Annotated in this window: 57 protein-coding genes, 2 tRNA genes and 1 rRNA gene (1 of these 60 running past the window's edge); 46 read left to right on the top strand and 14 right to left on the bottom strand. The window is 40.5% G+C overall.

Annotation, left to right across the window (positions count from 1 at the left end):
* Together PHY84_RS04870 and gyrA are read right to left on the bottom strand one after the other, a co-directional pair.
* A protein-coding gene (locus PHY84_RS04870; protein ID WP_299858234.1) for an LPP20 family lipoprotein crosses the window boundary here: on the bottom strand, nt 1–98 show its beginning. It extends 478 nt beyond the left edge of the window; the window shows 98 of its 576 coding nt (coding positions 1–98); its start codon is at nt 96–98; its stop codon lies off the left edge, out of view.
* Between the two features lie 45 nt (nt 99–143).
* Nucleotides 144–2,627, bottom strand: coding sequence for a DNA gyrase subunit A (gyrA, locus tag PHY84_RS04865; protein WP_299858233.1), 2,484 nt, complete (start codon nt 2,625–2,627; stop codon nt 144–146).
* 180 nt (nt 2,628–2,807) lie between these two features.
* Here gyrA and PHY84_RS04860 point away from each other — a divergent pair, with 180 nt between their 5' ends.
* From PHY84_RS04860 to PHY84_RS04845, 4 genes are all read left to right on the top strand, one after another.
* Nucleotides 2,808–4,061, top strand: coding sequence for an ammonium transporter (locus PHY84_RS04860; protein ID WP_299858232.1), 1,254 nt, complete (start codon nt 2,808–2,810; stop codon nt 4,059–4,061).
* 64 nt (nt 4,062–4,125) lie between these two features.
* A complete protein-coding gene (locus tag PHY84_RS04855) occupies nt 4,126–4,464 on the top strand; it encodes a P-II family nitrogen regulator (RefSeq protein ID WP_299858231.1) in 339 nt (112 codons plus the stop codon).
* A 181-nt stretch (nt 4,465–4,645) separates the two neighbouring features.
* Nucleotides 4,646–5,821 (top strand): ammonium transporter, encoded by a 1,176-nt coding sequence (locus PHY84_RS04850; RefSeq protein WP_299858230.1) that lies wholly within the window; start codon nt 4,646–4,648, stop codon nt 5,819–5,821.
* 112 nt (nt 5,822–5,933) lie between these two features.
* Nucleotides 5,934–6,623, top strand: coding sequence for an energy transducer TonB (locus PHY84_RS04845; RefSeq protein WP_299858229.1), 690 nt, complete (start codon nt 5,934–5,936; stop codon nt 6,621–6,623).
* A gap of 7 nt (nt 6,624–6,630) precedes the next feature.
* Here the strand turns inward: PHY84_RS04845 and PHY84_RS04840 are convergent, their stop codons facing one another.
* The 3 genes from PHY84_RS04840 to PHY84_RS04830 form a co-directional block, all read right to left on the bottom strand.
* Entirely contained in the window at nt 6,631–9,108 is a 2,478-nt protein-coding gene (locus PHY84_RS04840) for an MMPL family transporter (protein ID WP_299858228.1), read from the bottom strand.
* A 101-nt stretch (nt 9,109–9,209) separates the two neighbouring features.
* Nucleotides 9,210–9,284: transfer RNA gene (locus tag PHY84_RS04835), tRNA-Glu, on the bottom strand.
* 13 nt (nt 9,285–9,297) lie between these two features.
* Nucleotides 9,298–9,373, bottom strand: a tRNA-Lys gene (locus PHY84_RS04830).
* Nucleotides 9,374–9,542: 169 nt separating this feature from the next.
* Between PHY84_RS04830 and PHY84_RS04825 the strand changes: the two genes are divergently transcribed.
* The 11 genes from PHY84_RS04825 to PHY84_RS04775 all read left to right on the top strand — a co-directional run bounded on the left by PHY84_RS04825 (nt 9,543) and on the right by PHY84_RS04775 (nt 21,394).
* On the top strand, nt 9,543–10,466 hold the full coding sequence (locus PHY84_RS04825) for a VWA domain-containing protein (protein ID WP_299858227.1): 924 nt from the start codon (nt 9,543–9,545) through the stop codon (nt 10,464–10,466).
* Nucleotides 10,463–11,887, top strand: a complete 1,425-nt coding sequence (locus PHY84_RS04820) for a VWA domain-containing protein (protein WP_299858226.1) — start codon at nt 10,463–10,465, stop codon at nt 11,885–11,887. Before PHY84_RS04825 ends, PHY84_RS04820 begins: the two co-directional genes overlap by 4 nt.
* The gene (locus PHY84_RS04815) at nt 11,868–13,010 is read left to right on the top strand and encodes a hypothetical protein (protein WP_299858225.1); all 1,143 of its coding nucleotides are present in this window, start codon (nt 11,868–11,870) and stop codon (nt 13,008–13,010) included. Before PHY84_RS04820 ends, PHY84_RS04815 begins: the two co-directional genes overlap by 20 nt.
* Nucleotides 13,007–14,014: a CsgG/HfaB family protein gene (locus PHY84_RS04810; protein WP_299858224.1), complete on the top strand. Its 1,008-nt coding sequence runs from the start codon at nt 13,007–13,009 to the stop codon at nt 14,012–14,014. Before PHY84_RS04815 ends, PHY84_RS04810 begins: the two co-directional genes overlap by 4 nt.
* Nucleotides 14,011–15,015, top strand: coding sequence for an LPP20 family lipoprotein (locus PHY84_RS04805; protein WP_299858223.1), 1,005 nt, complete (start codon nt 14,011–14,013; stop codon nt 15,013–15,015). Before PHY84_RS04810 ends, PHY84_RS04805 begins: the two co-directional genes overlap by 4 nt.
* Nucleotides 15,016–15,082: 67 nt before the next feature.
* Nucleotides 15,083–16,030, top strand: coding sequence for a MoxR family ATPase (locus tag PHY84_RS04800; protein ID WP_299858222.1), 948 nt, complete (start codon nt 15,083–15,085; stop codon nt 16,028–16,030).
* Between the two features lie 15 nt (nt 16,031–16,045).
* Nucleotides 16,046–16,876, top strand: a complete 831-nt coding sequence (locus PHY84_RS04795; RefSeq protein ID WP_299858220.1) for a DUF58 domain-containing protein — start codon at nt 16,046–16,048, stop codon at nt 16,874–16,876.
* A complete protein-coding gene (locus tag PHY84_RS04790; RefSeq protein WP_299858219.1) occupies nt 16,876–17,283 on the top strand; it encodes a hypothetical protein in 408 nt (135 codons plus the stop codon). The genes PHY84_RS04795 and PHY84_RS04790 overlap by 1 nt, the downstream gene beginning before the upstream one ends.
* The gene (locus tag PHY84_RS04785) at nt 17,276–18,205 is read left to right on the top strand and encodes a VWA domain-containing protein (protein WP_299858218.1); all 930 of its coding nucleotides are present in this window, start codon (nt 17,276–17,278) and stop codon (nt 18,203–18,205) included. Before PHY84_RS04790 ends, PHY84_RS04785 begins: the two co-directional genes overlap by 8 nt.
* Complete coding sequence (locus PHY84_RS04780) at nt 18,202–19,971, top strand: VWA domain-containing protein (RefSeq protein WP_299858217.1); 1,770 nt, start codon at nt 18,202–18,204, stop codon at nt 19,969–19,971. The genes PHY84_RS04785 and PHY84_RS04780 overlap by 4 nt, the downstream gene beginning before the upstream one ends.
* A 10-nt stretch (nt 19,972–19,981) precedes the next feature.
* On the top strand, nt 19,982–21,394 hold the full coding sequence (locus PHY84_RS04775) for a BatD family protein (RefSeq protein ID WP_299858216.1): 1,413 nt from the start codon (nt 19,982–19,984) through the stop codon (nt 21,392–21,394).
* Here PHY84_RS04775 and PHY84_RS04770 read toward each other — a convergent pair.
* The gene (locus tag PHY84_RS04770; RefSeq protein ID WP_299858215.1) at nt 21,391–22,221 is read right to left on the bottom strand and encodes a prephenate dehydrogenase; all 831 of its coding nucleotides are present in this window, start codon (nt 22,219–22,221) and stop codon (nt 21,391–21,393) included. The genes PHY84_RS04775 and PHY84_RS04770 overlap by 4 nt on opposite strands.
* Before the next feature lie 251 nt (nt 22,222–22,472).
* On the opposite strand from PHY84_RS04770, the gene bamA reads away from it, so the two are divergent.
* Nucleotides 22,473–24,740, top strand: coding sequence for an outer membrane protein assembly factor BamA (gene bamA / locus PHY84_RS04765; RefSeq protein ID WP_299858214.1), 2,268 nt, complete (start codon nt 22,473–22,475; stop codon nt 24,738–24,740).
* A 56-nt stretch (nt 24,741–24,796) separates the two neighbouring features.
* Here bamA and PHY84_RS04760 read toward each other — a convergent pair whose 3' ends face one another.
* The 6 genes from PHY84_RS04760 to plsY all read right to left on the bottom strand — a co-directional run bounded on the left by PHY84_RS04760 (nt 24,797) and on the right by plsY (nt 29,776).
* A complete protein-coding gene (locus tag PHY84_RS04760; RefSeq protein WP_299858213.1) occupies nt 24,797–26,266 on the bottom strand; it encodes a Ppx/GppA phosphatase family protein in 1,470 nt (489 codons plus the stop codon).
* Between the two features lie 8 nt (nt 26,267–26,274).
* On the bottom strand, nt 26,275–26,529 hold the full coding sequence (locus PHY84_RS04755; RefSeq protein WP_299858212.1) for a YfhL family 4Fe-4S dicluster ferredoxin: 255 nt from the start codon (nt 26,527–26,529) through the stop codon (nt 26,275–26,277).
* Nucleotides 26,530–26,622: 93 nt separating this feature from the next.
* Nucleotides 26,623–27,921: a HAMP domain-containing sensor histidine kinase gene (locus PHY84_RS04750; protein WP_299858211.1), complete on the bottom strand. Its 1,299-nt coding sequence runs from the start codon at nt 27,919–27,921 to the stop codon at nt 26,623–26,625.
* Between the two features lie 134 nt (nt 27,922–28,055).
* Nucleotides 28,056–28,730 (bottom strand): homeostatic response regulator transcription factor HsrA, encoded by a 675-nt coding sequence (gene hsrA, locus PHY84_RS04745; RefSeq protein WP_299858210.1) that lies wholly within the window; start codon nt 28,728–28,730, stop codon nt 28,056–28,058.
* Nucleotides 28,731–28,838: 108 nt separating this feature from the next.
* Complete coding sequence (locus tag PHY84_RS04740) at nt 28,839–29,165, bottom strand: dihydroneopterin aldolase (RefSeq protein ID WP_299858209.1); 327 nt, start codon at nt 29,163–29,165, stop codon at nt 28,839–28,841.
* On the bottom strand, nt 29,162–29,776 hold the full coding sequence (gene plsY, locus PHY84_RS04735; protein WP_299858208.1) for a glycerol-3-phosphate 1-O-acyltransferase PlsY: 615 nt from the start codon (nt 29,774–29,776) through the stop codon (nt 29,162–29,164). Before plsY ends, PHY84_RS04740 begins: the two co-directional genes overlap by 4 nt.
* Nucleotides 29,777–29,882: 106 nt before the next feature.
* Between plsY and nadA the strand changes: the two genes are divergently transcribed.
* From nadA to PHY84_RS04640, 19 genes are read left to right on the top strand one after another with little or no spacing between them, the layout of a single operon-like run.
* Nucleotides 29,883–30,881 (top strand): quinolinate synthase NadA, encoded by a 999-nt coding sequence (gene nadA, locus PHY84_RS04730; RefSeq protein ID WP_299858207.1) that lies wholly within the window; start codon nt 29,883–29,885, stop codon nt 30,879–30,881.
* A complete protein-coding gene (nadC, locus tag PHY84_RS04725; protein ID WP_299858327.1) occupies nt 30,878–31,693 on the top strand; it encodes a carboxylating nicotinate-nucleotide diphosphorylase in 816 nt (271 codons plus the stop codon). Before nadA ends, nadC begins: the two co-directional genes overlap by 4 nt.
* 10 nt (nt 31,694–31,703) lie before the next feature.
* Entirely contained in the window at nt 31,704–32,756 is a 1,053-nt protein-coding gene (gene flhB, locus PHY84_RS04720; protein ID WP_299858206.1) for a flagellar biosynthesis protein FlhB, read from the top strand.
* Between the two features lie 42 nt (nt 32,757–32,798).
* Complete coding sequence (locus PHY84_RS04715; protein WP_299858205.1) at nt 32,799–33,743, top strand: bifunctional oligoribonuclease/PAP phosphatase NrnA; 945 nt, start codon at nt 32,799–32,801, stop codon at nt 33,741–33,743.
* Nucleotides 33,740–35,110, top strand: a complete 1,371-nt coding sequence (locus tag PHY84_RS04710) for a M23 family metallopeptidase (RefSeq protein WP_299858204.1) — start codon at nt 33,740–33,742, stop codon at nt 35,108–35,110. Before PHY84_RS04715 ends, PHY84_RS04710 begins: the two co-directional genes overlap by 4 nt.
* Before the next feature lie 15 nt (nt 35,111–35,125).
* Entirely contained in the window at nt 35,126–36,010 is an 885-nt protein-coding gene (gene lpxC / locus PHY84_RS04705) for a UDP-3-O-acyl-N-acetylglucosamine deacetylase (RefSeq protein WP_299858203.1), read from the top strand.
* Nucleotides 36,003–36,464 (top strand): hypothetical protein, encoded by a 462-nt coding sequence (locus PHY84_RS04700; RefSeq protein WP_299858202.1) that lies wholly within the window; start codon nt 36,003–36,005, stop codon nt 36,462–36,464. Before lpxC ends, PHY84_RS04700 begins: the two co-directional genes overlap by 8 nt.
* Nucleotides 36,465–36,471: 7 nt before the next feature.
* Nucleotides 36,472–37,353, top strand: a complete 882-nt coding sequence (gene thrB, locus PHY84_RS04695; protein WP_299858201.1) for a homoserine kinase — start codon at nt 36,472–36,474, stop codon at nt 37,351–37,353.
* 35 nt (nt 37,354–37,388) lie between these two features.
* A complete protein-coding gene (locus PHY84_RS04690; protein ID WP_299858200.1) occupies nt 37,389–37,643 on the top strand; it encodes a hypothetical protein in 255 nt (84 codons plus the stop codon).
* Nucleotides 37,636–40,269, top strand: coding sequence for a translation initiation factor IF-2 (gene infB, locus PHY84_RS04685; protein ID WP_299858199.1), 2,634 nt, complete (start codon nt 37,636–37,638; stop codon nt 40,267–40,269). Before PHY84_RS04690 ends, infB begins: the two co-directional genes overlap by 8 nt.
* Nucleotides 40,266–40,616, top strand: a complete 351-nt coding sequence (rbfA, locus tag PHY84_RS04680; protein WP_299858198.1) for a 30S ribosome-binding factor RbfA — start codon at nt 40,266–40,268, stop codon at nt 40,614–40,616. Before infB ends, rbfA begins: the two co-directional genes overlap by 4 nt.
* Before the next feature lie 7 nt (nt 40,617–40,623).
* Nucleotides 40,624–41,073 carry a ribosome maturation factor gene (locus PHY84_RS04675; RefSeq protein WP_299858197.1) on the top strand — a complete coding sequence of 150 codons (450 nt, stop codon included), beginning with the start codon at nt 40,624–40,626 and terminating at the stop codon, nt 41,071–41,073.
* A 17-nt stretch (nt 41,074–41,090) separates the two neighbouring features.
* Nucleotides 41,091–42,074 carry a bifunctional diaminohydroxyphosphoribosylaminopyrimidine deaminase/5-amino-6-(5-phosphoribosylamino)uracil reductase RibD gene (gene ribD, locus PHY84_RS04670; protein WP_299858196.1) on the top strand — a complete coding sequence of 328 codons (984 nt, stop codon included), beginning with the start codon at nt 41,091–41,093 and terminating at the stop codon, nt 42,072–42,074.
* A 4-nt stretch (nt 42,075–42,078) separates the two neighbouring features.
* Nucleotides 42,079–42,789, top strand: a complete 711-nt coding sequence (ubiE, locus tag PHY84_RS04665; protein WP_299858195.1) for a bifunctional demethylmenaquinone methyltransferase/2-methoxy-6-polyprenyl-1,4-benzoquinol methylase UbiE — start codon at nt 42,079–42,081, stop codon at nt 42,787–42,789.
* A gap of 43 nt (nt 42,790–42,832) precedes the next feature.
* Nucleotides 42,833–44,209 carry a DNA recombination protein RmuC gene (gene rmuC, locus PHY84_RS04660; RefSeq protein WP_299858194.1) on the top strand — a complete coding sequence of 459 codons (1,377 nt, stop codon included), beginning with the start codon at nt 42,833–42,835 and terminating at the stop codon, nt 44,207–44,209.
* A 4-nt stretch (nt 44,210–44,213) separates the two neighbouring features.
* Complete coding sequence (xseA, locus tag PHY84_RS04655) at nt 44,214–45,464, top strand: exodeoxyribonuclease VII large subunit (RefSeq protein WP_299858193.1); 1,251 nt, start codon at nt 44,214–44,216, stop codon at nt 45,462–45,464.
* Between the two features lie 9 nt (nt 45,465–45,473).
* Entirely contained in the window at nt 45,474–46,073 is a 600-nt protein-coding gene (locus PHY84_RS04650; RefSeq protein WP_299858192.1) for an FmdE family protein, read from the top strand.
* A 58-nt stretch (nt 46,074–46,131) separates the two neighbouring features.
* Nucleotides 46,132–46,557: a hypothetical protein gene (locus PHY84_RS04645; protein WP_299858191.1), complete on the top strand. Its 426-nt coding sequence runs from the start codon at nt 46,132–46,134 to the stop codon at nt 46,555–46,557.
* 3 nt (nt 46,558–46,560) lie between these two features.
* On the top strand, nt 46,561–47,028 hold the full coding sequence (locus PHY84_RS04640) for a methylated-DNA--[protein]-cysteine S-methyltransferase (protein ID WP_299858190.1): 468 nt from the start codon (nt 46,561–46,563) through the stop codon (nt 47,026–47,028).
* Here PHY84_RS04640 and sppA read toward each other — a convergent pair.
* Nucleotides 47,020–47,889, bottom strand: a complete 870-nt coding sequence (gene sppA / locus PHY84_RS04635) for a signal peptide peptidase SppA (RefSeq protein WP_299858189.1) — start codon at nt 47,887–47,889, stop codon at nt 47,020–47,022. The genes PHY84_RS04640 and sppA overlap by 9 nt on opposite strands.
* On the bottom strand, nt 47,877–49,100 hold the full coding sequence (locus PHY84_RS04630) for a metal-dependent hydrolase (RefSeq protein WP_299858188.1): 1,224 nt from the start codon (nt 49,098–49,100) through the stop codon (nt 47,877–47,879). The genes sppA and PHY84_RS04630 overlap by 13 nt, the downstream gene beginning before the upstream one ends.
* Before the next feature lie 181 nt (nt 49,101–49,281).
* Here PHY84_RS04630 and aroQ point away from each other — a divergent pair, with 181 nt between their 5' ends.
* The 11 genes from aroQ to PHY84_RS04575 form a co-directional block, all read left to right on the top strand.
* Nucleotides 49,282–49,761 carry a type II 3-dehydroquinate dehydratase gene (aroQ, locus tag PHY84_RS04625; RefSeq protein ID WP_299858187.1) on the top strand — a complete coding sequence of 160 codons (480 nt, stop codon included), beginning with the start codon at nt 49,282–49,284 and terminating at the stop codon, nt 49,759–49,761.
* Between the two features lie 20 nt (nt 49,762–49,781).
* The gene (folK, locus tag PHY84_RS04620; protein ID WP_299858186.1) at nt 49,782–50,252 is read left to right on the top strand and encodes a 2-amino-4-hydroxy-6-hydroxymethyldihydropteridine diphosphokinase; all 471 of its coding nucleotides are present in this window, start codon (nt 49,782–49,784) and stop codon (nt 50,250–50,252) included.
* The gene (gene flhF / locus PHY84_RS04615; protein WP_299858185.1) at nt 50,249–51,517 is read left to right on the top strand and encodes a flagellar biosynthesis protein FlhF; all 1,269 of its coding nucleotides are present in this window, start codon (nt 50,249–50,251) and stop codon (nt 51,515–51,517) included. Before folK ends, flhF begins: the two co-directional genes overlap by 4 nt.
* Nucleotides 51,514–52,389 carry a P-loop NTPase gene (locus PHY84_RS04610; protein ID WP_299858184.1) on the top strand — a complete coding sequence of 292 codons (876 nt, stop codon included), beginning with the start codon at nt 51,514–51,516 and terminating at the stop codon, nt 52,387–52,389. Before flhF ends, PHY84_RS04610 begins: the two co-directional genes overlap by 4 nt.
* Nucleotides 52,390–52,411: 22 nt before the next feature.
* Nucleotides 52,412–52,744 (top strand): hypothetical protein, encoded by a 333-nt coding sequence (locus tag PHY84_RS04605; RefSeq protein ID WP_299858183.1) that lies wholly within the window; start codon nt 52,412–52,414, stop codon nt 52,742–52,744.
* On the top strand, nt 52,741–53,424 hold the full coding sequence (locus tag PHY84_RS04600) for an RNA polymerase sigma factor FliA (protein ID WP_299858182.1): 684 nt from the start codon (nt 52,741–52,743) through the stop codon (nt 53,422–53,424). The genes PHY84_RS04605 and PHY84_RS04600 overlap by 4 nt, the downstream gene beginning before the upstream one ends.
* A gap of 3 nt (nt 53,425–53,427) precedes the next feature.
* Entirely contained in the window at nt 53,428–54,516 is a 1,089-nt protein-coding gene (gene fliM, locus PHY84_RS04595; protein WP_299858181.1) for a flagellar motor switch protein FliM, read from the top strand.
* A gap of 3 nt (nt 54,517–54,519) precedes the next feature.
* Nucleotides 54,520–55,380, top strand: coding sequence for a flagellar motor switch protein FliY (gene fliY / locus PHY84_RS04590; RefSeq protein WP_299858180.1), 861 nt, complete (start codon nt 54,520–54,522; stop codon nt 55,378–55,380).
* A gap of 12 nt (nt 55,381–55,392) precedes the next feature.
* Nucleotides 55,393–56,172, top strand: coding sequence for a TIGR00730 family Rossman fold protein (locus PHY84_RS04585; RefSeq protein ID WP_299858179.1), 780 nt, complete (start codon nt 55,393–55,395; stop codon nt 56,170–56,172).
* A complete protein-coding gene (gene mnmA / locus PHY84_RS04580) occupies nt 56,165–57,190 on the top strand; it encodes a tRNA 2-thiouridine(34) synthase MnmA (protein ID WP_299858178.1) in 1,026 nt (341 codons plus the stop codon). Before PHY84_RS04585 ends, mnmA begins: the two co-directional genes overlap by 8 nt.
* Before the next feature lie 383 nt (nt 57,191–57,573).
* Nucleotides 57,574–57,671 (top strand): 16S ribosomal RNA (locus PHY84_RS04575); the annotation flags it as partial.

Below are 57,671 nucleotides of genomic sequence, written 5' to 3'. Positions count from 1 at the left end.
GTCTGCTCTACGACAGTTGTGTCAACTACTAGAACTTTATCTGCTCCAAAGAGTGATGCGACACTCAAAAGCATTGCAAATAGTACAGAATATCTCATAATTCGTCCTCTGACATGGGTTTGTTGGTTTTGTTTAAGCAACTACTATTCCAACTCGCTTGTATTAAAAAGAGAGTCATCACTCTCTTCCTCTTCATCTGACTGCTTTGGACATCTTGAAACACTTGCAACATCATCGCCTTTAACGATATAAACACCGCTTGTATTTCTGCTTGATTTGGAGATGGTCTGCATATCGACACGTATCATTTTGCCTGCTTTTGTAAGTGCCATCATATCCATCTCTTCATCTACCATCAAACATCCGACGACAAATTTTCCTGTTTTAGGCGTCATTTTCATAGCGATAACACCGCTTCCGCCACGATTGGTTAAGCGGTACTCTCCGGCATCTGTTCGCTTGCCGATACCTTTTTCGCTTACTATGAGTATCTCTTCCTCATCATTTGCGATTATGTTTGCATCGACGACTTCATCGGTATCAAATTTAAATTTGATACCTCTGACTCCCATAGTGTTTCTGCCTTGCTCTCTAGTCTTTTCTATCTCAAACTTGATACATTGTGCAAGTTTTGTAACGATAAAGAGGTATTTGATGCTCTGATCTGCGATTCTTGCCGTGATAAGTTTGTCATCATCGTCAAGAAGAATAGCTTTGACGCCGTTGCTTCTTATGTTTGAGAATTCGCTGAGATTTGTTCGCTTGACTGTTCCGTTTCTTGTAAAGAAGACAAGTGATTTTTCATCGCTGAAATCTGTTGTTGGAATGATGGATTGGATTTGCTCATCGGCTACAAGGTTGAGAAGGTTTACAACCGCTTTGCCTTTTGCCGTTCTGCTTCCTTCGGGAATTTTATAGACTTTGAGCCAGTGAAGCTGTCCGCGGTCTGTAACAAAAAGAAGAGTGTCGTGGGTGTTACATGTAAAGAACCTCTCTATAAAGTCATCCTCATATGTGGTAACCGCAATTTTGCCCTTGCCGCCTCTTTTTTGTTTCTCATACTGCGCAAGAGGAACACGTTTGATGTATCCTCTATGGGTGATGGTGACAACCATAGGCTCATTTGGGATAAGGTCTTCAACGTCTATATCATCATAATCATCTTCGATATCCGTGCGTCTTGCATCGGTATAGATAGAGATAATCTCATCAAATTCTTGGTCGATGATACCGTGTAAAACTTCTTCGCTCTTTAAGATAGACTCTAGGTAAAGGATAAGTTCTAAAATCTCTCTAAGTTCGTTTTCTATCTTTTCACGCTCTAAGCCCGTCAATCTTCCAAGACGCATGTCAACGATGCTTTGTGCCTGAATGACGCTAAAATCAAACTCTGAAACTAAGTTGTCTCTTGCTTCTTCTATGTTTTTGCTTGATTTGATAACTCTGATGATTTCATCGATAATATCAAGAGCTTTTTTGAGACCTTCTAAGATATGCGCTCTTGCTTTTGCTTTTTCAAGGTCAAAGATAGTACGGCGGATAATAATGGTTTTACGGTGGTTGATAAAGTGTTTTAAAATGTCAATGAGACCAAAAACTCTTGGCTCTTGGTTAAGGATGGAGAGCATGATGATACCAAAAGTCACCTGCATGCTTGTCTGTTTATAGAGGTTGTTAAGAACGATTTCGCTCATCGCATCTTTTTTGAGTTCGATTACGACACGGATGCCCTCACGGTCTGATTCGTCACGAATCTCCGAAACACCTTCTATAAGTTTGTCTTTTACCAAATCCGCAATATTTTCAATAAGACGAGCTTTGTTTACCTGATAAGGAAGCTCATCTATAACTATGACATCTTTGTTTCCTTTGCGCTCTATATGAGTTTTTGCACGTACCTTGATACGTCCGCGACCCGTCGTGTAGGCGTCAACAATCCCTTTTTTACCAAAAATGGTTCCGCCTGTCGGAAAATCAGGTGCTTTGATATGCTCCATGATTTCGTAAAGTTCGATATCTGGATTTGCCAAAAGTGCCTTTAACCCCATCATAATCTCTTGAGGATTGTGCGGAGGAATATTTGTAGCCATACCTACAGCGATACCTGAAGAGCCGTTTATAAGTAAGTTTGGAACACGAGTCGGCATAACATCGGGTTCTTTTGTAGTCGCATCGTAGTTGTCAATCATATTGACCGTGTTTTTCTCTAAATCTTTTAAAAGTTCGCCTGCGTATTTTGTCATTCTGGCTTCGGTATAACGCATAGCCGCTGCACTGTCGCCGTCCACCGAACCGAAGTTTCCTTGACCGTCAACCAGCTGCATCCTCATAGAAAACTCTTGTGCCATACGAACAAGTGCATCATAAACTGCCGTGTCGCCGTGCGGATGGTACTGACCGATAACATCCCCGACGATACGAGCCGATTTTTTAAATTTTGAGCCGTGAGAGAGGCTTAGTTTGTCCATTGCATAGAGGATTCTTCTGTGAACAGGCTTGAGTCCGTCGCGTACATCAGGAAGGGCACGTCCTACGATTACGCTCATTGAGTAGTCTAAGTAGCTGTTTTGAAGCGTCTCTTCAATGTTGATTGTTTGTACGTTGTCACTGTTTAGCAAGTTGCTCATATATAACACCTATTTTTTTAAAAAATAATTCCACGGATGATATCTTAATAACGCTTAAGAGTTTCGTAAAGATAGAAGATTTTTAGTTGGGCTAGTATTGATTAAAAATTAATCATAAATGTGCATATTGTCAAAGAGCAAGGGTGTATAATTTGAGCAGATTTTCAAAAAGGATAAAAGATGAAAAGATATCTTTTAGGCACAATGTTGTTACCCTCTTTTGTTTTTGCAGAGGATGCGCTAAGCGGCAGTGATACGGCATGGATGCTTGTAGCTACTGCTTTGGTAATGCTTATGACTCCAGCAGGGCTAGCGCTCTTTTATGGAGGTTTGACACGTTCAAAAAACGTGCTTAACACGATAGGGATGAGCTTGGGGGCGTATGCTATGGCTTCGCTTGTGTGGGTTGTTGTGGGTTACTCTATCGCTTTTGGAGACGGCGATATTATCGGAAGCGGCAAGGTAATGCTCTTTGGTATCACGTCTGAAACACTTAAAGGAACTATTCCTGAGCTTCTTTTTGTTGTGTTTCAAGGAACTTTTGCGGCTATTGCCGTAGCCATCGCAAGCGGCTCTATGATAGAGCGTGTAAAGTTTTCTACATATATGGTATTTGCGGCTCTTTGGGTTGTGGCGGTTTATGCACCCGTAACACACTGGGCATGGGGTGGAGGAGAGTCTCTTAACTTTGGTGAGATAGATTTTGCAGGCGGTACGGTTGTTCACCTTAATGCAGGTGTGGCGGGTTTTGTTGTCGCTATGATTTTGGGACGCAGAAGAGATTACGGCAAAGCGGCTATTAAGCCTTTTTCTCCGATTTTAGTAGCACTAGGTGCGGCTCTTTTATGGTTTGGATGGTTTGGTTTCAATGCAGGTTCTGCACTTGGGGCAAACGGTATTGCGGCATCGGCATTTTTGGTGACAAATGTTGCAGCAGCGCTTGGTGTCCTTGGATGGCTTGTTGTTGAGTGGTTTGTTTATAAAAAAGCAACTATTGTAGGCGGAGCTTCCGGAGCGGTTGCAGGTCTTGTGGCAATCACTCCTGCGTCGGGAACTGCCGGTGTAGAAGGTGCTATCATCATCGGGCTTGTCGGCGGTATGTTAGGCTTTTGGGGTGTTGCAAAACTTAAAGGGATGTTTAAAGTGGATGACTCTTTGGACGCATTTTGGATTCACGGCTTGGTCGGTATCTGGGGTTCTATCGCAACGGCACTATTTATTGTTCCTTATGCGTTGCCCGAAGCATACGAGATGGGTTCACAACTTGTAAAACAGGTTCAGGCGATAGGGTTGACAGTTGTTTATAGTGCTATAGCTACAGCGGTGATTTACTATGTTGCATCAGCTCTTACAGGTGGCGGAAGAGTGGATGATGAGAGCGAGAGCAGAGGTCTTGATGAGACCATCCATGGAGAAAAAGCACTAAATCTTTGATTTTTGTGTTTGCTTAAAATAGCAAAAGTCGTTACAATTTTAAACTAAATTTGGAGATATGATTATGAAAAGAGTAGAAGCGGTTATCAAACCATTTAAATTAGAAGATGTAAAAGATGCCCTGGCAGAAATCGGAATCACTGGGATGACGGTTAGCGAGGTTAAGGGTTATGGACGTCAAAAAGGGCATAGCGAACTTTATCGCGGTGCGGAGTATGTTGTTGACTTTCTCCCAAAAATAAAAATGGAGATGGTTGTTGATGATGAAAATGTTGACCAAGTGGTAAAGACAATCGTTGAGGCAGCAAGAACAGGTAAAATCGGTGATGGAAAGATATTTGTGAGCGATGTTGAAAAAATTATTCGTATCCGTACGGGTGAAACTGATAGCGAGGCGATATAGTAATTACAACGCCAAAGGAAGTAATTCCTTTGGCTACGCTTGCCGCTATGGCACTGAAGCTTGCCACATAAAGTGGCAGATAAAGTCAATCTTATTTACTGATTAAAAATTAATCAGTAAAAAAACTCTATTCCTCTTTTATAAGTTATAATTTCCTTCAATTTTTTTTGAAGGATTTTATATGCTAGAAGCTGATTTCAAATATATAATCGACACTTTCTTTATGCTTTTTGCCATGACGCTCATCATTTTTATGGTTCCCGGGTTTGCTATGCTTGAAGCGGGTCTGGTTCGTACAAAAAACGTCTCCTCTGTTTTGACTACAAATGTGATGATATATACAGTGGCATCTCTTGCCTTTTTGCTCTTTGGATACCAACTTGCTTTTGGCGGCTGGGAGAGTACGTCTAGCAGTATCTGGGCTGTTTTTATGTTTCAGATGGCTTTTGTGGGCAAGACGGTTAATATTATGAGCGGTGGTGTGAGCGAGAGGGTACGTATCATTCCACTGGCTATTTTTACTCTTATAATGGGAGCGGTTATATATCCTCTTGTTGTCAATGTGAGTTGGGGAGCGGATATGCTCAAAGGCACATTTCTTGATATAGAGATGTATGATTTGGCAGGTTCAACCGTTATCCACTCAACAGGTGGTTGGGCGCTTTTGGCTGCTATCATGGTTATCGGTTCAAGAAGAGGGCGTTATCAAGATGGAAAAATTAAAGTTATTCCGGCATCAAATATCCCTCTTGTCGTTCTTGGCGCACTTCTTCTTTGGATAGGATGGTTTGGATTTAACGGCGGAAGTGTCGGCACTATCTCTAGTATAGAAAAAGCTGATGCCGTTGCAAAAACCATCATGAACACAAATACGGCAGGGCTTGCCGGTGCGCTTGTCGCAGCGCTTCTTATGTATGTTCGCTATAAACTATTTGATATCACTATGATTTTGAACGGCGCTTTAGGCGGGCTTGTTGCTATAACGGCGGCGGCAAATTATTATGATATGTTTACACCTATTTTTATCGGACTTGTCGGCGGTGCGTTGGTTGTTTTTGCAGTTCCGATGTTCGATAAGCTAAAACTTGACGATCCTGTCGGTGCGCTTTCCGTACACCTTGTCAACGGCATATGGGGAACGCTGGCGGCCGGAATTTTTGTAGAAGAGATTTCATTTATGGCGCAGGTAAAAGGGATACTGATTGTAGGGGTATTTACTTTTATTGTATCGTTTGTTGTTCTCATTGCTATAAATAAAATCTCTGCATTCAGAGCAGACGATGAAGCTCAACTTATGGGTATGGATATCAACGAATGCGGTGTTGAAGCGTACCCGGAATTTAAAAGAGCGATATAATACTTATATTTCGTATAAGCTAAGCACTTAGTAACAATTCTTTTGTTACTATTGCTCTATGATTCGACACGGCAACTCCTTTTTTATCTCTCTTTTTTTTCACGGCGTAGTGTTGTCGCTGGTTTTGTACTTTTACGGCAATGAGACAAAACCTGAGCAAGAAATTCTTATAAAAATCCCCATAAAACTCTCCGTGATTGAAGCGTCCCCACAAACAAAGGCACAGCATCAGGCAAAAGAGGAAGTTTGTATCGTGCAGCCTCAAGAGAAGAAGCCCCAAAGAGTGCAAGAGAGCCAAAAAAAAGAGAGAAAAACCGTTCAAAAAAAAGTAGAAAAAAAGGTTGAGAAAAAAGAGGAAGAAAAAGTAGAAGAGAAAACTTTGGAAGAAAAAGTAGAAAAAAGCCAACTTAAAGAGGAGATAACTCCGCAGCCCCAAAAAAGCGTGGCACCGGAGATACATAAAGAGATTGCTTCTGAACAAAAAACGGTACCGCCTATAGAGACAAAACCGTATCATCAGGAGTATTATGAACTCAATATACAAAAAATAGTAGAGCTTTTACAAGAATATCTCTACTATCCAAGAAGTGCCAGACAAAAAGAGATTACAGGTGTAGTAAAAGTTAAATGCACACTAGATACTGATGCAAAAGTTCATGATGTTATAGTTGTAGAATCAAGCAACGAGATTTTGAGCCGTGCAGCCATCAAGACCATAGAAGATCTCTCTACAAAATTTCCAAAGCCTAAAAGCCAGACGACATTGACTATCCCCATCACTTATAGCTTAACAAGCCAATAGTTAGGTATTACCCTCTCTTTACCCCAAAAGGTTTAAACGTTACCACCAAAAGCGGCGAGAAAAGAAGGTCTGAGACAATTGCTACAAGCAAAACGATAACCGTCAAAAGACCAAAAATAAGCGTCGGTATAAAGTTGGAAGTTACCAAGACCAAAAAGCCTACAATTGTCGCAAGCGAGTAGTAAAACATTCCAAAAGCGATAGTTCCATGCGCTCTGTGCATAGAAGCGATATAGTCTCCATCTAGTGCAAGCTCCTCTCTAAAACGGTAAAAATAGTGAATGGTGTTGTCCACAGTGATGCCCAGAGCGATAGAGGCGATGGTAATGCTCATGATGTCCAAAGGGATGTTTGCGATACCCATAATGCCAAAAATAACGCTGATTGGTACCATGTTGACGGTTAATGCAACTACCGCAATTTTTAAAGAACGAAACAGAAACAAAAACATTGCCCCAAGAGAAAGGAGTGCGAGACCGAGTGTTCCTATTTGCGAATCAAAAAGGGATTGGAGCATGTTGTTGTAAAGTACCATCATGCCTACAAGTTTAAAATCCTCTTTTTTAAGTCCGATTTTTGTCTCTAAATCTGTTTGAATTTTTTTAATCAGCTCGTTTCGTCTAAGATTTTTGTTGGAATCCACTATGCGAACTACAAAGCGTGCTTCGTTGTACTCAGTGTTTACGTATGGAGAGAGAAGGATTTTTTTGAACTCAAGAGGCAGCTCGTTGTACATAAGTGCTAGCTCTACACCGTCAAAATCTTTCCCTTCTTTCAAGATGCGCCCAACTTTTGTGAGCGTACCCAGCGAAGAGACATTGCCCACCTCGGGCAAAGAGACCAAATAGTCATGCACTTTAAGTATGGTCTCCATTTTTTGTGCCGTAAACCAGTATTGTGCATCATTGTCCGTCTCTGTAAATTCGTCTGCAAAACTATCAAGTTCATCAGAAGTGTTACTCTTTTTCTCTTTGTTTTGTATCTTTGGAAATGTTACGACTATCTCCAGCGGTGTCGTACCGCCTAAAGTGTTGTCTATTTTTTGCATACCTTGATAAATCTCGGTACTCTTTTTAAAGTAGTTTATAAAACTGTTTTCAACTACTAGCTGTGTAGTGCCGACAAGGCTAAACCCAAGGATTGCGACTACTATCACAATGATTTTTTTGCCGTGATGCTCTACGGTTTGTGCAAAGATGGTGTTAAGCGTAAAAGCTTTGTCAAATGTAAGTACAGGCTCTTTTTTGGGAAACAGCATCATCATAGACGGGAAAAGAAGGTATGCCGCAATCAGAGAAACAGTTACGCCGATGTTCATCATCGTACCCAAATCGATAATAGGCAGGATATCGCACGTCATCAGTGAGCCAAATCCCGCAACCGATGTAAGGATAATAAAAACAGACGGAACAGACATACGCTTGAGCGTAATTTCGATGAGTTCTTTTTGAGAAAAATGCGGGTAAAGCACATACTCCTCGCGGTAGCTTACTATAAGATGGATTACCAAAGAGAGCGTAGTGATGAGCTGCATCGCAACATAATTTGAAGAGACGACCGTAACTTCAAGACCCATAAGCGCATTGACACCTGTTGTGATAATGACCGCACAAAAGGAGACCAAGATAGGCAAAACCACAAAGCGTACTTGTCTGAAGATAACCCACAGCATAAGCACCATGATGAGCATAATAGCCGTTCCGTAAATGGCGATATCGTTCTTTACAAAACCTATCATATCGTCTGCAATCATCATAACGCCGCCTAAAAAAAGTTCCCCCTCTTTGCGAAAAGGATTAATGGTAGAGCGGACATTTTCAATTAGTTGATGTACTTCGTCCCTTGTGCTGTAACCATACTCTTTAAATGCTTTTTTTGCGGCTTCAAACTCTTTTTTTTCTTCAGGCTTCAGTTCTCTTTTTTGCTGTAGTTCTATAAAAGAGTTGCGTTTTTGAAGAAGTTCGGTGTATCTGGCATCCTCTTTGAGATTGACTAAAATAGCGGTAGTTTTAAAATCATCGCTTACAAGATTTTTTGCATACAGAGGGCTTGAAGTAAGCTCTTTTTGCACCATTGCTTTTTTGATATCGGGAGATGAGAGCGTGCGTACATTTTTTACAACTTCGGAAACTGCCATCGGCGGACTCTCAAGCAAGGGAACATCAAGCAGCGATGTGATGCTCTCAACCCCATTTATGCGCAACAAAGAATCTTTAAGTGCTTTGATGGTAGCAATGTTAGTTTCAGAGAGCATATACTCTTTAGGACTGAAAGCAACTACTAGGTAATCAGGACTGATATAACGCCCGTGAACTTCACGCGTCAACTTCAAATCTGTATCGTTTTCCAACAAAAGCGTCTCGGCAGAAGCATCAATACCCAAAAATTGTGCATAATACCCAAAAATTCCCGTAGCAAGAGCTACAAAAATCAAAACTGCTTTAAAATAGTGTGTAACAAAATCAATATATCGTTGTAAAAACATAGTGCAACTTTCATGAAAAATTTATCTGATTTTTAAAATTGGAATTATAGCTTTATAAAAAAAATTTGGAGTTAAATAGTGTAAAAATGAAGTGATTGTGTTGGTGACCCCGAGGAGAATCGAACTCCTGTAACCAGGATGAAAACCTGGGATCCTGACCGCTAGACGACGGGGCCACAAAACAAAAGATGGTGTCCTGTGATGGATTCGAACCATCGGCCACCTCATTAAAAGTGAGATGCTCTACCGGCTGAGCTAACAAGACATTTTCAAACTTAACGTTTGTGGACGCGAATTATAGACAAATAGAATTTATATGTCAAGAAAAAATCTTCAAATATTTAAAAAAAATCAAATATTCTTTTCAAAAAGGCGTTTTAGTTATTGTTTTTTATTTTTTTGTTAAAATAAGCATAAAAAAAGGGAGGGAGTATTTGAGTTTTTTTAGCTTTGAGTATCCGTACCTCTTTTTACTTTTTTTCCCGCTTCTTTACTGCATGTATAAGTGCAGGGAGCAGCTAAAGAGCCGTTTTTTTGTACATCTTCACTTTTTTTCCACCAAAAAAAATCTTCTTAAATTGGAGTGGATTCTCAAGACAGCCATTATTCTTTTACTCTGTACCGCTCTTGCCTCCCCGATAGTTGTTGACACTCTTAACCCGCATAATCGTATGGGAAAAGACATTGTTCTCGCACTTGACGGCAGCGGTTCCATGAACGCTTCCGGATTTGATTTTGAAAATGAGGTAAGTAAAGGGGAGCGGCTGAGCCGATTTGAGATAGCGCAGATAATCGCCTCTGAGTTTATCAAAAAAAGAGAGATGGACAATCTCGGGGTAGTTTTTTTTGGAGATTTTGCTTTTATCGCTTCGCCCATTACCTATGAAAAAAATATAGTTGTAGAGATGTTAGGGTATCTCATGCATGGTATGGCAGGGCAAAACACGGCTATCGGTGAGGGAATTGCGGTAGGCGTGAGGGCTTTTAAACATTCCAAAGCTAAAACAAAAATTATCATACTTTTAACCGACGGTGAACATAACAGCGGAAGTATCTCGCCAAAAGATGCCATCAAAATAGCGCAAGAGCAGGGGATAAAAATCTACACTATCGGCATGGGAAACAAGGGCGAGGCGGATGAAGCACTGTTGCAGAAGATAGCGCAGGAGAGCGATGGAGAGTATTTTGCTGCAACTTCGGCAAAAGAGCTAAAATCAGTCTATGAGAAGATTGACGCACTGGAATCTTCAAACATAAAAAGCAAGGAATATCTGCAAAAAGAGTACTATTACTGGGCGCTTTTGCTTGGTGCGGCGGTGCTTTTGCTCTTTTTACTCTATAGAGAGGTGCAAAAATGAAACTTCTTTTTCCTGAGTACCTTTGGCTTTTGCTTCTGCTGTTACCGCTTTTTCTCAAAGTAAACCTAAAAGAGCTGAGAGTTGCCTCTTACGGATATATATTTAGCTTTCTTTTTGTTGTTTTGGCACTTTGCAGACCCGTTATAGAGCAAGAACCGATAAAATCCGAACAACTTTTAAGCGATGTGATTATCGGGGTTGACCTCTCCTACTCCATGCACGCTTCGGATTTGGAGCCTACACGTCTTGATTTTGCAAAAGAGATGCTCAAAAAGTTGGTGGAGAGGGGAGAGAAGAGCAGATATGGGGTACTTGGATTTACTACAAATGCAGTGGTACTCTCTCCGCTGACGGAAGACAGAGAGCTTTTGCTGCATCTTTTTGGTTCTCTTGATGAGAAGTTTATCATTACGCAGGGAAGTGACGTGATGTCCGCACTCAAGCTCTCTCGCAGGATGTCCGCATCTAAAAAGGCTACCGTTGTACTCTTTAGCGATGGAGCAGATGAACTGGGCTATGAGGCTGAGGCGAATTTTGCCAGAGAAAACAACCTTGCGGTAAACATCTTTATGACTGCTACGACAACGGGCGGAACGCTTAGGCTTGAGGACGGTGCGCTTATGAAAGACGAGCTTGGAGATATCGTTGTGAGCCGTGAAAACAGTGCAGTAAAAGAGATAGCAGAGGCAACGGGCGGGGTTTACACAAAAGATTTTGACACGCTTCTTGATGCACTTAAGTCACAAGGCAAAAAAGAGCATAAAAGCCAAACAACGATTATGCGTAATCTTGAACTTTTTTACTATTTTGTGGTTTTGGCAATCTTCTCGTTTTTGGTGAGTGTTACGACGCTTAAGAGGTATGTAGTGGCGTTTTTGCTTCTCTTTGGTGTACATCTGAGTGCAAATGAGAATATGGAGTTTTTCAACAAAGCGGTGGAGCAGTACAGAAGCGGAGAGTATGAGAAGGCACTGCAAAACTTTGAGATGGTAAAGTCCGCCGATTCAGAGGCAAAGTCAATCGTTTTTTACAATATAGGCAATACGCTTGTGCGGCTGCAAGAGTTTGAGAAGGCAAGAGAGGCGTATGTGAAATCTTTAACGCTTGCTTATTCAAAAGAGGCGGACGAAAATCTGGAGTTTATTCGTGAGGCGGGTGAGAAAAAAGAGATGACAAGCGGGAAACAGCAAAGTCAAGATAAATCTGCACTTGCCAAAAAAGAGCAGAGTAACAAAAAAGCAAAAGAGGGGGGCGGATCAAACATGCAAGTAAGTGCGCAAAGCAGCAGCGGTGCCGATGATAGCGGCAAAAAAACAGAGATGCAAAATAGTATCAATCTTGACGGCGGCAAAGCAAAACTAAGCTCCAAGCAGTATGAGCTTATCAATAAAAGGGGAGTCGATGAAAAGAAGCCTTGGTAAAGTTTTTTTACTCATAACTCTATTTTTGCAACTGCCGCTTTTTGCAACGACGTACGAATGGAGTGCGCAGATAAACAAACAAAAAGCATTTGTCAATGAGGCAGTTTATATTCGCTATACATGTGCATTTAGCGACCGTGCAGAACTTTACAGTATCGAGTTCAATCCAAGCGGCGAGTATGAAAAGTTTAGTGTTAAGAGCTTGCAGGCAAATGAGAGTATCGTTGAGGGCAAAAAAATAAGTTCTTATGAGTTTCTTCTTTTTGCAAAAGAGTCCGGCGAAATAGAGATAGCTTTTGAAGCGCTGATGAAACTGACAAGCAAAGATTCTATCGAAGAGATGGTTATCGGGCGTGATAATGTCAAAAAAGAGGATGCAAAAAAAACAGTTGTTAAGCAGGAAGTTTTTAAGGTTTTGATAGAAGAGACGCCGAGTGATTTGGTAGGAGATTTTGCTGTTGATGTAAAAAAGAGAGAGCCTCTGCTGAAGGCATACGAACCTTATCATCTTGATATAACAATCAAAGGCGAGGGAAATTTTGAGCGAATCGAGCCATTTTCTTATGAGATAGAGGGTGTCAAAGTTTTTGCGGGAGAGGCTGTCTCTTCTCAAAAACTAACCAAAGAGGCGCAGAGTGGAGTTTGGAGCCAGAAATTTGCTTTTGTAGGAGAGAAGAGTTTTACTATCCCAAAAAAAGAGATAGAGTACTTTAGCCTTAAGACAAAAAAGGTAGAAAAACTTGTTGTTGATGCGGTGGATGTAAAGGTGGAGGGCGGTTTTGCAAAAGAGGAGCTTCTTGATGTAGTGCAAAAGGAGGGATTCTCTTTTGATGTCTCCTATCTTTACTACCTGCTTACGTTTGTTGCAGGTTTTTTAGTCGGAAAAATTAAGAGAAAAAAGTCTCCTCAAATAAAATCAGGCGATGCTTTTTCGCAAAAAACTAAAGGTGCAAAATCACTTGATGCGCTGATGGTTCTTTTAGTGGTTGAGGATGCGCTAAAATATGAGACGCTCATTAAAGAGATAGAACAAAAAAAGATAACATCACTTGCAAGTGCAAAAAAAATTGCACAAAAATTATATAATGCGAGCAGTAAAAAAAGAGGCGGTACAGCATTATGAAACAGATGGTTTTATGGATGATTTTTGCGTTTTTGTCTGCTCTGTTTTTGAGCGGATGTACGCAGCGTGTGACCATTAGAGCGCTTCAGCCGGCAGAGATTGACCGTGCGGCGATGACAAAAAAAGTGAGTGTAGCTTACTTTGAGAATGACGAATTTAGTGTTTCAAATAAAATCGAGACAAAACTTTATGAAACAACTATTGATGACAAATCGTACTTTACGGTTGTAAGCAGAAAAGATTTTAATGAGATTATTACCGAACAAAAACTACAAAGCAGCGGTTTGATAGAGGTTGAAAAAGCTGTTGAGGTAGGTAACCTTATAGGCGCTCAGGCTATTGTTGCAGGGAGTGTTTCAAATCTTAGTTCCAGAGATAGCTACTATTATGAGAAGCGTTTACGATGCGCAGATAAAAAATGTGAGAAAATGAGGGAGTATCTTGTCGGGTGCACAAAAAGAGATGTGCATCTCTCAGCTGAAGTGCGGATGATTGATATTGCGCAAGGAGATGTTATATATGCGGCCAGTGTTCCGGCATCTACGGCATGGACACATTGTGATGACGATACCCGTTTTATTCCGACTGTTGATGCAGCCGGACACATGTTGGCGGATCGGATAGCAGAGAGTTTTATCTTTAAGTTGACACCGCACTATGTCAATATGAGAGTTGACCTTATAGATGACCCGGATACCAAGTATGATGATAGACAAAAGAAGCTTTTAAAATTTGCGCTGGAGTATATTGAGCAAAATAGGCTTGATAAAGCAGAAGAACTTTTAACTGAGCTTGTGGATGCAACTCAGCAGAAAAGTTATGTCGCTTTTTACAATCTGGGGGTTGTCAAAGAGGCGCAGGGTGTCTATGGAGAAGCGCAAAACTACTACAAAAGAGCCGATACCATTGCAATAGAGCCTGTAGAAGAGATAAATCAGGCACATTTTAGGATTAGTGATTTGATAAGAAAACATAAAAAAGCTATGGAGCAGCTTGGGCAATGAGAAAAAGCTGTCTTTTTATCGCAGTAGCGGCAACTCTCTTTTTTGCGGGATGTTCTACAAAAGAAGATGTGCCTCTTATGCCCAAAAAAGCTCTTCCCGCATGGTACACAAATCCGCCGCAAAGTACGCAAAAAACGCTTTATGCTCTTGGTGAGGGGGAGAGCAAGGAGGTGGCGGTTGCAAATGCGCTTAGTATGATGGCATCCACGCTCAGCGTCTCCATACAGTCCACATTCAGTTCTAAAAAGGTTGTAGAAGAGGGTGTGCGCAACTCACATCAGCAAACCACTGTGAGCAATATACAAAGTGATGTGAAGAAAATCCGTATAAGCCATTATGAGGTCGTAGAGGCTCAAGAACTTGGTTTTAAAAAGCATGTCGTACTCATCGCATCAGAGAAAAAAAAACTCTTTGAGAGCCTTAGAAGTGAACTTGAGCAAAAGTTTGCCATCGCCGATGCGGCAGTCGGTTCACTGCATCTGCACCATGAGCTTGAGGGGTTAAGTATCTATAAAAAAGTGCTGCATGATTTAGGGGATGTTCCAAATATGCTTGTGGTTATGAATGTTTTGCAAAGCAGTTTTAACGGTGAGCGCTTTATTCAAAAGATACAAAAAATCAAAAATAACTATGCTGCGCTTCTTGCTTCTATCAGTTTTGAGCTAGAAGCGGATGAGGATTCGCTTGCTCTTCAAGCCCCTGTCCGTGATGCGCTAAGTGCAAAAAAAGTTCAAATCGACAGTAAAAGCGCTAAGGTGCATTTTAAGATTGCCATCCGCTCCGACGTTCAAAGAGCCTCTTCATACGGCTTTATCCTTGCCCGTTCAGCCATAGAGATAAGCGTGAGAGATGCCAAAGGTACGACCATCGGAGGCAACAAACTCCACATCACGGGACAATCAACACAAGGATACGAGATAGCAAAGCAAAGTATCGCCGTGAAGTTTGGCGCAATGGTGCAAAAAGAGGGAATCGGTAAGGTTTTAGGGCTTGAACTTTAGAGGTGCCCTTTAGCTATTTATCCCTTTTTGTTATACTTCATTTTACATAGAAAAGGAAAAAGTATTTATGATGTCTAAAATAGAGTTGATTAAAAAAGAGGTCTCCAAAGTGGTTGTGGGACAGGAGAAGATGATTGATGCTCTTCTTATTGCGCTTTTGTGTGAGGGGCATATACTTATAGAGGGTGTTCCGGGGCTTGCAAAGACAACGACGGTCAATGCGCTTGCAAAGAGTTTGGGACTTGATTTTAAACGAGCGCAGTTTACTCCCGACTTGCTTCCCTCAGATATCCTCGGTGCTGAGATTTATGACCCGCAGACCAACAGTTTTAAGATAAAAAAAGGTCCTATCTTTACAAACCTGCTCTTAGCGGATGAGATAAACCGCTCTCCCGCAAAAGTCCAATCGGCACTCTTGGAGGTTATGCAAGAGAAGCAGGTGACTCTTGGCGATACGACCTTTAAGCTCTCTTTGCCGTTTTTTGTTATGGCAACCCAAAACCCTGTTGAGCAGGAGGGTGTTTACCAGCTTCCAGAGGCGCAGTTAGATAGATTTATGCTCAAACTTGTTGTTGATTACAACACAAAAGCAGAGGAGCTTGAGATAGCAAGACGTATTTCAAGCGGCAATTTTGAGGAGATCAAGAGCGTTGTGACACATGAGGATTTGGAGGCGCTAAAGGCGGCTGTGAAAAATGTTCATGTCGATGCGCAGGTTGAGGAGTATATGATAGAACTTATCAATGCCACACGCCATCCCAGCGAGTACGGGCTTGATGAGATTCAAGGGTATATCCAGTTTGGAGCATCTCCTCGCGTGAGTATCGATATGTTTAAAGCAGTAAAAGCTATGGCGTTTATGCGCGGCAAAGATTTTGTAACACCTGTGGATGTTGCATATATTGCAAAAGAGCTTATGCGTCACCGTATCGTTTTGACCTATGAGGCAGAGGCAGAGGGTGTGACAACTGACGAGATTATCCAAAAAGTACTCCAAACCGTTGCAATACCATAAATACGGCATAAGCACATGAGCAAACTTCAAAAAATCTTGGTTCGTGCGAGACGGCAAGTTTTTAGCGAAATGGTCGGTAACAATCCATCTATCTTTCACGGAGAGGGGTATGATTTTATCGAACTTCGTGAGTATATGGCAGGAGATGACATCCGCCATATTGACTGGAATATCACGGCTAAGATGCAAAAACCCTTTATCAAGATATTTCGTGAGGAGCGAGAGCTAAATGTCGTTTTGGTCTCTGTCTTAAACGGAAGTGTCCATTTTGGTTCTAAAAAGTTCAAGCAGGAGAGTATCGCCGAGGTTGCCGCACTTTTAGGCTATTCAACGCTTAAAAACGGTGATTTGCTGAGTTCTTACATCTTTACTGACAAGATGGCAGCACATGAAAAGCCCACCAAAAAACTCTTGATGGTACAAAAAAGCGTTCAAGATATTTTGGAGTTTGATGCGCTTGGAGCGCAGCTTGACTTTAAGTTCATAGCCGATACTCTTTTTCAAAGACTAAAAAGAAAGTCGCTTATTTTAATGATTGGCGATTTTTTTGAGATACCGAATTTCAGACTTTTGGCAAGAAAGCATGAGATAGTTTGCGTCATCGTACGAGACAGACTTGAAGAAAATCCGCCTGAAATGGGCTTTGCCTCACTTGTTGACCCGCAAAGCGGAGCAACTTTGGAGGGGGATTTTAACATAGCGAGTATCAAAGCCTATGCACAAAAGGTGGCAGCGCATGACCACGCTCTTTTTGAGAAATTAAGAAGTGATGGTATCCGTTTTACAAAAGTATATACAGACTCAAGTGCCGCCGTGGCACTCCGCAGACTTTTTGAGGGGCGATAATGGCGCAAGAGCAGAGTTTTGACATCCCGCTTCATGATATAAAAACCATTGTTGATGTGCAGGAGTACTCACTTTACTACCTTTTGGGGAGTGCTTTTTTTGCGCTTCTTTTACTCTTTGGGTTTGGATATCTCATCTATGTCTGGTACAAAAAGCGTAACAGGTTCAACCTCAAAAAAGAGCATTATAGGCTTTTACATACACTTGATTTGAGTGATGCCAAAAGTGCGGCATACGCCATCACGCATTATGGCGCAACGTTTAAAGAAGATAGTCCTAGACATCAAGAGATGTACCAAAATCTCATAAGCAGACTGGAAGTTTACAAGTACAAAAAGAGTGTCGCACCTTTTGATGGCGAAACACTTGGTTATATAGAACTTTACAAAGGAATGATTGATGTTTGACGGGCTCTCTTTTGAGTTTCCGCTCTTTTTTTTACTTCTTTTTCTCTTTGCACTTTGCGCTTTTTTTTGCAAAGAGCGTGCAACTTCTATCTATTTTCCACACACAAAAGAGTTTTTTAAAAACGCCATCTCCACTTCAAAACTCCTATTCTTTCTCAAATGGCTTGGCATTGTGACGATGGTACTCTCGCTTATGTCGCCCATCAAAGAAGAGCCTTATGAGATTGAGCCAAAAGACGGTGTTGAGATTGCGCTTATTTTAGATGCGTCAGAGTCGATGAAAGAGAGAGGATTTGATGCAAAAAACGGACATTTAACTCGCTTTGATGCGGTGCAGGAGATAGTGAGTGATTTTATCAGTCAAAGAAAAAGTGACAACATGGGGCTTGTAGTTTTTGGCTCTTACGCTTTTATCGCTTCGCCGCTTACTTACGATGCCGACATTTTGAACAAAATCCTCTCGCAGCTCTCTATCGGCATAGCTGGAAAATACACCGCACTCAACACCTCTCTTGCCCAAGGCGTCAACCTCTTAAAAATGGGCAAATCAAAAACAAAGATAGCCATTTTGCTCACCGATGGACACAGTACTCCCGAGGTTGACCGTGTACCGCTCGAAATTGCGCTTGATATGGTTAAAAAAGAGGGAATAAAGGTTTATCCCATAGGTATAGGAATGCCGCATGAGTATAACAGAGAAGCCCTCTTGAAAATAGCCGACGAGAGCGGCGGTATGGCATTTGGCGCATCAAGTGCAGCGCAGCTTCAAGAGGTGTATAAAAAGATAGATGAGCTTGAGAAGTCGGAGATTAAGGGTGAGAGCTTTACGCTCACACACTACTACTACCAGTTTCCTCTTTTTGTTGCGCTTCTCTCTTTGATGCTTTATGTTTACCTCAAAAATAAAAGAGGTTATGCATGACCTTTTTGCATCCTGAATTTCTCTACTACATGTTGCCGCCTCTCTTTTTGCTTTTTGCATTTTTGCTTACCCAAAAGGAGCATCAAGCTGAGTTTTTTTCCAAAGATGTGATGGAGAAGCTCCGTGTAAGCGCAAATACTCTCACGCTTAAAGCCAGAAATGCACTCTTTTTAATTGTCGGGTTTTTTACCGTTATCGCCCTTGCGCAGCCTGTTGTCAAGGAGGGAAAAGTTGAAGTCAAGGCAAAGAGCACGGATATAACCATCGCACTTGATATTTCAGACTCCATGTTGGCGCAAGATGTTTATCCAAACCGTCTTGAAGCAGCCAAGCAAAAAGCGCTCACTCTTTTAGAAGAAGCAAAAAATGAGCGTATAGGTGTTGTGGCTTTTGCAAAAGAGTCCTACCTTGTTTCGCCGCTTAGTTTTGATACGGCAGCGGTTGCTTTTTTGCTCTCACAGCTAGACACCTCTTCCATAACAGAGAAGGGAACGGATTTTTTATCGCTTTTGGATGTTGTGCAAAAGAGCCAAAAGGAACAGGATAGAAAGGTTGTGCTTCTGCTAAGTGATGGCGGAGACAAAGATGACTTTTCACAAGAGATTGCTTTTGCAAAAAAGCATGGCATTGTAGTTTTTGTCTTAGGCATGGGAACAAAAAAAGGTGCACCGATCAGACTGCAAGATGGGACATTTTTGCAACATAACGGCGAGATGCTTTTTACAAAACTAAATGACGCTATCGCCACACTTGCCACAAAAACAGGCGGTGTTTACATAGAGGGGACAACTTCTTTTGAGGACATAAAGATGATGTTTAGGGAGATAGTGCGAATGGATGAAAAAAAAGAGCTAAAAAGCCAAGAGATAGAGAGAACAAAACCGCTTTTTTACTACCCTCTGGGTATAGCAATGTTTCTCTTGCTTATCGCTACAAGCTCTTTTGGCAGAAGAGAATCACTCTTTATCGCACTCTTTTTTCTTACCTTTCATCAAGATGCGAATGCGGGAATGTTTGATTTTATGAAGCTTCATGAGGCAAAAAAAGCGTATGAGAGCGGCGAATTTGACAAAGCCGCTCAACTCTATGAAGCCCACGCCACAAAGAGTCAAAACCCGCAAAGCCACTACAACACGGCTAATGCCTACTACAAACAAGGCAAGTACAAAGAAGCGGCAGAGAGCTATAAAAAAGCCGCATTTGAAGAGGGGGAGTCAAAAGCCAAAAACCTCTCCAACCTCGGCAATGCTTACGCAAAGAGCGGTGATTTGCAAAAAGCCCTTACCTCTTATGAGGAGTCTTTGAAGATAAAAGAGGAGAAAGAGACACGAGAAAATCTTGAAACGGTAAAAAAAGCTCTTCAAAAGCAAGAGCAAAAAGAGGAGCAACCCCAAGAGGAGCAAAACTCAAAAGATAATGGGCAAAAACAAGAAAAAGAGAAGAGTTCACGGAATAAAGATGAGCAAAACAAGTCCAACCAGACAGATAATTCTCAGGAGCAAAAAGAGAGCCAAGGCAAACAAAAACAAGAAGATGCCAAAGAACCAAAAGAGAAAAAAGAAGAACAAAAAGCTACAGACACAAAAAAAGATGATAAGCAAGAGCAAAACAGTGATGTCAGTGAGGCAAAAACCCAAGATGAAAATGGTATGAATGAAGCAGAAGAGCGCAAATGGATAGAGATGCTTAACAAAAATGTAAGCAGTTATATGTATAAACTCAGCGATGAAACAACACAAAAATCCAGCAATGAAAAACCGTGGTAAAGGGATAGTTATGACAAAAATTTTACTCATATTTTTTATAACAACGCAGATGCTTTTTGCAGGAGTGAGTGCGAGTGTTGATATGCAGAGCGTTGAAGAGGGGGAGATGGTTACCTACTCTTTGCAAATTGCGGGAGAGAGCGTTAAGCGACCAGAAATTGCCACTATTTGCGACAGTGATGTGCTTTCAACTTCTTCACAAACAAATATGCAAATAATCAATGGTTCAGTGAGCAAAAACTACACTTTAAACTATAAATTTGCTCCGCAAAAAAGCTGTAAAATAGAGAGTTTTGAAATTGAGATAGATGGCAAAAAAGAGCGTACAAAAGAGATAGAGATTAGTGTAAAAGCTCCAAGCCAAACCAAAGATGCAAACTTTATGCTTTTGCTGCATAGCGATAAAAAAGAACTTTATGTCTCAGAAGCGTTTGAACTCACGCTTCTTTTTAAACAAAAAGATGGCTCAAATGCCATCGACAGCAAGTTCACACCCCCTGCAATGGACGGTTTTTGGGTGCGGGAAGAGAGCAAGCCGCAAAAGTACCAAGAGGACGGCTATACCGTTACAAAAGTTGTCTATACACTTCTGGCTCAAAGAGTCGGTATGCAAAAGATTGGCAGAGCCAAGATACAGATAGCCTCAAGGGATACCAAGATAGACGGGTGGGGTGGGTGGATTCCAACCATAAAATGGAAAAACCACTTTTCAAATGAGCTTGATTTGAGTGTAAAACCGCTTCCTTCAGGGGTTTCTTTGGTCGGAGATTTTACCATCACTCTCTCTTTGGACAAAGCAGAGGTCAATGCCAACGAAGCACTTGATGCAACTGTTAGTGTAAGCGGCAGCGGCAATTTGGAAGATATAAAGAGTTTTAAACCAAACATCCCAAATGTGGCAGTTTTCGATGAAAAAATAGTCATAGACGGCAAAAAACTCTCTCAAAAATTAACCTTTGTAGCTGAAAGTGACTTTATGATACCGCCATTGAAGCTTACATATTTTGATATAAATTCCAAAGAGATAAAAACCATCACGACAAACGAGATTGCCATCAAGGTAAAAAACCAAAAGCCAAAAGAGGAACTTACTATCAAAAAGCCAGAAGAGTTTCATGAGGAGACTTTAGCGCCGGCTCCACAAGATAAAAGTGACGCTGTTATGCTCTTTTTCGTCTTCTTTACGGGGCTTGTCGTTGGTGCAGCACTTATGATGTTTAAAAAATTACCGCAGATAAAAAAAGCAAAAAAAAGCTCTATCAAAGAGCCAAAAGCTCTTTTGGCAAAACTGATGGCATATAAAGAAGATGCAGAGGTTAAGAGACTTATAGAGATACTGGAAAAAAATATCTACACAAATGACAAAACGGAGATAGACAAAAAAGTGCTTAAAGAGGTTTTGAAAAGGTACAAACTCGACTAATCAAGAATCTTATGAAGCCTATTTCCTGCTTCTATGTTTTTGTGCACCTTATCCCACTCATCATTTTTGATGTGCTCTTTGAGAGTGTTTAACTCATTTTCAAAAAGTTCAATTGCTTCAAGCAGATTGGTTTTGTTTTGTCTAAAGATATCTTCCCACATAAATGCAGAGCTTTTTGCCAAACGGCTCATAGAGCGAAAACCGCCTGCCGCAAGGGCTAGGATATTGTGTTTGTTCTCTTGATGCATCACTGTATTTGCCAAAGAGTAAGCAATGGCATGAGGCATATGCGAGATAAAAGCCGCATGACGGTCATGCTGGTGTGCCGGCATAAAATGCTTCTTCATGTGAAGTGCTTTAAATATTCTCTTTGCTACTTCTATCTGATGTTCACCGCTATTTTCTATGTCGCATAATACAACTACTTTGTCATCATAAAGGTTATCAACTGCTGCACTCGGACCAAAGTTTTCCGTACCTGTCATAGGATGTGCGGCGACAAAATTTTTGCGTATGGGATGTGGCACGGAGGCGATAATTTTTGCTTTTGTACTTCCCAAATCTATAATAGTGGCGCTCTCTTTAACGCCCACAAGATTTTGAAGTGCCGTTATAATGCCATCTACGGGAATAGCAAGAAAAATCACATCATATTTTTTAACTTCATTTATATCTACTATTTTGTCCACAAGAGAGAGTTCAAGAGCCTCTTTTTGATGTTTAGGATTGTGGTCGCTACCGACAATCTCTTTGATAAAATCAAGTTTTTTGAGGCTCTTAGCAAGCGAACCGCCCATAAGACCCAATCCAATTATTGCTACATTCATATTATTTCTTTTTTTTTGATGTTATGCACCAAAACGAACTCGTCCGTTTTGATGGCAGGGACAAATGTCCCTTGCAACCCCCTAAAGCTACAAAAAACAAGTTTTTTGAGATTTGTAAGGAATTTTACAAACTTTTTTTGCAAAAGTGCGCAAAGCTAGTTCTTTTTGTTTGGCAAATTATACAAGATTTACTTAATATTAACCTCATAAAAGGTAGAATCATCACTTATTTTACAATTCATGGAAAATCAATGAGAATATTTTTCGCAATGTTGCTAACCCTCTTGGCGCTCAACTCCCACGCGTACACGATAAAGACAATTAAGTTTGACGGAATGGTACAGATATCAGAGTCTGTAGCTTTGAGAATGCTCAGTTTTGAAGCAGGCAGTGAGGTTGATGATGCTATGATTGATGCATCAATCAAGACATACTTTAAACAGGGATATTTTCAAGATATCTGGACAGATATTGACAAAGACGGAGTTTTGACATTTCACTTTAAAGAAAAACCTCTTATCTCAAAGATAGAGCTAAAAGGGTGGAAAGAGAATGATTCTGAAACTATCAATAGCATTGTTCAGATTAAAGTCGGAGCGCTTTATGATGAGAAAAAGCTAGAAGCCGCAAAAAAGAGAATCATTGAAGCAATCAACCAAGAGGCAAAGGTTGACAGTGTTGTAGAGATAGAAAAAGAGCTTTTGGAAAATGGCAGTTATAAAGTTACTTTTATCGTTAATGAGGGTGAAGAGATTATCATAAAAGAGCTTGTCTATAGCGGTATTTCCGGTTTAGATAGTGATGATTTTGATGCTGTTATCGCTAACAAAGAGAGAGAGTTTATGGGTTGGTTTTGGGGACGCAATGATGGCAAGATGAAAGTTGCCGACTTAGCGTACGACCCTCTTCGTATCCGTGACCTTTATATGCAGCACGGTTATTTGGATATTGATGTAAAAGAGCCGTTTGTTAGAGTAAATTTTGACAACTATACGGCAGATATGAGCTATCAACTCAAAGAGGGTGAAGTTTACTCTGTTAGCAAGATTACCATCCAGCAAGAGAAAGAGGTCGTTGAAAATGCGCAAATAGAAGGGCTTTTAAGTTTAAAAGTAGGCGAGGTTTTCAATATAGAGACTTTCCGCAAAGATTCTCAAAAGATAAAAACACTAATAGCGGATTTGAGTTATGCATTTGTACAGATTGTTCCGGATTTGAAAAAAGACAAAGACAAGAAACAGGTTGAAGTTATCTATAAAATTGTTCCGGGCGATAAAGTCAAAATTAGAAATGTCATCATATCAGGCAACAGCAGAACGCTTGATAGAATTATCAGAAGAGAGCTTTACTTAGGTCCGGGGGATATGTACTCTGCAACAGATTTAAGTGATTCAAGAAGCGCTCTTGGACGTCTTGGTTTTTTTGACGGCAACACAATCGAAGAGAAGAGAGTTGACAACCAAACAATGGATTTGGTCGTAAAAGTAAAAGAGGCTCCGACGGGTAATATTCAACTAGGCGGCGGTTATGGAAGTTATGGCGGAATTCTTATAAGTGTTGCGGTTGACGATAGAAACGTTTGGGGTTCCGGTATAGACATGGGCGTGAAAGCAGAGCGCTCTGAGCTTACATCAAACTACTCTTTTAGTGTATCGAATTCTCGTCTTAACGATAGCGACTTTAGCGGAAACTTCTCTGTTTTTACATCTGACTATGAGTATGATGACTACAGCGTTATGTCTGACGGTTTAAATATGGGTATCGGACATAGATTTACACGTTATATAAGCGGTCATTTGGGATATGGTTACTCACAAAATAAGTACGAGATAGATGAAGATGCCGACTTGACTTATGTGGATGAGTACCTTTTTGAAGACTATACAAAAAGCTCAATTACGGTAAGTGCAAAGTATGATGATACCGATGATTTTTACCTTCCAAGAAAAGGAATCATCCTTTCTCAAAGTATTGAAAATGCAGGTGTTGGCGGGGAAGCTAAATTTATCAAGTCAAGAACGACATTAAGCGCTTATAAAGGACTTGAAGATTGGTTTGGATTTGATGTTATAGCAAGGTATAAAGCAAAGCTCAACTATGTTCACGATACGGGTTTCTTGCCGATAGCCGAGAAGTTTTATATGGGCGGTATAGGAAGTGTAAGAGGGTATGAGTCTCATTCGCTTTCTCCGACTACCGTAGAGGACGCAAACGCAACAAATGGCGTAAGACGCTACGGCGGAGAGTACAGTGCAACTAACAGTTTTGAGTTAAGTTTCCCTCTTGTACCGGCAGCAAAAATGCGTTTGGTAACTTATCTTGACTGGGGTTACATCGGCACAACGGAAAAGGACAACGGAGACTACAAAGTCAAAAATCTTTCACGCGGCGGATTTGGCGCAGGACTTGAGTGGTTCTCTCCGGTTGGACCTATTCAGCTCATGTTCTCTAAACCTCTTGCAGAGGAGCAGGGCGATGAGACATCCCTCTTTGAGTTTACAATGGGGCAGAGGTTCTAAGAACGTTCTAGCTCCATTTTTGGAAGCGTGGCTTTAGCCTTGTAAAAAACTTCTTTTTATAGGAAGGAGATTTTTATAGGGTTGTTTTTTAGTACTTCTACTTTTTCCACACTCTCTCTTGCCAAATAAAGACTATTTTTTGATGTAACTTGAAGTGTAGTGTTTTCAAAATGGAGCGTAAAATCGGCATTTCTAGGTCGATGACTTAAAAGTGCAACACTAAGGGAGAGAAGATAGCTAAGAGCGTTTAGTTGGCTTATATCAGGAAGAAGAGCTTCAAATCTCTCTACATGTGAAGATGATGGAAGCTTTCTTTTTGAAAATCTTGCAAGAGTTGCGATGAGTACAATTTGCTCATGAGTAAATCCAAATTCCAAAGCATCCTCAATAAGTTCATAACTATGTTTGTTGTATGAGTAGAAGTGGATGGTACTCCCGCTCATGCATAATTTTGCTGCCAGACCCAGTTCATAACGGTACTTTTTCTCTATCTTAAGCGTGTCGCCAGTGAGGTCAAAAAGCTCTTTTGCAACCTTTGCAAGCAAGTTTGTATGGGAAAGATCATCTATGTGTGCATCAAGAAGATAGCGTACAGATGGATTGAAATTGGCAGGAAACTTATCTTTGGAACTTCTGAGCAAATCTGCTAAAAAAGCCCCTTCACGTACTCCGACACCGCTTGTAATCAGCTCTTTTATTTTAAATCTCTTAAGTACCCGAAGAAGTATAAGCGCACCGGGTTTGATGACATCAAATCTGCTGCTTTTAATTCCAAGCTTTTTAAGACCATCTTCATCGGCATCTAAGATTTTTTCTAAAAAGAGTTCAAATTCTTTGTAGTTTGGTTTGTATGCATGAAGCTTGTCTAAGGGGTGATTGCTGTTTATTTGAATCGCATAGGAGATGGCTCTAAACGTTCCCCCTATGCCAATAAGCCTTGCTGCATCAAGCCCATCTAGCTTTTCTAGCTCTGCATCAATGAGTTTTTTTGCACCTTCAATGTCGTTAAAATCAAAAAACAGCTCTTTTAGGCGTACCGTACCAAGGTTAAGTGATATATTTGCACGGATATCTTTGTTATAGATTAGAGAAAACTCCGTAGAACCGCCGCCGATATCGATGCTTAAGGCACTTTGTTGTTGCGGCAGAAGGTTTGCACATGCGATAGCACCAAGATAAGCTTCTCTCTCTCCGTCTATAACTTTGATGGCAAGACCCAGACCGCTCTTTACTCTTTGGAGAAACTCTCCTTTATTTGGAGCATCACGCAGGGCAGAAGTGGCGACACAAAGAGTTTTTCTTGCTTTAAAAGATGCGATGATTGAGAGAAAATCTTTCAGAGCGTTATAGGCTCTTTGCATTGGAACTTCTTGAAGATTTCCGCCGTTTTGGTATGCGTTTTGTGATATCCTCACCCTGCTTTTGGCTTCATGGAGAATATGAAATGCAAATCGGGATGTTTTCTCATAGACAACCATCCTAACCGAGTTAGAACCTATATCTATGACTGCTACACGTTTTGCCATAGAGAGGGTTAAAGCTCTTCTTCTAATAATTGTTTGTACTTAAACTGAAGCTCTGCAATAGACTCTACATTGTCTTTGTCTGGAATGATACAATCAACAGGGCATACAGAGATACAGGCAGGCTCATCATAGACACCAACACACTCAGTACAACGATCCGGATCAATAAAGTAAATCGGGTCTCCCTCTTCAATAGCTATAGTCGGACACTCTTCACGGCATGCATCACATGCAATACACTCATCACTAATTATCAAAGCCATTAAAATACCTCATATTCAAATTTAAAGTGCCCGATTTATAGCGAAATAAAGCTTTATTGTTTTTTAAACAAGATATATTCTAAAATATGACGCTTATCTGCTTGGTAAAATACACGAAAGCTTTGAGTTGAGATTGAGCGATGCAACAGTTCCGTTTACTCCGTCTGCTCTGTTTTTGATACTTATCTTAGCGCCTAGTGCGTCAGCAGCACTCTTTGCCAAAAAGAGTCCCAGACCAACTCCCGGTTTGTTCCCTTCTCTCTTAAAAGGTGCAAACAAATCTGAGCTTTCATCGATACCACATCCTTCATCGATAACTTCAATAAGAAGACCATAGCTGTTGAGTGAGCTTTGCAGATGTACACTTTTCTCTTTCGGGGTAAATTTAAGGGCATTCTGGAGGAAATTTTGTACTATCTGGTTGAGAAGTCCAACTTGCAGTATTGCCATAAACCCATCCGGTTCAAATTGCATAGTAAGTGTTTTGCCCTCACTCTCGGCAAGCAAAAGAAAATCATTTGCTTTTTGCTTGAGGATTTGTATGACATCCACCTCTCGAGGCTGCTCAAGCTGCGCTGCTTCTTGCCGTCCTATATTTAGTATATTTGAGACTATAACATTCATCTCATCAACGGTTTTATTTGTTATTTTTAGAGCCTCTATATACTCATCGGCGGAGCGTTTTTTGATAAGGGTTACCTGATTTTTAAGTTTAATAACTGCAAGTGGAGTTTTGAGTTCATGCGCCGTTCCGATAAATAGCTCTTTTTGGTACTTTACAAAGTTTTGGATTCTGGCGATGAGGTGGTTTATGGTAGCACCGAGTTGTTCAAACTCATCAGGAAGCTCTTCCACAACGATAGGACGCATAAGATGCTCATTCATGTTTGAGAGTTTGTTGCTAAGTGTCTTTACGGGTGTAACAAGCATTTTAGAGAGACCGATAGCATAGAGAACAACAAGTAAAAACCCGGCTATATTGATGATAAAAAGATAGTTAAGGATTTTATCAAGAAGTTTGCGTGTCACCGTTATATCTTTTGTTATTTTAAGATAGCTCAGTTCATCAAAGTTAAAAGGGTAAATGAGTGTAAGGTAGGCTTTTTTGTCTTTTGTCGTTTCATAAAAATCAAGATCAATATGCTCTTTGTTGAGATACATAATCTCAATACTCAGTCCCAGATACTCCTCGGGTGTCGGTACTCCTGAACCGTAAACAGATTGGTTGGAGGCAGTATTTTGCGCATAGACCAAGAGTTCTTGGTATTTTTCATCAATAATGGATTTTTCAATATATAAATATAACAAAGAAGAGAATACAAAAATAAGTGATGCAGAGGCAATGATAAGCTGAATTAAAAAACGCTGCCTAATACTTCTTCGTGAAAACATTTCCTACCTACAAAAAATAAATATAAATAATTGTATCAGATTAGAGAAAAAATAAGAAGAGAAAATCAATGCTACTTTGCGGGCTCACGCACCCTTGCTTTTGGGTGTTGCCCGAAAAGTTGTAGCACAAGCAGTTAGTTTACTTCTTTTGGAAAACAGAAGCGATAGCCGCGGCGGCGTACAGTCTCGATAGTTGTAATGTTTAAAGGCTTATCCATTTTTTGTCTGATTTGGTTGATTGCAACCTCTATTACGTTTGGAGTAACAAGTTCCGGTTCTTCCCAGATAGCATCAAGCAATTGCTCTTTTGATACAATTTGGTCACGGTGACGAGCAAGGTGTGTCAGAACCTCAAAAGGTTTTCCTTTGAGTTCAATCTCTACTTCTTTATAAGTGATTTTTTCCTCTTCTGGATTGATAATCAAATCATCAATTTCGATAATATTGCTTCCGCCAAAGCGAAGACGTGCATCCAAACGTGCTACTAGAACATCAAAATCAAAAGGTTTTCTGATATAGTCATCAGCACCGCTTCTAAGAGCTTCTATTTCGCTCTCGTTGTCATCTCTTGCCGAGAGAACAACAACTACTGTTTTTGGAGTTTTTGATTTGATATCGCCGATAATGTCAACGCTGTTTCCATCCGGAAGCATCCAGTCCATAAGTACTAAATCATAGTTGCGAATATCAAGGTAATACTCGCCGTCTTTAAGAGTTTCAACCACATCACTCTGATAACCAAACTCTTTAAGCCCCTCTGCGAGCATTTTGTTTAGTGTCACTTCATCTTCTATAATAAGAATGCGCATTCATTATGTCCTATACATTAAATATTTTGGCGGAATCATATCATAATTTTAGGTTAATTTAAAGAAAATTTCAATTTTTTTTAATAAAACTTTAACTTCTAATTAAGATTAGAGGGAGATATATTCACTTACACTTACGCTGCAATCATTTAAAATAGAGGTTTTTGTGATTTTTAGAGAGATATTTTTTATACCTTTATACTCTTTTGCGAGCAGGGCAATAATCTCTTGCAACGCCTCTTCAAGTAGATAGAATTGAGAGTCAATCATCATTTTTTTTAATTTTTGCACAACAAGAGCATAGTCGATAAACGCATCTTTTTGATAATCATACTCTATTGTGAGATTGATAATGACATCTTGGGGCATCTTTCGCTCAAAATCTAAAATCCCGACAATACACTGAAATTTTAGATCTTCTATGTGGATGGTCATACTACTCTTTTTTCTTCGCCTTTTACAAGGCGGATAATGTTTGGAATATGCTTATAAAAGAGAATAAAACCGATGATAAGAACAGGAGCGTGAGCCATTTGGGGATGGATGATGAAACTTGCAACTATGAGGGCAGTAAGAGCCGTAAGAGAGGAGAGCGAAGATATGCGAATCACTTTTGCGCCAACCGCCCAGACGATAAGGGCTATAAGTGTTTCAAGCGGCAACATAAACATCATAACACCCATACCGGTTGCAACGCCTTTGCCACCTTCAAAACCCAAATAAGGAGAGTAGCAGTGCCCGATGACTGCTAAAACAGATATACCCCAAAGTGTTGCTTCACTGAGCCCCATAAAATAGGCAACTGCCAAAACTAACACTCCTTTGATGGCATCAAGAGCGAGAGTTGCAGCACCTAGTTTTTTTGCTAAAGAGGGGTTAGTTTCTTTGACAACTCGTAAAACATTGGTAGCGCCGATGCTTTTTGAGCCGCTTGATTGCACATCGACGCCTGCAAACTTTTTTGCCAAAAGAAGCCCAAAAGGAATCCCGCCTATAAGATACGCCGCAATAAAAAACTGAGCATTTGTGTTAAATAAAAAGTCCATAAAGTAACCTTGTCGTTTTATTTTGGCATTGTACATAAGATACCATTATAGAGATATAAAATCTATTTGGTATAATAGCACCGACTATAAAAGAGAAGGAATATTTTTGCAGTTGAGTAATGAAGAGCTAAAAGAAAAAATAAACGAATACAAAAAAAAGCTAAGCGTCACGGTAGTTGCGCATTTTTACCAAAGAGATGAAGTTTTTGAGATAGGCGATATTACCGGAGATTCTCTGGAATTGGCGCAAAAAACAAGAGCGGATGATTCTGAGTTTGTTGTTTTTTGCGGCGTCGGTTTTATGGGACAGAGTGTCAAAGTCCTCTCTCCAAATAAAAGAGTGGTTATGCCAAAAGCGGCATGCTGTGCGATGGCTACGATGATTGACGGGATGCAGTTTGATGCTTCGGTCAAAGCACTTAATGAAGCAGGAGTGTCAAACGAAAACATCTTGCCTATTACCTACATTAACTCCAATGCCGATGTTAAAGCAAAAGTCGGACAGATGGGCGGAATGGTCTGCACAAGTTCCAATGCCAAAAAAATCATTACAACCGCACTTCAAGAGGGAAAAAAGATACTTTTTGTACCGGATAGATGTTTGGGACAAAATATAGCAAAGCAGATGGGACTTGTCTCGTGTGTGTTAGGTGATGGAACAAATCCCGCCGATGCGGACATCATCTGTTATAACGGTTTTTGCTCCGTGCATCAGCTTTTTTCGGTGGATGATATCGCTTTTTACCGTAAAAAATATCCGGGGATTTTGATTGTCGTGCATCCTGAGTGCGACCCTGCTATCTGCGATGCGGCGGATTTTGTAGGCTCTACTTCACAAATCATCAAGTATATCAAAGAGCTTCCTGAGGAACAAAAAGTAGCGGTCGGAACGGAGTTTAACCTTGTAAATCGCTTGCGTGCAAAAAACACCTATGTCCTCTCCTCGACAAAGCCTGAGTGTCCGACGATGAATGAGACGACGCTAAAAGATGTTTATAATGTTTTGCGCTCCATAGACGAGGGCGAGCCTCTTAATGAGATTTTTATAGATGAAGAGACTCAAACATGGGCAAAAATCGCCTTAGAAAGAATGATGGCACTATGATAGAAGAGTTTGTAAAAGCCTCTTTGGAGCAGGATGTCGGGCGGGGGGATTTGTACGCCCTTGTGGAGCCGAGCGTGGAGGCATCCGCAAAAATTGTTGCAAAAAGTGAAGGCGTTTTGGCGGGAGTGCCATACTGTGATACTTTGGCAAAATTAGAGGGTTTTGGGATTGTTTGGAACTTTAAAGATGCGCAGATTTTCAAAAAAGGGGATATTATAGCGACTTTAAGCGGAACTTCTCATGTACTATTAAGAGTTGAGAGAACGCTTCTAAATATGCTTTTGCACGCAAGTTCCATCGCAACGCTTACAAGAAAGTATGCGACTATCATCGAACCTTATGGAACAAAACTTTTGGATACCAGAAAAACAAGACCGCTTTTAAGAGTCTTTGAGAAGTATGCTTCAAGATGCGGCGGTGCGGTGAACCACCGTATGGGGCTTGATGATGCTTTGATGATAAAAGATACACATCTAAAAACTATAAAAGATTTAAAAAGCTACATAGAAAAAGCAAGAAAAGTCATACCTTTTACCGCAAAAATAGAGGTAGAGGTAGAAGATTTTGAGATGGCAAAAGTAGCTTTTTCGGCGGGTGCAGACATAGTTATGTGTGACAATATGACACCATCGCAAGTTGAAGAGATAGTACGCTACAGGAACGCTTCTTATGCGCATATCCTCCTCGAAGCAAGCGGCAATATCTCGTTTGAGACGATAGAGAGTTATGCAAAAACAGGTGTCGATGCCATAAGCAGCGGCTCTATGATTCATCAGGCAAATTGGATTGATTTGTCGATGAAGATGGACTGAACCCTAAATAATGGCAGATGATTTAGAAAAAACAGAAGAACCTACCTCCAAAAAGATAGAGGATGCCAGGGAGGAGGGGAATGTTCCTAAGTCACAGGATACTTCCGGTGTTGTGACGCTTTTTGTGGCAGTTTTATCTTTTTTGATGCTTTTTCCTTACATGGGGTCTCATATACTCCAGCTTTTTAAGTACTACTTCTCACTTATCGGGATGAGCGTTGATAGGGCTTTTATGATAGATATCGCCATTGTTACTATAAGAGAATTCTTTTTGATTGTTATGCCTCTCTCCATTGCAGTGGCGATTGCCGGAGTTGTTGCGGCAGTTGCACAATTTGGGTTTTTGTTTACCACCAAAGCCATTACTCCCGATATCGGCAAGATAGACCCCATTAAAGGGCTTAAAAACCTCTTCTCCTTGAAAAAGCTTATCGAAGGCGTAAAGATAACTTTCAAATCTTTTACGACGCTTGGCGTCGGGTTCGTTTTCTTCTTTTTCTTCATTATGGAGCTTCCGACAGTTGCACTTTTTGGTTTTGCAGATCAGATGCTTTGGTTGCGGGATAAAACAATTGTTATCGCTTTTGTGATGCTGCTTATTATTTTTGTTTTTGCCATTATCGACCTTGTTATTGTGCGTAAGCAATATTTTGACGGGCTAAAGATGAGTAAACAAGAGATAAAAGATGAGTTTAAAAATATGGAAGGTGACCCGCTTATCAAGTCCAAAATTCGCCAGATTCAGATGCAGGCTTCAAGAAAAAGAATGATGGCAGCAGTCCCAACAGCCGATGTCGTCATAACCAACCCTACACACTACGCCGTTGCTATCAAGTACGATGAACAAAAATCCCATGCACCAATCGTTGTGGCAAAAGGTATGGATAACATCGCCATGCAAATCAAAAAAATCGCCAGAGAAAACGGAGTACATGTGGTACAAAACCCCCCGCTCGCAAGAGAGCTTTATGCCAAGGTAGATTTGGACAAAGCCATACCAAGCGACCTTTTCGCAGCCGTTGCAGAGGTTCTTGCCTATGTTTACAAAATGAATAAGAAGTAGTATATAATCTCAAAAAAAATTAGCATACAAAGCAGTCTTGATTTGAATGAAATAGTAGAAAAAATAGAGAGTGCAGGGCACGTTGTGCTTATCTCTCATGTGCATCCGGATGGTGACTCTCTTGGAAGTGCGAGTGCTATGTATAGCTATCTGCTTCAAAAGCACAAAAAAGTTTCATGGTTTTGTGCGACCAAAGTGATACATCAAAGATTTTCTTGCATTCCATGGATAGAAGATATAAAAACTTCCTACCCTTTGGGTGCAGATTTAGCTATTTCGCTTGATTGTGCGAGTAAAGAGCGTTTAGGTGTGGAGGTTAGGTGTACACTCATAAACATTGATCATCATCCGACTAATACATCTTTTGGTTTGTTCAATCTTGTACAAAGTACTGCTTTGAGCACAACGGAGATTTTGTACCGTTTTTTCAAAGAAAACGGTGTAAAAATCAATAAAAAAATGGCGACGGCACTCTATGTCGGGTTGCTTGAAGACAGTGATGGTTTTTTAAGCCAAAGTGTGGATGGCACGACTTTTGCTACTGTGCAAGAACTAATATCGCTAGGTGCAGAGTTTAAACTTTGCAACAAAAAAATCATGAGAAGTGCCTCTTTGGCTGCCTTGCGTTTAAAAGCTGCCATGCTTAAAAATATGGAACTGGAGCACAGCGCAACCGTTGCTTTTTTTGGTGTAAGTTATGAAGATATGAAGCAAAGCGGGGCAGTGCCTGAGGATGCTGAGGGAGCACTTGAAGAATCTCTTTTTCTGCCTCATGTGCGTGTTGCTCTTTTGCTTAGACAAAGGAGTGATTTGAGTATCAAATGCTCTTTGCGTTCCGACGGAAACCTTGACTGCGCACCCATAGCGCTCAATTTTGGCGGTGGCGGGCATGTTACACGAGCCGGTTTTGTGCTCAAAGAGAACATCTCTTTGCAAGAAGCAAAAGAGAAGATTCTTAATTTAATAAAAAAGGAAATAGTATTTTGAGAAGAAAAGAAAATGGTGCTTTATATGGGATGTTGTTTATCATTGCAATGCTGCTGGGCGGTGCTTTGTATGTTTATAGTTCTGCAACGTTTGAGAGAGAAGTTCCTGAAATTTCATTGCCAAATGATGGCTATTGGAACTTAAAAGACCCGCTGGAGCTATCTATCAGAGATAGAAGCGGGCTTAAAGCATATAAAGTAACTCTTAAAACTTCTGCAGAAGAGAGTGGTCTGTACCATGAGCAGTTTTTAGAAGCAAAAGACGAGGTAAATCTAAAAATAGAATCACCAAAAAGTGTTTTTACGATGAAAGATAAAGAGCTTACGATTATTGTAGAGGCGCAGGATGCAAGCAGATGGAACCTTTTTCAGGGAAATGCTATCAAAAAGGCATATACTCTTAAAATTGACAAAAAAAAGCCAATAGTTAATATCATCTCAAATTCGTATAAAATCAGCAAAGGCGGTTCGGCACTTGTTATTTTTAAAGTAGAGGATGAAAATCTTAAAGATTTTTATATACAAACAAATTTTGATAAAAAATTTAAAGCGCAGCCATTCTATAAAGAAGGATATTATGTTGCTCTTATTGCGTGGCCTATGACTGAATCAAATTTTAAAGCAATCGTTGTTGCACAAGATTTTGCCCAAAATACGACGCAAGCGTATGTGCCGCTTTACTTAAATGAGAAAGTTTATAAAGTTTCCAATATCAAACTAACGGATAGTTTTTTAAAAGGAAAAATTGCCGAACTTGCTGAAGAGTTTGAAGAGACACAGGGTGTTTTTGACCCAATCGAGCAGTTTAAAATTATCAATGAAAAAGTAAGAATGAAAAATGAGGCTTTGATTCATGAGATAACATCAAAAGTGCCCCAAACTATGGTGGATGACTTCCGTATGAACAAGATGTATCCACTTAAAAACGGAGCGGTTGTCGCTTATTTTGGAGACCACCGACTCTACTCTTATAATGGCAAAGATATCAGCGAATCTTACCATTTGGGGCTTGATTTGGCAAGCAATGCGCAAGCGGAGATAAGACCGCAAAACGGCGGCGAGATAGTTTATGCAGACTATAATGGACTTTATGGCAATATGCCAATTGTCAGCCACGGTCTTGGGCTATATACACTTTACGGACACTGTTCTTCTATAAATGTGCATGTGGGCGATAACATTCAACCGGGTACGCATCTGGCAAATACCGGGAAAAGCGGTTATGCAATGGGTGACCACTTGCACTTTGGCGTGCTTGTACAGGGAGTTGAGGTGCATCCTGCAGAGTGGATGGATGGAGATTGGATGAGACTAAACATCACAGATGTTATCAAAAGCGCCAAAGAGATTATCGATAAAAAAGTCTGATAGCAGGAGCAAAAGATGTATCAAACAACTATTAAAAAAAGCGTAGAACTTGTCGGAATAGGTCTTCATAAGGGCTCTGCAGTGAAGCTTAGACTTGAACCGCTTGAGTCAAACAGCGGTCTTGTGTTTTACAGAAGCGATGTCGATGTTGCTATACCTCTTATTCCTGCAAATGTTGTTGATACAAAAATGGCAACGGTTATTGGCAGAGAAGGGTATGTTATATCAACTATTGAACATATGCTCTCGGCTATCTATGCTTACGGGATTGATAATCTCAAAATCATAGTGGATGCGGATGAGATTCCCATAATGGATGGGAGCAGTGCCGGCTTTTGTATGCTTTTAGATGAAGCAGGAGTAGTGCAACTGGATGTTCCCAAAAAAATTATGCGCATTAAAAAAGAGATAACTGTCCAAGAAGGAGATAAGTATGTCAAGCTCTCTCCATCAAAAGATCTCAAATATGGCTTCACCATCAAATTTCAACACCCTGTGATTCAAAAGCAGGAGTATGTTATAACTTTTACAAAACAGAGCTATAAAGAGGAGATTGCACGTGCTAGAACATTTGGGTTTTTGCATGAAGTGCAGTATCTTCGCTCAAAAGGGCTTGCTCTTGGCGGTTCTCTTGAAAATGCAATTGTTTTGGATGATAAAAAAGTGCTCAATCCCGAAGGGTTGAGATATCCGGATGAGTTCGTACGTCATAAAATCTTGGATGCTATCGGCGATATGGCGCTTATCGGGATGAATTTTGTAGGCAATTATGAAGCAATGGCGGGTAGCCATGACTTGAACCACAAGCTTACTCTTGAACTTCTAAAAGATACGGCTAACTATGAAGTTGTAGAACTTGTCGGAGAAAAAACAAAAGAGCTAGAAAAAGCGTATGCATAAGAGGGTTGATGTAGTTTTTATTACTTTATCGTCGCCTGTCTTGGTTGGTGTGTATGAAGAGCAAAAACTTATAGAAACTATTGAGAGCGGCAAAAAGAGTTCGGATGTTTTACCGGAAATTTTTGAAGAGTTAGCCCGAAAATATAGTATAAAAGCACTTTTTTATACTAACGGTCCCGGAAGTTTTATGGCAATCAAAATTGCTTATATCTTTTTAAAATCTATGAGCATACTGAAAAATATACCGCTTTTTGCAACAGACGCATTTTATTTTAACAAAAATCAGCCTATCAAAGCGATTGGAAAGCTATTTTTTGTTAAAGTTGCGTCAGAAATAATAACTCAAAAACTAGAAATTGCACCGGAGACGCATTTTATGCTTCCTGATGTGCTTGAGTATGGTGAGTTTAACGCAACTGCCGTTCCTCTTTATGGTATCGGAGCAGTTGGATAGGAATAATGTGACAGTAAGTGTACCGGCAACCAGTGCAAACCTTGGACCAGGATTTGACTCTTTAGGTTTAGCAGTTGATTTGCGCAATGTAGTTGAGTTTCATCCCTCCAAATTTTTCAGTGTAAGCATTAAAGGTGAGGGTGAAAACAACCCGAAACTAAAAGGGAATAATCTTTTTATAAGTATCTTTAATGAACACTACAACAGATTAACAAAGAAAAAACAGAATTTTAAGTTCAACTTTTTTAACGAGATTCCTATGTCAAGAGGTCTTGGAAGCTCATCTGCCGTTATTGTAAGTGCTATTGCGAGTGCGCATGAAGCAGCAGGCATCAAAGTCTCAAAAAGAAGAATCCTCAACCATGCGCTTGTCTATGAATCACACCCTGACAACATAACTCCCGCTGTTATGGGCGGTTTTAACGTTGCGACAGTTGAAAAAAGCAAGGTTTTTTCTCAAAAAAAACATCTTCCAAACTATATAAAAGCAGTCGTAGTTATACCAAACAAGCAGATGAGTACGGCAAAATCAAGAACGCTTTTGCCAAAATCCTATTCAAAAGAGAGTGCTATTTACAATCTCTCTCATACTGCTCTAAGTGTTGCTGCTTTTTTTAATGAAGATTGGGAAATCTTAAAAATTGCATCACAGGATAGATTCCACCAAAAAGCAAGAATGAAAACACTCCCTGAGCTATTTAATGTTCAAAAAATAGCCTATGAAAGCGGTGCACTTATGAGTACACTCTCAGGAAGCGGTTCTACATTTTTCTCTATGGTTTACGATGAAGATTCTGAAATGATAGCTACAAAACTTGCTCAAAAGTTTCCCGAGTTTGCAGTAAAGGTTCTTAATTTCGATAATGATGGACTTATTGTTGACAAATAAGTTTTCTAAAGCAAATGAAGGAACTTTTGGATATAATGGCGAAAAAATTTAACCAACCTCTTAGGATGTGTATCTCTTGCAGACAAAGGGATGCACAGATTCATCTTTTTAGACTTCAGTGTTTTGATTCACAACTTAGTCTTTTTAGAGGGAGCGGCAGAAGTTTTTATCTATGTAAAACATGTCTTGCGGATGAGAAAAAAGCCATAAAAGCGCTTATGCGTCAGTGTAAAAGCGGCGAGAGAGACAAATTTGCAAACATACTAAAGGAGATCATCATTGATGAGTGAAAAAGTTAGAGTACACGAAATCGCTAAAGAGCTGGGAATTGCTTCAAAAGATGTAGTTAAAAAAGCTTCAGAGGTAGGCATTGAGATAAAATCTGCAAGCAGTTCAGTCTCTATGGAAGAGGCAGAGAGTTTGATGAACTACATTATGAATGGCGAGGTTGTTCATGCACCGGTAGTAGAGATAAAAAAAGATATAAAACCATCAAGTGATACTCAAAAAGAAGAAAAAGCTCCTCAAAAAGAGACAAAAGAGTCCCAAGCAAATGTGGCTCCAAAAAGCAGTGAAACTCCTTTGAAAAAAGTAGAAAAAGAGGAAAGTTTTTCCAGAAAAATTGAAGTTGAGCCAAAGCCTGCTGCGCAAGAGACAAAAGCGATGGAAGAAGATGACGATGAAGCTGAAGAGCCTGCAGATGCTATGAAAATGCAAATAAAAAAATCCGGTCTCAAGATTGTTAAGAAAAAACAGCCTAAAGCAGAAGAAAAACCTCAAGAAGCGGTGTCTTCTCCAAAGCAGACTCCAACAGCAATCTCCTCGTATGGAAAAATCAGTGCAGAGGTTTTGGAAGAGCTTGCAAAAAAGAAGAAGCCAAAAGTTGCATCTTCCGGAGCGGCAAAGAAGCAAGAGCAGGGTGTAAAAATTGATATTTTCGGCGGATCGCTTGCTGAAGTCTCTATGGATATGGATGACCAGATAGTTCTTCTCGACCTTAATGTAACCGAGAGAAGAGAGATTATTGCCGATGAGCCTAAAAAAGCAAAACTTCCAAAACCGATGGGAAGAAACTCAAATAAAACTTCTGCTCCAAAATCTAAAAATGTATCTCGCGATAAGAGAAAAACATATAGAAAAGAGAAAGCCGAAGATGTTGCAATAACTCATGTTGAAATTCCTGAAGATATCCGTGTTTATGAATTTGCAGAAAAAGTAAACAAAACCCTTGCCGATGTTATCAAAGTCCTCTTTAGCTTTGGCGTTATGAAGATGAAAAATGACTTTTTAAGCAAAGATGAGATTGAGATTCTATCTGAAGAGTTTGGTATTGAAGTAACGACGGTTGACCCGAAAGATGCGTTTAACTATGAAGAAGATTTGGCGGAAGCTATAGATGATAATGCGACTGAGAGACCTCCTGTTATTACTATTATGGGACACGTTGACCATGGTAAGACATCTCTTTTAGATGCAATACGAAACGCTAAAGTAACTCAGGGTGAAGCAGGCGGGATTACACAGCACATCGGAGCATATACGATTGAACAGCATGGCAAGCCTATCACTTTCTTAGATACTCCGGGTCACGCAGCATTTTCTCAAATGCGTCAAAGAGGAACGGATGTAACCGATATCGTTATCATCGTGGTTGCAGCAGACGACGGTGTCAAGCCGCAGACTGATGAAGTTATAAAACTTGCAAAAGAGTCTAAAGTGCCTATTATCGTTGCGCTTAACAAGATGGATAAAGAGAGTGCAAACCCAGATATGGTCAAAGCCCAAATGGCTGAGCGCGGCTTAAATCCGATTGATTGGGGTGGGGATATCGAGTTTATTCCTATCTCTGCAAAAACAGGAATGGGGATTGATGATTTGCTAGAAAATATCCTTATCACGGCAGAAGTTTTAGAACTCAAAGCAAACGAAAATGCAATGGCAAAAGCGGCGGTTGTTGAATCTTCTCTTGAAAAAGGGCGTGGTCCTGTTGCAACGGTTATCGTTCAAAACGGAACACTTAAAGTGGGTGATTATGTTGTGTGCGGCAGTGCGTACGGTCGCGTTAAAGCACTTATCAATGAACATAAACAGCAGATAAAGAGTATAAAGCCGAGCCACACAGCGGTTGTTGTCGGACTTAACGAGGTTCCATCCTCCGGTGAAGTTATGATGGCAATGGCAAGTGACAAAGAGGCAAGAGAGTATGCAATGAAGCGTCATGAGTATGACAGACATAGAGAGCTCTCACTCAGCACTAAATCAACTCTTGAAGATATGACGAGCATGATTGCAGAGGGAAGACTAAAAACCCTTAAAATCGTTCTTAAAACAGATGTACACGGCTCTCTTGAAGCCATTAGAGGGGCTCTTAGTGAGCTTAGAAATGATGAAGTTAAGATTAATATCATCTCTTCAGGCGTGGGCGGGATTACGGAAAATGACGTAGAGCTTGTTGCAAACAGTGAAAACTGTGTTCTTCTTGGATTTAACGTACGTCCTACAGGAAGTGTAAAAGCACTTGCAAAGCAGAAAAATGTCGATATCAAGACGTACTCTATCATCTATCAGCTTCTTGATGATATGACGGGAATGCTCACAGGCATGATGGCACCTAAATTCTCAGAGATTAATACAGGTCAAGCAGATGTGCGCAATGTGTTTAAAGCACCTAAAGGGCTTGTTGCAGGATGTGTTGTCGTGGATGGCAAGCTTATCCGTGGTGGTCTTGTACGTGTTATCCGCAACGGTGTTGTTGTGCATGAGGGCGAACTTACATCACTCAAACGCTTCAAAGATGATGTTGAAGAGGTAACAAACGGCTATGAGTGCGGTGTTATGATTAAGGGTTACGATGATGTTATGGTCGGCGATGTTATAGAGACATTCAAAAAAGTTGAGCAAAAAGTATCACTGTGACAGAAGCACAAATTAAGTTAAAAAGAACAGAGTCGGTTCTCTTGGAGCTAATCCCCGCTGCACTTAGTTCGCTTGGGGATGTGAGACTACATGTACTTGATATCATAGATGTCAAGTGTTCAAAAGGGAGAAGCGATGCGAAAGTATTTATTCACCCGTCAAGTTATACAGAGCAAGAGAAAAATGAGTTTTTAAAACTTTTGAGAAATGCACGACCTGTTATTGAGACGTACTGCATGAAAAATCAGGGGTGGTTTCGCTCCCCGAGATTGACATTTGAGTTTGATGAGCAGTTTCAACAGTCGCAAACACTAGAAGAGTTATTTAAAAAAATTGCTAAAGAGTAGGTAGTTTATGAGCTTAGAAAAAGATATAGAGTCGTTTGCTCGCTCTTTGGGGCTAGAGATTTACGACATTGCAACAGTAAAAGAGAATGAAGAGGTTATTTACAGAGTAAGTGTGCTATCGGGAGTGGTAGAAGATGGGAAAAGAAAGGGAGTGAGTTTGGATGAGTGCGCCCATTTGAGCCGTCTTATCTCTCCTCTTTTAGATGTTACGCCTCCTCTTGAGGGAGAGTACCGGCTTGAGGTCGGAAGCCCGGGAATTGAGAGAAAAGTGGCTACACTTAAGCAGTTCGCTCTATCTGTGGGCGAGAGAGTTTCTCTTACTTTAAAGACAAAAGAAAAGTATAAAGGCGTACTTCTTAAGGTAGAGGGTGCGATAATCACTCTTGACGTTGAGGGCGAGGAAGCGGGTATTGATTTTGCCCAAATTTCTAAAGCCAGAACATACTTTGAATGGTAGTTGATAGTAGTTTTTTTATGAATCTGGCCTTGAGAGAGGCTTGGAAATATCAGGGTTTAACTTACCCAAATCCGGCAGTAGGTTGTGCTATAGTATCGCAAAACGGAGCGATTTTAGCCATAGAAGCCCATAAAAAAGCAGGTATGCCACACGCTGAAGTCGAAGCACTCAAAGCGGCATACTGCAAACTAACTCGTGATGAATCAATTTTAAATCTCACAGACTCCGCAGATATTCACACCTATCTTTTACAAAATCACAACAACTGCTTTCATGAAGCAACAGTTTTTACTACACTGGAGCCTTGCTCACATGTCGGCAAAACACCATCATGCGCAAACCTGCTCTCCAAACTTGGCATCAAAAAACTCTTTATAGGCTCAAACGATAGCCATGCGGTTGCAAGCGGCGGAAGCCAAATAGTCGAAAATGCGGGTATTGAAGTTCAAGAACACCTTATGGAAAAAGAGTGCGATGCCTTGCTGCAACCCTTTAAACTATCTCAAGAGAAGCAGTTTGTCTTTTTTAAGTGGGCGCAGAGACTTGACGGCAGTGTTGATGGCGGTGTGATTAGTTCGCAAAACTCACGCAAACTCGTTCATTCCATGAGAGATGTATGTGATTTGCTTGTTATCGGCGGCAACACGGTACGCATAGACCGCCCGACGCTTGATGCAAGGCTGGTGGGCGGCAAGGCTCCGGATGTGCTGATACTCTCAAGAGGCAAAGAGTTTGACACAACTATCCCGCTTTTTAGTGTGCTAAATAGAAAAGTGATGATAGCAGATAGTCTTGACGCTATAAAAGGGTATAAAAATATCATGATTGAGGGCGGGCGAGAGATGTTTGAACTCTCAAAAGAGTTTGTTGACTACTATCTCTGTTTTATCTCTGCTCAGATGGGCGGAGAGGTCGGTTTTGGCGGAGTGCATGAGAGATTTGAAATCTTAAATATAGCGCAAGATGTGCAAGATATAATTATGTGGATGAAAAGGGGCTAGGCTTATGGAAAAACAAGAAAAGATAGTATCGATGTTTGATAACATCGCACCGACTTACGACACCGCAAACCGTGTTATGAGTATGGGAGTGGACAAGAGCTGGAGACGCAAAGCGTGTGATTTGGCTTATGGTTTTTATGCAAAAGATAGTATTGACAAGATAGTCGATGTTGCATGCGGCACGGGCGATATGATGGATTTTTGGAAAAAGAGATCTGAATCTAGCGGCATAGCGGTAGGCGAGATAGTGGGCGTTGACCCGTCACAGGGCATGGTTGGGGTAGCACGGGAGAAATTTCCTAAATTTAACTACCACATAGCAAAAGCAACCGAAATACCGCTTCAAGACGGCAGTGCCGACATCCTAAGCATCACATACGGCATACGTAATGTCGTGGAGAGAGAAGCAGCACTAAAAGAGTTTAACAGAGTTTTAAAGCAGGGCGGTCTTGTTGTAATACTAGAGTTTATGAAAAATGAAAATCCTTCGCTTCTTGGAAAAATAAGAGACTTTTATATGAACAAAATCCTCCCTAAAATCGGCGGTTTTATCTCCAACAACATTGAAGCATACGAGTATCTGCCAAACTCCATAGAAGATTTTTCCACGGTTGCAAATATGCAAAATGAACTAAGAGCGGCAGGTTTTGAGATAGTTTATACAAAGAGTTTCTCTATGGATATTTCGACACTTATCATCGCCAGAAAAAAGTAATGGAGTTTGGTATAGACACGGCGTAAAATAAAAAAGGCAAAAAATGGAATTTGCAAATATTATAGCAATAGCACTGTTCTCAAGCGTAGTTGTAGGGTCTGTTGTTTGGTTGAAAAAAAGCCTTCAGCTGCTTGAAGAGCTAAGGGAAAAAAGAGAGATGGTTGCGGCTATCCCTTTTTTGAAGCAGCAAGTAGCAGAGCTTCAGGGTAGAGAGAATGCACTTCAAAGTACGCTTGATGAACATAGAGAAAAGATTTCACAAAGAGAGATAGAGATTGCGAAACTCAAAGCAAATCTTCAAGCCCAGCAAGAGAACAGCCAAAAACTAAAAGCCGAGTTTGAAGAACAGGGGAAAAAGCTAGAGCTAAAACTCAACGAAATCATGCAAAACAACTTAGAGAGCAAGCTCAAAAAGCTTGATGAAGCCTCTCTAAAATCGCTTGATACCATCCTCAAACCATTCAAAGAGAATATCGACACTTTCAAAAAAAAGGTAGAAGAGACGCAAGAGAGCAGTGTGAAGAGGTTTGCCGAACTCTCAAAAGAGATAGAACAGGTGGTTAAAGCAGGGATAAACATCTCTCATGAAGCGCACAATCTCACAACCGCACTTAAGGGTAAAAAACAGACACAGGGAAGTTGGGGCGAGATGATTTTAGAGAGCGTTTTGGAGTATTCCGGACTGCTTAAAAATATCCATTACTACACGCAACAGAGCTATAAAGACGAGCAAGGCGACACAAAACGCCCCGATGTTATCATAAAACTGCCGCAAGAGCGAACTATGATTATAGATTCCAAAGTGTCGCTTAACGATTATGATGCTTACATCAGAGCTCAGAGTGACGAGGAGCGAAATATCGCTTTGGCAAATATGGTTGTATCGTTTAAAAACCATATTGATATACTTGATTCTAAGGATTATGCGCATTACAAGATAGGAACGCTTCAGTATGTCTTTATGTTTGTTCCCATTGAGGGAGCGTTTGCGCTGGCTGTTCAAAGAGACCCGTCACTTTACGAATATGCTCTTAAAAAACATATAGCCATAGTTAACCCATCCACGCTGACCGTTTCGCTTCGCACTATTTATCTCTATTGGCAGAGCGAGCAGTCCAGCACCCTTGCTACAAAACTATTTGACGAGGCGGGGAAACTCTATGACAAAGTCGTTGGATACGCAGAGAGCTTTAATAAAGTAGGCAACCATATAAAAACCCTTGCAAGTAGTTATGATGTTGCACACAAACAACTCAGCGAGGGAAGCGGCAACATCCTAGGAAGGGTGGAAAACCTCAAAAGACTTGGGGCAAAAGCGACTAAAACGCTCAAAGATTCCAAGATAGAGTTTCAAGATTTTGATGACAGCATGCTTGAAGTGTCGGTTATAGAAGATACGCCGCTTTTAGAGGAGAAATAGAAGGGTGTATATCTTAAATGTCTCTTCACTGAATGAGCAGATAAAAGTCCTTATAGAAGAGAGTTTTAGCCGAGTTTTGGTGGAAGGGGAACTCTCCCGCATCACACATCATAGCAGCGGACATATCTATTTTACACTCAAAGATGAGAACTCAACTATAAAAGCCGTGATTTTCAAAGCAAATGCCGCAAAGCTCAAGTTTGGGCTCCAAGAGGGGTTGAAAGTGGTTCTTGATGGGGCGGTGACACTGTATAAACCTCGTGGCGAGTACCAAATAAATTGTTTTACCATCTCACCATCAGGTCATGGAGCGTTGGCGTTGGCGTATGAACAGCTTAAGGGCAGGCTTGCGGCAAAAGGCTATTTTGAAGCATCAAGAAAAAAACCGCTGCCCAAATTTCCAAAAAAAATCGCCCTCATTACTTCTGCAACGGGTGCGGCTCTGCAAGATATGCTTCGAGTGGCGCAGCATAGGTACAGACTTTTGGAGATAGATATCTATGATGTTTTGGTGCAGGGGGAAAATGCAGCTCCTGCCATCGCAAAAGCACTCTCTTTGGCAGACACAAAAGGGTATGACATTATCGTCATGGGACGAGGTGGCGGAAGTATAGAAGATTTGTGGGCATTTAATGAAGAGATAGTTGCAGATGCAGTTTTTCAAGCCACAACGCCAATCGTCTCAGCGGTTGGACATGAGATAGACTGGGTGATAAGCGATTTTGTAGCAGACCTAAGAGCGCCTACTCCGAGTGCGGCAATGCAGATGATTTTGCCCGATACAAACGAACTCTACCTATCCATAGATGCGCTCTTTACGAGCTTGACACAAAGAGTGGCGCAAAAAATCTATAACGCCAAACAGGAACTCTCCCACCTTGCATCTCTCTATATGCAGCACTCCATAGAGAGAAAGATAGCACATCAAATTCAAACTATCAAACAGATGCAAGAGCAGTTAAACCGAACTATCTCATTTAAAGTGCAAAATTTTTACAAAGAGCTGGAACTTGTGCAAAGCAGATTTCCGAGTGCTATAGATAAAAGGCTCAATATTGCCAAAAATCAAGTCGTGCTATTAGAAAAAATGATAGAATCAAACAATCCGAAATTAAAGAGCAAAAAAGGGTTTGCACAGATTTCAAAAGAGTCTAAAGTGGTGGAGATATCCTCTTTAGAGGTTGATGAGATATTTGATTTAATGAGTGATGAGACGATAGTAAGGGCAAAAGTCCTTCAAAAAAGCAAAATATAGGAGTTATGTATGAGTTATCCAAAGTTTTTTGATAGTGTTGAGAGCATCAAGTTGGTAGATCCTTTGTCAAATGTTTTAGGTGCGTTTGAGGATGGGCTATATGAGATTACTTTTTTGGAAGTTGTAAAAGCGGCAGGACATAGTTGCCCGACTGTTGCGGGTGCATACCTTATAACTTTAGAGGGTTTAAAAGCACTCTATCCGGATACAAGAGCTGTTAGAGGCGAGATAAAAGTAGAGTTTAGAGACCCTATGGAAGAGGGCGTTGCAGGAGTAATCGGCAATGTTGTCTCTCAGATAACAGGTGCAACCGAAAAAAGCGGCTTTAAAGGGTTAGGCGGAAGATTTGCAAGACACTCTTTGATGAAGTTTAACGCAAACATCAACTCCTCTATCAGACTTACAAGGGCAGACAACGGTAAAAGCGTAGATGTTTACTATGACCCCTCTTCCATAGGCGGAAGTCCAAAAATGCAGATGCTTATGCAAAAAATGATGGGCGGCATGGCAAGCAAAGAGGAAGCAAAAGAGTTCGGTGCGCTTTGGCAGGATAGAGTAGAGAGAATCATGGCAAATATACCGAGTGTAATTAGAGTTGTGAAAAACTAGATTAGGTAGCCATTTTGTAACGCTTCCATAGTATAATGCATTTAAAAAAGGAGCTAAAATGGCATATTTTGACAATGCAAAAGTAGGAGATAGCGTCTATGGTTTGGTGTTTGGTGCAGGGGAGATAACACAAATCTTTGAAAACAGCCACTATAAGATAATGGCAAGTTTCAAAAATGGCTATGAAGTTCCCTATACTGAGGATGGTATCCCGGGGTGGGGGAACTTTAAAAAACAGACGCTTTACTACAAGAACGATATAGATTTAACGGATGTCGATTTTTCTCCCGTCTCAAAAGTACTTTCTATCAAAAAAATCATCAAACTAAAAGAGAAGAACAAACTGCAAGTAAGACTTCCATCAGGTGTTTGGAAGAGGGTAAAAAAAGCGGAAGAGTCTTATGTTGAAGATCTTTTAGAGAGAGAAAAGTACCATATGTTTCGTAAAAAACCGGAAAAAAAAGAGAAAGAAAAAGCGGAGTAGAGTTTGTCACGCTTTAGCCGCATAATCTCCACACCAATCGGTGATATGATTGCCGTGACGGATGGAGTTGCTCTTATATATCTTGATTTTGTGGATGAGGATACGCAAAAGGAGTACTATAGCAATTCTCTTTTGCTTCAGCTGGAGGAAGAGTTAAATGAGTATTTCTCCAAAAAACGGCAAATATTTACCGTGCCTCTTTGTGTATCAGGAACAAATTTTCAAAAAGGCGTCTGGGATACGCTCCTAAAAATTCCATTCGGCAAAACTCTCTCCTATGCACAAGAAGCAAAACTTTTTGGCAACCCAAAAGCCACAAGAGCGGTAGCAAATGCAAACTCTAAAAATCCTATCTCCATCATCATCCCTTGTCATCGGGTTATCGCATCAAATGGAGCTATCGGCGGATATAGCGGAGGAGTTTGGAGAAAAGAGTTTTTACTCTCGCTTGAGAGAGCAGAGTTAGCGTAACACTAACTCCGGAAAGTAGGTATGCAGCGTAACCGCCGTTTGTGCAGAGAGCTTTTTCATAAACTTCTCAAACTTATCTTCCTTATTCCAAAGTTCCTCACTTACACCGCTAAGTTCAACAACTCTCTTTTTCGCATCATGCGCAACACCGATGCTATCAACTAAACCGACCTCTTTTGCCTGATGTGCGGTGAAGATGTGTGCATTTGCAAAGTTGTCTCTTTTGTTGATATCAAGCCCTCTGGCAGATGCGACATCTGAGGTAAAGAGATCGTATGTTCCGTTTATAACTTTGTTTAACTCATTTTTCTCATATTCCGTCCACTCTCTGTCGCTTGCACCCACTTTTTTGTACTTTCCTGCTTGCACGCTTTGGGATTTGATGCCTATCTTTTGCATAAGCGCACTTACGTCCGCCCCTTGCATGATAACACCGATGCTTCCGACCATTGAGCCTGGATTTGCGATGATTTCGTTTGCCCAGATGCTTGCATAATAGCTTCCGCTTGCTATCGTGCCGCTTGCATAAACAACAACCGGTTTTAACTCTCTGGCTCTTTTTATGGCGTATGCAACCTCGATGGATGGAGCAACGGCACCGCCGGGGGAGTCAACATTGAGCAAGATTCCTTTGACAAAGGTATTGGATGCTGCATCATCTATCTGCTGCACAACCTCGGACACCTCCATAATAGGACCCATAAGATGAATCTCTTCGAGATTGTTTGGTTTCAAATCTTCTTCGCTTTGCGGCGCAAAAATCAAAAATAGAAGAAGCAAAAAAAGCATCGCTTTAAAATGCTCTTGTATAAACTTCATAACTGCCAAGATAGGAGAAAATATATTTTTTATAAACTGCATTTTTGTAACTTTCCGTTGATGTAAATTTGGGAGATATTATATCGGTGGAGTATTAAATGGATGGCTAACTCATCGTTTGGTTCACTCTCCAACTCCAGCACGAGCATATCGGCATTTTTTCCCTCTCTAATCTCTCCGGTATTGAGTCCAAGAGCCGCCGCTGCGTCTTTTGTAACACTTTTTATTAGACTTCTTGCCAAATCCAAAAGCGGGAGATTTGAGTGCATAAAAAGAGCGCACTTCATTTCTTCAAAAAGGTCAAGTTTGTAGTTGGAACTAAGTCCGTCTGTCGCTAAAACCCAGTTGATAGAGTGTTTTTGAACTTTTGCCAAATCAAGCGCACCGTTGCCTAAAAGTCTGTTTGAGATAGGGCAGTGGATGATTGTATGCCCGTTTGATGCAAGGCTCTCCATCTCTTCATCGCTTGCTTTGACTACATGGGTAAAGAGAGTTTTTTGCCCCTCAAAAGAGGCTAAAAACTCCGCTGCACTGCTTGTTGCGCTGCTTTGTTTGAGCAGATTTTCAAAAAAGGACTTAAAATCTCCCTCGCTTTTGTCAAGCCACTCTCTCTCGGCATTGCTCTCCATAAAGTGTGCGGTAAGTTTTAGACCCTCGTTTTTAACTATTTGGAGTGCTTTTTGGATTAAAATCGGATGGACAGAGTATGGCGAGTGGATGGCAACGGCAGGGTAAAACCCTTCTCTTTGAACACTTTTTGAAGCATCAAGTCTGCTTCTGAAATCTCCAAAAAGTGCGTCCGCCATGGTTGCTTGCGAACCGATAAGTTCATTGAAAAAAACAACATTTTGAGGAGAGGCGGCGCAAACTTCCAAGTCCATCCCGTGCGAGCTAACCGCACCAAAAGTTGTGATACCGCTCTCAAGCATTGCATCAACCGCCCTTTGCATACACTCTTTGCCACAACCGCCTATAAGTCCTTCACGGTTTTCTATGACACTGTAGAGCCATGAGATAAAATCTCCATAAGAGAGGCTTGTTTTGTTGGCACTAAACTCAATGTGCACATGAGCGTTGATGAGTCCGGGCATCAAGAGAGAGTTTTTTTTGAGTTCGATGACATCGGCATCACCAAACTCTTTTTGTAACTCTTCAAGCGGAGCAATTTTGCGTATGGTTTTGTCAAAAGCAACCGCCATATCCTTTAAAAGTACATCCGGTGTCAAAATATAGTTTGGAGTAAGTATCTGCATCTCTTATCTTTTTGAAAAATTTAAACTAGATTATGCTTTATTTAGATAAAATAGCCGCTTAAAAAAATAAGAATAGACTTCTTTTGCAACCTCTGTTTACTCATTCTTGTTGCAACACTTTCGTTGCAGAATCGTTCGCTAAACAGATGCCGCAAAAGAAGTCTAACAAAAAAGGTAAAATATGAAAATAGTAGTAATCCAAGGACCAAACCTCAATATGCTCGGTATCAGAGAGCAACAAGTTTACGGTGCGATGAAGCTAGAGCAGATTCATGCACAAATGAGAGATTTTGCAGAGCAAAGCGGGATAGAGATTGAGTTTTTTCAAAGCAATTTTGAGGGTGAAATCGTAGATAAAATCCAAGAGTGCTACGGCGATGCGCAAGGCATCATCATAAATCCGGCGGCATATACACACACATCTATAGCTATTCGTGATGCTATTTCAGCGGTAAATCTACCGACTATTGAAGTGCATATCAGCAACATTCACCGCCGTGAAGAGTTTAGAAAGCAAAATATGGTGGCAGCGGTTTGTACATCTTCTATAGTTGGATTTGGTCCTTTTGGGTATCATTTGGCTATGGTTGGAATGGTACAGATTTTCAATGAAATCAGAGCGGTTCAAGAGATGCAAAAACAAGCTGCACAAGCAGAGTAGTTATGTATATTCGGCGTAAATTGAATGAGAGACTTACCACTTTTAAAAATTTACGCTCTTTTAAAGCAAGAAGCCCAAAAAGTTCACACCGTTACAGCGTTACTGTTGGAATAGGCGGAAATGTAGGCGACGTACTTAGAAGATTTGACCGTCTTTGCACTTATTTAAGACGGGACAAAAGAGTAGAGTTGCTTCAAAAGTCGTTGATTTTGAAAAATCCTCCCTTTGGGTTTACTAGGCAGGATGATTTTTTTAATTCAATTATTGTATTAAAAACGAGTATGCAGCCTATGATCTTTTTAGATTATTTGATGCGAGTAGAGAAAAAATTTGCACGCAAAAGAAGTTTTGCCAACGCTCCAAGGACGCTTGATTTGGATATTATATTTTTTGACAAGAGAGTTGTTGCAACACAAAAGCTTCAGATACCACATGCGGAGTGGTTTAAAAGAGAGAGCGTGCTTATTCCATTAGCGGATATAAAGAGATGAAGATACTTACTTTTACGGGCAAAACACCATCAGAAGCTCTCAAAAAGGCAAAAACGCACCCTTTTTACAACCAGATGCTTCATATTGATACAAAAGAGATACAAAAAAAATCACTCGGTCGTGAGGCACTTTATGAGATAGTGATGGGAGTAGAGGGTGACTTACAGGAGAGTTACGAAAAAGCAGCGCCGATTCCAAAAGACGGCAGACCGCTTACTCAAAAGAGCGCTGATGTTCTTTATGATATCTCATACGCAGCGCAGCAGATATCTAAAATTGCAGATGTCAAAGATCCGCTTTACAGCTATGCTGAGTACCAACCGCAAGGCACATTTGAACCAAAAGAACTCAAAGAGATAAAATCGGAAATCGCAAAGCTCGGTGATAAGGTTAAGATTATTCAAAATATGTTCTGGGAAGAAAAAGCACCCGATTTAGAGAGTCATATCCCTTCAGAGTTTGCAGAAATCTATAGACTTGCATCACAAAGCGGAATGAACAGAGAACATCTTGATGCTATCATGAGAATGACACTGGAGCATATGCCCTTTAAGATGAGAGAAAATTCCTCAACAATCAAAAGATATTTTCAGACTGTTTTGCGAAAAATGGTACCCATACGACTTGAGAGTACACCTTCTGTGGGAAATAAAAAAGTGATTATGCTTGTCGGTCCTACCGGTGTCGGCAAGACGACATCGGTGGCAAAGCTCGCAGCTCGCTACTCCTACTTGATGGAAAAAAAGTACAAAGTCGGGTTGGTCGTGCTTGATACTTACCGTATCGGTGCGGTAGAGCAGCTGATGCAGTATGCAAGAATGATGAAGTTAGGCATTGAGACGGTTGTTGACCCTGTGGATTTTGCAAGTGCGCTTGATTCGCTGAGGTATTGTGACTATATACTTATCGATACAATGGGTTCAAGCCCTTATGATAGAAAAAAGATAGAGAAGATATATGAGTGTTTGGAGGGCAATGACGTTAAGTACAACATTGATGTTGTTTTGGTTATGCCAAGTTCCATTAAGTATGAAGACCTAAAAGCGACCTATGAAAACTTTTCAGCCCTTAATATTGACACGCTTATGTTTACAAAGCTTGATGAAACAAGAGGCTTTGGCAATATATTTTCCCTTGCATACGAGACTAAAAAGCCCATAAGCTACTTCTCCGTCGGGCAGGAAGTTCCCGAAGATTTGGTGTGCGCAAATGGTGATTTTTTGATAGAGTGTTTGCTTGATGGTTTTAACAGGAGCAAAGCATGATAGGGCATCAGGCAAAAAAACTTGAAGAGTTAGTTTCTTCAAACGCTGTAAAAAAATCTAAAAAGACCCGTTTTGTAGCCATTACAAGCGGAAAAGGCGGTGTCGGTAAAAGTACAATAAGCTCGAATTTGGCATACGTACTCTCTCAAAACGGTTTCAACGTAGGCATTTTTGATGCAGATATCGGTTTGGCAAATTTAGATGTGATGTTTAATGTCAAGATTAAGAAAAACATTCTCCATGTGCTCAAAGGCGAAGCAACAGTTGCAGATATCTTGATTCCAGTTACGAGAAATCTTATCCTTATCCCCGGTGAGAGTGGCGATGAGATACTAAAATATGCCGATAAAGCTCTCTTTGAGAGATTTATGAATGAGGCTGAGGTTTTGGATAAGCTCGATTTTATGATTATTGACACCGGCGCGGGGATTGGGGAGCATATACAGATGTTTTTGGATGCGGCGGATGATGTGATCGTCGTCACTGTTCCGGACCCTGCGGCAATAACCGATGCGTATGCGACTATCAAAACTATTGCTGCTTTGAGAAATGATATAGGATTGATTATGAATCAAGTCAAAGGTACTAAAGAGGCGGTTTCCGTATATGAAAAAATCAAAAAAGTAGCTCTTGCAAATATCGGAAGCGGCTTAAATCTCAAACTTATAGGAAAGATAGATAGTGATTTAAAGGTTTCAACCTCAGTGAAACAAAGAGCACTCTTTAGTGTTGCCCATCCTAACTCTTCTGTTCACAAAGATATTACTGCTATCGCAAACAACATAGCCGGCAGTTTGGAACGAAATGTGCTAGTTTCTCCAAGCGAAAGTGGATTGTCAGGGCTTTTTAGACGTTTGGTAAAACATTTTTAAATTTAATTTGGGATAAAAGTAGATGGTTGGTGAGAATTTTGTATATTTTTTTACTGTCCAAGGTTTTTTTGTAGGGATAGCATTTGGTATATTAAAATCATTCAATGCAGAAGGACTTCTTACATATACATTTCTTATCACTGCTTTTTTTTATCTTTTCTCGCATATTATTATTGCTTTTTACTACAAAACCACAGTTGCGAAGAACTATTTTTTTCCAAAAGATCAGCATGAGAAAAAGCTTGATTACTATGTGGTTGAGATAAACAAAAGAGAAAAACTCATCGACTCTGCTATTAAAATTACGGATGCTGCTATCAAAACAAATGCCGCAGATGCCGGAAGTGTCAGATGATAAGTGCCTACAATGAAGATTTAAAGCACAAAAAAGACGAACTTGCAATTCAGTACCTTCCTGCGGTTAAAGCAATGGCTTTTAGGTTAAAAGAGAGATTGCCCAGCTCTATAGACTATATGGATCTCTCTGCTATCGGAACGGAAGAACTCATAAAACTAGCAAGAAGATATGACGAGGGGCTAAATGACTCTTTTTGGGGATATGCCAAAAAGCGTGTTTATGGAGCGATGCTTGACTATCTAAGAAGTTTGGATGTTGTAAGCCGCTCAAGCAGAAAACTTATCAAAGCAATAGACTATGCAGTAGAAGAGTACAGAGCTACACATGACGAAGAGCCAAGTGATATACAGCTTGCCGCAATGCTTCATGAAGATATAGAGAAGATACATGAAGCGCGAGTAGCTTCTTCTATATATACGGTTATGCCTCTTGATGACCAGCTCCAAGTCGGTGATGAGGGGGCTTCTCTCGCAGCCATAGAGCGTGATGAACTTATAAATATTATTAAGACTGTTTTGGGCGGGTATAGCCAACGGGAGCAGCTTATTATTCAGCTTTATTACTTTGAAGAACTCTCTCTAAAAGAGATAAGCGAGGTTTTAGATATTACAGAATCAAGAATTTCTCAGATTCATAAGTCTGTTATCCACAAAATTAAAGAGAGTGTAGGAGCTTAAGAGATGGCAGATATACTTTCCCAAGAAGAGATAGATGCGCTACTAGACGTTGTTGATGATGAGACAGACCTCTTTGAAGCAGGAGAGGATTCTCCGGTATCAAACAGACAAGTAACACTTTATGACTTCAAGCGTCCAAATAGAGTCTCTAAAGAGCAGCTTCGTGCATTCCGTGGTATCCATGACAAGATGGCAAGAACTTTGGCATCCCAAATCTCCTCTATCATGCGCTCTATTGTTGAGATTCAGCTTCACTCGGTTGATCAGATGACGTATGGCGAGTTTTTGATGTCTCTGCCAAATCCGACAAGCTTTAATGTCTTTTCGATGAAACCTTTAGAGGGAAGCGGTGTTATCGAGATAAATCCTTCCATTGCATTTCCTATGTTAGACCGTCTTTTGGGCGGTAAGGGTGAGCCTTTTGATGCAAGCAGAGAGTTTTCAGATATAGAACTCTCTCTTTTTGAGACAATTTTGCGTGTTATGATGAGTACACTCAAAGAGGCTTGGGGTCCGGTTATGGATATCTTTCCAAATATCGAATCCAAAGAGTCAAGCCCAAATGTTGTGCAGATAGTTGCGCAAAATGAGATTGTCGTTATGGTTGTTATGGAGATTATTATCGGGCAGAGCTCAGGAATGATGAATATCTGTTATCCTGTTATCTCACTTGAGCCGATTCTTCCAAAACTTGCAAGCAGAGATTTGATGCTCAATGAAACGAGTACAAAAAAGAGCAGAAATACTGAACTTCACGTACTTTTAGGCGGGGCAAAAGTTGGTATCGAAGCGATGCTTGGAAATGCTGAACTGACACTAAGAGATGTTTTGGAACTTCAGGTAGGAGATATTATAAGACTGACAAGTCCGGCAGATGATGTAGTCACTGTGCGTGTTGACGGCAAAGATAGATTTCGAGGAAAGATTGGTCTTAGAAGATTTAGAAAATCTATCCAAATTACAGAAATAATCGAAACAGAAAGAGATGCCGTCAAACGAGCACTGGAAAATTTTGAACTTATACGACGTGAAAAAATTTCAGGCGTTAAAGAGATTATGTTGGAAGAAGAAGCCGGGTATGATGAGGAGTAAATCATGAGTAATTTTATAAAGCTGTTTGAAAATGAGACTATAGGAACGATAGAAGCACTCGTTGGTCAGGCTCCGTCTTTGGGCCTTAAGGAGGAGCAGGAGTTAAGTATTATTTCTAGCATTGTTCCGCCTATTGTACTGCTTCATATCGCTATAAGCGGGAGCTTTAAAGCCTCTGCTATGGTAGCACTCACACCAAATCTTGTAACGGCTCTCTCAGATATGATGCTCGGTGAAGAGGAGAGTAGCAGAGAAGATGTAAGTGATGATGATTTGGATGCTGCAAAAGAGATTATCTCAAATATCTTTGGAGCAATCTCAAATAGTCTTGGAGCACAAAAAGAGCTCCCATCCCTATCTTTTAGTGTAGAAGATGTTGAGTATATCGATGAAAACAAAGATGTCTCACTTGAAAACTACTATAAAATGTTCGTTTATCGATTTGGCATAGGAAGTGTACAGTCGCTTTTGATGTTTATCGTAGATGAAACTTTGTATGATGAGGTTTTTGATACAAACAAAACCTCTAAAAAAGATAAATCAGGTGAATCAAATAAAATGCAAGATACTGTTTCTCACAGCTCTCTAAGTGGCGATGAACTAGCTAATATTGGGCTCATCATGGACGTGAAGCTTCCGGTAAAAGTAAGGATCGGAAAGAAAAAAATGCTTCTTAAAGATGTTCTCAATATGGATATAGGTTCTGTTATAGAGCTAAACCAACTAGCCAACGACCCTCTTGATATACTTGTGGATGACCATGTTATAGCAGAAGGAGAAGTCGTTATCGTTGATGGAAATTTTGGCGTTCAGATAACTACGATTGGCACAAAAAGAGAGCGATTGAATCAGCTCAAATCGTAGCTAAGGACTTGTATGCGTAAACGTCAGGGTGATTTGGCAAAAAAATATGTCAAAGAGATTAAATCAGCAGATACATGGAGTGTCTTTAGGATTCTTGCAGATTTCGTAAAGGGTTTTGATGATCTTGGAGATCTCGGACCGACTATAACGATGTTTGGAAGCGCTAAGGCAAAGATTGACAGCAAATACTATAAAATCGCGCGAGAACTCTCTTCCATGTTGGCACAAAGAGGATTTAACATTATGACGGGCGGTGGACCGGGCATCATGGAGGCTGCAAACAGAGGTGCAGTAGCTCATAAAAATGTCGAATCCATTGGTCTTAATATTGATTTGCCTTTTGAACAACTTCCAAACAGATACACAACTACAGAACTTAATTTTGACTATTTTTTCTCAAGAAAAGTTATGCTCGTGAAGTACTCTATCGCTTATGTGATTTTTCCGGGCGGCTATGGAACTTTGGATGAGCTTTTTGAGGCACTGACTCTTGTACAAACAAAAAAAATTACCGGTGTAAAGATATTTGTGGTTGGAACTGCTTTTTATAAGCCGCTTATGAAGTTTTTAGAGAATAAACTCTATAAAAACGGGATGATAACTTATGAAGATTTGCAAATCATCACACTAAGTGATGATTTGGAATTTGTTGTGCAAGAGATAGAAAATTCTCTTTTTAAGCAAATCGCAATTCTCAAAGAATCCGGACTTGGAGATACAAAATATTGTCAAACACTCCAAGAGTTTGCAGAAGATGAAAATAGAAAAAAAGAGGACAAGCGCAATGTCTAAAAAAGTTTTAGTCGGAATGAGCGGAGGGGTTGACTCTACCGTTGCAGCCATGCTTTTAAAAGAGGAGGGTTATGATGTAGAGGGCCTCTATATGAAACTTCACTCCAGCCCTGGGTACCATGAAGTACATGAGGCAAGAGCAAAAAAGGCAGCGGATTTTGTAGGCGTGAAACTGCATGTTATTGATTTGCAGGGCATTTTTGATGAAAAGGTTTTTCAACCTTTTGTTGAGACCTATGCCAAAGGTAAAACCCCAAATCCATGTGCGCTATGCAACAGAAGTCTCAAATTTGGTGAAATGGTAAGGTATGCAGATACCATAGGAGCAGATTTTATAGCAACCGGACACTACATCAAAACAGATGGAGAGTATTTTTACGAAGCGGATGATGATACAAAAGATCAGAGCTATTTTCTTTTTTATGTACACAAAGAGATATTGCCAAGACTGCTTTTCCCACTAGGAGAGAGAAAAAAAAGCGAGATAAAAGAGCTGGCAGCTTCTATCAGCGGGCTGGAAACATTCGCAACTCAAAGAGAATCAACGGAGATATGTTTTGTCGAAACAACATACACTGACGTACTCAAAGAGTTTGTTGAGGTTGATAAAGTTGGAGAAGTTGTCGATAAAGACGGAAATATTGTGGGTGAGCATAAAGGATATATGCACTACACAATTGGTAAAAGAAGAGGTTTTAGCGTCAGAGGGGCGCATGTCCCGCATTACGTTGTAAGTATAGATGCAGCAAATAATCGCATCGTTGTCGGCAAAAAAGAGGATTTAGCTTGCGACAGCGTTATTTTAGGGAATCTAAATCTCTACATAGATGCTTCAAGTTTTGATACAACAGTAAAACTAAGATATAGAACCAAAGCCGTACCGTGCCATATAGAAGTGAGAGACGAGAAGGCGTATGTAACACTCAAAGAGAGCGTTTTTGGTGTTGCCGCAGGACAGGCAGCCGTTTTTTATGATGGTAACAAGCTCTTAGGAGGCGGTTGGATAGAGGAAAATTGAGTAAAAATTGATAATTTTCAAAAAAAATCAAATCCCACCTCATTTTAAGCCCCCTCTAAGAATCCTTTCCCTATAATTCCCATCCACAAACACAGAGACCTAAAGTTTAGGTTTTAAGAGGCTTTGTAACGAAGTTTCAGGGTAGTTTGAGATCATTGAAAACTAAGCAAGTAAACAGACTTTAATAACGAAATAAAAGAGTTATAGAAGTTATATAAGTTTACTTATAAAAACTAAATAACAACAACCGTCTATTCTATTTATACCCAATAGGTATTTATAGCAATAGATACTTTACAAGTCTTTATATATATATAACAGTATATAGAGCAAACATAAAGCCAATGATTTTTAAATCTTGGGCAAAGATTAAACTAACTTCAATTATGGAGAGTTTGATCCTGGCTCAGAGTGAACGCTGGCGGCGTGCTTAACACATGCAAGTCGAACGGTAGCAGAAACTAGCTTGCTAGTTTGCTGA

The sequence above is a fragment of the Sulfurimonas sp. genome, from assembly GCF_028694605.1.
GTDB lineage: Bacteria > Campylobacterota > Campylobacteria > Campylobacterales > Sulfurimonadaceae > Sulfurimonas.
The sequence above is the reverse complement of the archived record's forward strand: the minus strand, read 5'-3'. Positions and strand labels throughout refer to the sequence as shown.

Excerpts from the sequence above, each read along its gene's own strand:
- gyrA (WP_299858233.1), bottom strand. The coding sequence starts at position 2,627 with ATGAGCAACTTGCTAAACAGTGACAACGTACAAACAATCAACATTGAA.
- PHY84_RS04860 (WP_299858232.1), top strand. The coding sequence starts at position 2,808 with ATGAAAAGATATCTTTTAGGCACAATGTTGTTACCCTCTTTTGTTTTT.
- PHY84_RS04855 (WP_299858231.1), top strand. The coding sequence starts at position 4,126 with ATGAAAAGAGTAGAAGCGGTTATCAAACCATTTAAATTAGAAGATGTA.
- PHY84_RS04850 (WP_299858230.1), top strand. The coding sequence starts at position 4,646 with ATGCTAGAAGCTGATTTCAAATATATAATCGACACTTTCTTTATGCTT.
- PHY84_RS04840 (WP_299858228.1), bottom strand. The coding sequence starts at position 9,108 with ATGTTTTTACAACGATATATTGATTTTGTTACACACTATTTTAAAGCA.
- PHY84_RS04820 (WP_299858226.1), top strand. The coding sequence starts at position 10,463 with ATGAAACTTCTTTTTCCTGAGTACCTTTGGCTTTTGCTTCTGCTGTTA.
- PHY84_RS04815 (WP_299858225.1), top strand. The coding sequence starts at position 11,868 with ATGAAAAGAAGCCTTGGTAAAGTTTTTTTACTCATAACTCTATTTTTG.
- PHY84_RS04810 (WP_299858224.1), top strand. The coding sequence starts at position 13,007 with ATGAAACAGATGGTTTTATGGATGATTTTTGCGTTTTTGTCTGCTCTG.
- PHY84_RS04805 (WP_299858223.1), top strand. The coding sequence starts at position 14,011 with ATGAGAAAAAGCTGTCTTTTTATCGCAGTAGCGGCAACTCTCTTTTTT.
- PHY84_RS04800 (WP_299858222.1), top strand. The coding sequence starts at position 15,083 with ATGATGTCTAAAATAGAGTTGATTAAAAAAGAGGTCTCCAAAGTGGTT.
- PHY84_RS04795 (WP_299858220.1), top strand. The coding sequence starts at position 16,046 with ATGAGCAAACTTCAAAAAATCTTGGTTCGTGCGAGACGGCAAGTTTTT.
- PHY84_RS04790 (WP_299858219.1), top strand. The coding sequence starts at position 16,876 with ATGGCGCAAGAGCAGAGTTTTGACATCCCGCTTCATGATATAAAAACC.
- PHY84_RS04785 (WP_299858218.1), top strand. The coding sequence starts at position 17,276 with ATGTTTGACGGGCTCTCTTTTGAGTTTCCGCTCTTTTTTTTACTTCTT.
- PHY84_RS04780 (WP_299858217.1), top strand. The coding sequence starts at position 18,202 with ATGACCTTTTTGCATCCTGAATTTCTCTACTACATGTTGCCGCCTCTC.
- PHY84_RS04775 (WP_299858216.1), top strand. The coding sequence starts at position 19,982 with ATGACAAAAATTTTACTCATATTTTTTATAACAACGCAGATGCTTTTT.
- PHY84_RS04770 (WP_299858215.1), bottom strand. The coding sequence starts at position 22,221 with ATGAATGTAGCAATAATTGGATTGGGTCTTATGGGCGGTTCGCTTGCT.
- bamA (WP_299858214.1), top strand. The coding sequence starts at position 22,473 with ATGAGAATATTTTTCGCAATGTTGCTAACCCTCTTGGCGCTCAACTCC.
- PHY84_RS04760 (WP_299858213.1), bottom strand. The coding sequence starts at position 26,266 with ATGGCAAAACGTGTAGCAGTCATAGATATAGGTTCTAACTCGGTTAGG.
- PHY84_RS04755 (WP_299858212.1), bottom strand. The coding sequence starts at position 26,529 with ATGGCTTTGATAATTAGTGATGAGTGTATTGCATGTGATGCATGCCGT.
- PHY84_RS04750 (WP_299858211.1), bottom strand. The coding sequence starts at position 27,921 with ATGTTTTCACGAAGAAGTATTAGGCAGCGTTTTTTAATTCAGCTTATC.
- hsrA (WP_299858210.1), bottom strand. The coding sequence starts at position 28,730 with ATGCGCATTCTTATTATAGAAGATGAAGTGACACTAAACAAAATGCTC.
- PHY84_RS04740 (WP_299858209.1), bottom strand. The coding sequence starts at position 29,165 with ATGACCATCCACATAGAAGATCTAAAATTTCAGTGTATTGTCGGGATT.
- plsY (WP_299858208.1), bottom strand. The coding sequence starts at position 29,776 with ATGGACTTTTTATTTAACACAAATGCTCAGTTTTTTATTGCGGCGTAT.
- nadC (WP_299858327.1), top strand. The coding sequence starts at position 30,878 with ATGATAGAAGAGTTTGTAAAAGCCTCTTTGGAGCAGGATGTCGGGCGG.
- flhB (WP_299858206.1), top strand. The coding sequence starts at position 31,704 with ATGGCAGATGATTTAGAAAAAACAGAAGAACCTACCTCCAAAAAGATA.
- lpxC (WP_299858203.1), top strand. The coding sequence starts at position 35,126 with ATGTATCAAACAACTATTAAAAAAAGCGTAGAACTTGTCGGAATAGGT.
- PHY84_RS04700 (WP_299858202.1), top strand. The coding sequence starts at position 36,003 with ATGCATAAGAGGGTTGATGTAGTTTTTATTACTTTATCGTCGCCTGTC.
- PHY84_RS04690 (WP_299858200.1), top strand. The coding sequence starts at position 37,389 with ATGGCGAAAAAATTTAACCAACCTCTTAGGATGTGTATCTCTTGCAGA.
- infB (WP_299858199.1), top strand. The coding sequence starts at position 37,636 with ATGAGTGAAAAAGTTAGAGTACACGAAATCGCTAAAGAGCTGGGAATT.
- PHY84_RS04675 (WP_299858197.1), top strand. The coding sequence starts at position 40,624 with ATGAGCTTAGAAAAAGATATAGAGTCGTTTGCTCGCTCTTTGGGGCTA.
- ribD (WP_299858196.1), top strand. The coding sequence starts at position 41,091 with ATGAATCTGGCCTTGAGAGAGGCTTGGAAATATCAGGGTTTAACTTAC.
- ubiE (WP_299858195.1), top strand. The coding sequence starts at position 42,079 with ATGGAAAAACAAGAAAAGATAGTATCGATGTTTGATAACATCGCACCG.
- rmuC (WP_299858194.1), top strand. The coding sequence starts at position 42,833 with ATGGAATTTGCAAATATTATAGCAATAGCACTGTTCTCAAGCGTAGTT.
- PHY84_RS04650 (WP_299858192.1), top strand. The coding sequence starts at position 45,474 with ATGAGTTATCCAAAGTTTTTTGATAGTGTTGAGAGCATCAAGTTGGTA.
- PHY84_RS04645 (WP_299858191.1), top strand. The coding sequence starts at position 46,132 with ATGGCATATTTTGACAATGCAAAAGTAGGAGATAGCGTCTATGGTTTG.
- sppA (WP_299858189.1), bottom strand. The coding sequence starts at position 47,889 with ATGCAGTTTATAAAAAATATATTTTCTCCTATCTTGGCAGTTATGAAG.
- PHY84_RS04630 (WP_299858188.1), bottom strand. The coding sequence starts at position 49,100 with ATGCAGATACTTACTCCAAACTATATTTTGACACCGGATGTACTTTTA.
- aroQ (WP_299858187.1), top strand. The coding sequence starts at position 49,282 with ATGAAAATAGTAGTAATCCAAGGACCAAACCTCAATATGCTCGGTATC.
- flhF (WP_299858185.1), top strand. The coding sequence starts at position 50,249 with ATGAAGATACTTACTTTTACGGGCAAAACACCATCAGAAGCTCTCAAA.
- PHY84_RS04610 (WP_299858184.1), top strand. The coding sequence starts at position 51,514 with ATGATAGGGCATCAGGCAAAAAAACTTGAAGAGTTAGTTTCTTCAAAC.
- PHY84_RS04605 (WP_299858183.1), top strand. The coding sequence starts at position 52,412 with ATGGTTGGTGAGAATTTTGTATATTTTTTTACTGTCCAAGGTTTTTTT.
- PHY84_RS04600 (WP_299858182.1), top strand. The coding sequence starts at position 52,741 with ATGATAAGTGCCTACAATGAAGATTTAAAGCACAAAAAAGACGAACTT.
- fliM (WP_299858181.1), top strand. The coding sequence starts at position 53,428 with ATGGCAGATATACTTTCCCAAGAAGAGATAGATGCGCTACTAGACGTT.
- fliY (WP_299858180.1), top strand. The coding sequence starts at position 54,520 with ATGAGTAATTTTATAAAGCTGTTTGAAAATGAGACTATAGGAACGATA.
- PHY84_RS04585 (WP_299858179.1), top strand. The coding sequence starts at position 55,393 with ATGCGTAAACGTCAGGGTGATTTGGCAAAAAAATATGTCAAAGAGATT.
- mnmA (WP_299858178.1), top strand. The coding sequence starts at position 56,165 with ATGTCTAAAAAAGTTTTAGTCGGAATGAGCGGAGGGGTTGACTCTACC.